Genomic DNA, 55698 nt, shown 5'->3' with positions numbered 1-55698 from the left:
AGCTCCTGCTGCTGGCGGCCGATGATCTCCTCGCGGCTGCGCTGGTAGGTGGTGACGGTGTATTGCGCCATGTGGTCCAGCAGGGAGGAGACCGCCCAGGTGGCGTCGCCCAGGGCTACGGCGTCGCCGGCGAACTTGCGCTGCACGCCGGCGAAAAGCGGCTTCTTCAAGGCCAGCACGAAACGGCTGGTGTCGGCGGCGGTCGAGCCCTGCGCGGCACGCGAGGCCGACAGCTGGCCCAGCACTGAGCGCACGTTGGACCAAGGCGCGTCGTCGAAATTCTCGGTGCTGCCATTGGCGCGCACACCGCCCAGGATGGCGTTCAACAGGTCGCCGGTCTCGCGGCTCTCGCTGGCCAGCGCCCGACCTCCGCTGGCGGCGGCCAGCTCGGCTTGCCATTCGGCCAGGACCTGGTCTCGGTGGACGGACAGGAGTTCTTCGACGGCGGCGCTGTTCTGTTTCATCGTGTCCTCTCGCGGCGCGGAGCCGCGCCTGGGATGCTGGAAGGGTGGGGAATTCGGGGGCGTGCGGACGGACGGCACGGCGGCGCGATCCTACTCTTGGCGCTGTTCGCCCAGAGGCATGCGCGGGCGAGGATTGGGGGAGGGTATCTCCCAGGGCGGCGTGGGCACGCCGGTTGCCCAATGCGGCTGTCAGACATTCAAGACCAAGATGATCATGATTGGGAGAACGACGTGGCGGATCAGATGAGCGTGCTGGTGGTGGACGACAAGCCGCAGAACCTGCTCGCGATGAAAGCGCTGCTGGCCGACTCCGGCCTGGAAGTATTGACGGCGGATTCCGGCCCCGCCGCGCTGGAACTGCTGCTCACACACGATGTGATGCTGGCCCTGCTGGACATCCAGATGCCGGGCATGGACGGCTTCACCCTCGCTGAACTGATGCGGGGCACGGAGCGTACCCGGCACGTCCCGATCATCTTCCTGACCGCCGGCTCGCAGGAGGCCCAGCGCAGCTTCAAGGGCTACGAGGCCGGCGCGGTGGACTTCATCTACAAGCCGGTGGACGCCCACGTGCTGCGCAGCAAGGTCGCCGTCTTCGCCGACCTGCACCGCCAGCGCCAGCTGCTGGCCGAGCGCATCGTCGAGCAGGAGCGGCTGGCGCGCGTCAACGCGCTGATGCTGAGCGCGCTGAGCCACGACATCCGCAGCCCGCTGTCGGTCATGATGCTCAACGCCGAGCTGCTGATCCGCCAGACCGAATCGCCGTCGCTGCAGAAGGCCGGCCAGCGCGTCAAGGCCGCGGCGACGCTGCTGGGCCGGCAGGTGGACCACCTGGGCAGCCTGGCGCGCCGGCCCTGCGAGCTGCTGCAGGTGCAGCCGGTGCGCGGCGATCTGGCGACCCTGGCCGCGCAGCGGCTGGACATCGAGAGCAACCAGGCCGTGATGTGGGCGCCGCCGGCCTTCGACCGCATCGGCGACACCACCGGCGACTTCGACGTCGAGCTGATGGCGCAGACCCTCGACCAGCTGCTGATGCAGGCGGCCACCCATGCCGGCGACAGCGAGATCCGCATCCAGGTCGACGGCAGCGCGCAGCGCTCGCTGATGCTGCGCATCAGCTTCGACACGGTGCTCGAACCGGAAGCCTCCATCCACCTGTTCGGCGGCAACGAGCCGGTGTCGGGCATGTCCTCGGCGCAGGTCGGGCCCGGCCTGCAGGAACCCGAACGCGTCGCGCGGGCCCATGGCGGCTCGCTGATCGGCGTCTCGCGGGCGCGTCAGGGCACGATGTTCGAGCTGCTGCTGCCGCGGCTGCAGTCCGAACGTTGAGGGCCGGTGAAGGCGCGTCCAGCATGTCCACGATGCGGCAGTGCAGCAGGCACGCAGGCCGGAACGCGCGTGGCGCCACGTCCTACACGCGGCGCCAGCCCGGCCCGACAGACCCGGCGGGCGCGCCGGCCCACAGTGGGGGCATCACAGCAACCACGATGGGGACTGCCATGAACCGATCCTCCGCTCCGACGATGCAGCGCGCGCTCAAGGTCGCGGTCGCCGCGGCCGCCTGCGCCCTGGCGGGCCACGCGATGGCCGACATCACCTTCTATGAGAACGAGAACTTCCGCGGCCGCAACGCGGGCACGGAGTCGCAGATCAATTTCCTCAAGGAGATCGGCTTCGACGACCGCGCCTCCTCCATCGAGGTCCGTGGCGAACGCTGGGAAGTCTGCGAGGACCCAGGCTACAGCGGCCGCTGCCGCGTGCTGCAGCCGGGCAGCTACCCGTCGCTGAAGTCCATGGGGCTGGACAACCGGATCAGTTCCGCGCGCCGCGTGGGCGAGGATGTTAGCCGGGACCGCTACGGCCCCGATCCGCAGCCGACCTACTATCGCCGCGGCGACGAAGGCCTGTACCAGGCGCAGGTCGTCTCGGTCCGCGCCGTGATGGGCGAGGAACAGCAGCGTTGCTGGATCGAGCAGAAGGAAGTGCGCGACCGGCCCAACGTCGGCGGCGCGGTCGTCGGCGGCGTGCTCGGCGGCATCCTCGGCCACCAGTTCGGCGGCGGCTCCGGCCAGACCGCGACCACGGTCGCCGGCGCGGTCGGCGGCGCGGTGGTGGGCAGCAATGTCAACCGCGACAAGGACGTGCGCAACGTGCAGCGCTGCGGCGCCGCGCCCAGCAACGGCAACCCCCAGTACTGGGACGTGACCTACCGCTTCAAGGGACAGGACCATTACATGCAGACCCGGCGACAGCCGGGAGCGACCGTGACCGTCAACGCACGCGGCGAGCCGCGCGAATAGACGGGCGCGGTCATCGATCGATCGACCCAGTGAGGATTCCTGGGGCCGGCCGGGGCGGGGCGCGCTAGCATGCGACCCCCGCTCCGGCCGCCCCGTTTTCGCTTCCATGAACACCACGACGTCCACCGCCGCCTCGAAGGCCTACTCGGGCAACGACCTCCACCTCGCCCACGGCGTGCGCCGCCACGACTGGCTGCCGCTGCCCACGCTGCTCGGCTTCGCGCTGGCGGTGATCACGATCATGACCACCGCGTGGTTCTCGTACCGCTCGCAGCAGGCCCAGTCCGAGTCCGCCGACGCGATGGCGCGCACGCTGATCGTGCAGGAGCAGATCCAGACCCTGGGCTCGGCGATGAAAGATGCGGAGACCGGCCAGCGCGGCTATCTGCTGACCGGCATCGACAGCTACCTCGTGCCCTTCAACACCGCGCAGGTCACGATTCCCGCCGCGGCCGAACGGTTGCGCGCGAGCTTCCAGAACTACCGCCCGCAGCTGGCGCGTCTGGAGACCGCGGAGCAGCTCTTCAAGGCGAAACTCGCGGAGATGGAGGAAACCATCGCGGCGCGGCGCGCGGGCGAGAGCGCCGCGGCGGTGACGCTGGTGAAGGGCGACCGCGGCCGCATCCTGATGGAGCGCATCCGTACGCTGCTCGGCGAGATGGAGCGTGAAGAGCGCGACCGTGCCGCCGAACGCCGTGCCTTGTGGGACGGTGCCGTGCAGCAGACGGTCGGCGTGATGTGGGGCGGCTCGGCCTTGCTGTTGCTACTGACCGCGGTCGCCGCGGTGCTGAGCTCGCGCGCCTACCGCGCCGCCAAGACCGAGGAATGGCTCAAGGCCGGCCTGGCCGGGCTGGGTGTGGAACTGCAGGGCGATCCGCATGTGGAGCGCCTCGCCGACATCGCCACCAGCTTCCTCGCGCGCTGGACCGATGCACGCGTCGGTGCGTTCTACGTGGCGCAGGACGACGGCAGCTTCCTGCGCGTCGGCGGCTACGCGCTGCCCGTGGCCACGGGCACGGACGCGGCGCCACCGGTCGTGCGCGGCGGCGACACGCTGCTGGGGCAGGCCGCGCGCGACCGCCGTCCGGTGCATGTGAAGCAGCTGCCGGCGGACTATCTGCCGATCACCTCGTCGCTGGGCCGTGCGGATTCGACCGAGCTGATGATCGCGCCGGCCGGCCTGGACCGACGGGTGCAGTGCGTGATCGAGCTGGGCTTCCTGCATCACGTCGGCGCCGCGGAAAGCGAGTTGCTGGCCCGCGTCGCCGAGCCGATCGCGATGGCGCTGCGCGCGGCCAAGGACCGCAGCCGGCTGGAGGCGCTGCTCGAGGAGAGCCGCCGCCAGGCCGAGGAACTGCAGATGCAGCAGGAGGAACTGCGCGCCAGCAACGAGGAGCTCGAGGAGCAGGGCAACGCGCTGCGCGACTCGCAGCTGCGGCTGGAGCGGCAGCAGACCGACCTCGAGGAAAGCAACGTCCAGCTCGAGGAACAGGCGCGTCAGCTGGAGCTGCAGCGTTCGGAACTGACGGCCGCGCAGGACATGCTGACCGACCGCGCCGAACAGCTGGAGCGCTCCAACCAGTACAAGAGCGAGTTCCTGGCCAACATGAGCCACGAGCTGCGCACGCCGCTGAACTCGACGCTGATCCTGGCCAAGCTGCTGGCCGACAACAAGGACGGCAACCTGAGCGACGAGCAGGTCCGTTTCGCGCAGACCATCAGCTCGGCCGGCAACGACCTGCTGATGCTGATCAACGACATCCTGGACCTGTCCAAGATCGAGGCCGGCAAGGTCGACCTGCAGGTCGAGCGCGTCTCGGTGCCGCGCCTGCTGCAGCAGCTGACGCAGGTGTTCGCGCCGGTCGCCGCGCAGCGCAACCTGGCCTTCGGCCTGCAACTCGCGCCCGGCGCGCCGGAATGGATAGAGACCGACGAGGGACGGGTCGGCCAGGTACTGAAGAACCTGCTGTCCAACGCGCTCAAGTTCACCGAGCGCGGCTCGGTGCGCATGGAGGTCGGCTCGACCACCGACGGCCGCCTGGCCTTCACGGTCAAGGACACCGGCATCGGCATCCCGCCGCACCAGCAGGCGCTGATCTTCGACGCCTTCCGCCAGGCCGACGGCAGCACCCACCGCAAGTACGGCGGCACGGGGCTGGGCTTGTCGATCTCGCGCGACCTGGCGCGGCTGCTGGGCGGCGACATCCATCTGCAGAGCACGCCGGGCCAGGGCTCGGTCTTCAGCCTGGTGCTGCCGCTGGTGCATGAGGCCCCGCTGGGCGACGAGCGTCCGCGTCCGCTGTCGCCGGCCCAGGCGCCGTATCACGGCACCGGCCATCCGCCCGTCAAGGCGCCGCCGGCGGTGCCCGCCTTCGACGCCGCGTTGCCCGCGCTGGGCGCGCCGGAGGAGGCGATGGTCACCGCCGAGTCGCTGCTGCGCGAGCCCGCGCCGGCCGCGCCCGAGCCGCGGCTGCCGCAGCTCGACGACGACCGCCTGTCGTGGGTGCCGGGCGACCGCGCCATCCTCATCATCGAGGACGACCAGCGTTTCGCGCTGATCCTGCGCGACCTGATCCGCGAGATGGGCTTCGTCTGCCTGATGGCCCACACGGCCGAGAACGGCCTGTCCATCGCGCAGCGCTACGCGCCCAGCGCGATCCTGCTCGACATGAACCTGCCCGACCACTCGGGCCTGGGCGTGCTGGACCAGCTCAAGCGCGAGCCGCTGACGCGCCACATCCCCGTGCATGTGATCTCGGTCGCCGACTACACGCACGAGGCGATGGAACGCGGCGCGATCGGCTACGCCTTCAAGCCGGTCAAGCGCGAGGAGCTCGAGGTCGCGCTGCACAAGCTCGAGGCCAAGTTCTCGCAGCGCCTGCGCACCGTGCTGGTGGTCGAGGACGACGCGCGACAGCTCGACAGCATCCGCCACCTGCTGGCCGCGGACGAGGTCCGCATCGAAGGCGTCGCGACCGCCGCGGAAGCGCTGCAGGCGCTGCGCCGCTCGACCTTCGACTGCATGGTGATGGACCTGAACCTGCCTGACATGAGCGGCTACGACCTGCTCGACCAGATGGCGGCGCAGGACGATGTCGCCTTCCCGCCGGTGATCGTCTACACCGGCCACACGCTGACCTCGCAGCAGGAGCAGCAGCTGCGGCGCTATTCGCGCTCCATCATCATCAAGGGCGCGCGCTCGCCGGAGCGGCTGCTCGACGAGGTCACGCTGTTCCTGCACCAGGTGGAGTCGCAGCTGCCTCCGGAGCGTCAGAAGATGCTCAAGGAGGTCCGCGCGCGCGACAACATGCTCGAGGGGCGGCGCGTGCTGATCGTCGAGGACGACGTGCGCAACATCTTCGCGCTGTCGGCGGTGCTCGAGCCCAAGGGGTGAAGGTGGACATCGCCCGCAACGGCCGCGAGGCGCTGGAGCGGCTCTCCGCGCCGCTGCAGGGCGCCGGCGCGATGCCCGCGGTCGATCTGGTGCTGATGGACATCATGATGCCGGAGATGGACGGCTACACCGCGATGCGCGAGATCCGCGCCCGGCCTGACATGCGGCGGCTGCCGATCATCGCGCTCACCGCCAAGGCGATGAAGGACGACCAGGAGAAGTGCATGGCCGCCGGCGCCAACGACTACATCGCCAAGCCGCTGGACATCGAGAAGCTGCTCTCGCTGGTTCGCGTCTGGATGCCGCGCTGAGGACCGACGGACGATGATGCAGGGCTCGAACGGCACGCACGATGCGCAGGACACGCCAGGCAGGCATGCGGACGACCTCGAGGTCCGGCTGATCCTGGAGGCGATCTACGAGCGCTACCACTACGACTTCCGCGACTACGCAGGCAGTTCGCTGCGCCGGCGGCTGAAGGCCGGGCAGCAGCGCTTCGGCTGCGCCAACCTCTCGCAGCTGCAGGGCCGCGTGCTGCACGAGCCGGAAGTGTTCCGCTCGGTGCTGGCCGACCTGACCGTGCAGGTCAGCGAGTTCTTCCGCGATCCCGAATATTTCCGCGCGCTGCGCGAGCAGGTGGTGCCGGTGCTGCGCACCTTCCCTCGCTGCGGATCTGGGTGGCGGGCTGCAGCGGCGGCGAGGAGGCGTACTCGATGGCCATCCTCATGAAGGAGGAAGGGCTGCTGGACCGCACGCTGATCTACGCGACCGACATCAGCCACGAAGCGCTCACGCAGGCGCAGGCGGGGGTGTACCGGGTGGACCAGGTGCCGCTGTACACGGAGAACCATCGCGCGTCGGGCGGGCATGGCTCGCTGTCGGAGCACTACACCGCCGCGTACGACCATGTGCTGATGGACAAGGCGCTGAAGGAGCGCATCGTCTTCAGCGACCACAGCCTGTCCACGGACAGCGTGTTCGCCGAGGTGCAGCTGGTGTCCTGCCGCAACGTGCTGATCTACTTCAACCGCGCGCTGCAGGATCGCGCGCTGGGCCTGTTCACCGAGGCCCTGTGCCGCAACGGCTTCCTCGGCCTGGGGGCGCGCGAGACGCTGCGCTTCTCAGCGCATGCCGGTGAATTCGTCGAGATCGCCGCGAAGGAGCGCGTGTACCAGAAGCGCTCGGCCTGACGCTGCGACTGGATCCGGCCGGGCTCGGGGCTTGCCTCGTTCCTGCATCGACCCATCCGGGTCTCACAGGAGAAGCACCATGGCCACCAGCAGCATCCTCGGCGGTACGCAGGCACCCGCGCAGGCGAAGGGCCGGGGCACGGACTCGCTCGGACCGAGCGACAGCTCCGACAGCGGCAGCGACATCTCGGGCGAACGACAGATGAGCACGGGTCCGGACGATCCGGATGAGCTCGGCGCGACGCCGTCGACGCCGGGCAGCGACACCGATCGATTCGGCACCGGAGAACGCGCCTCGGCCACGCCGGGCCGGGATCACGAGGCCGCCGACATCTCGCCGGATCGCGTCAGCCGCGAGCCGTCGCCGGACGACATCGATGCGAGCATCGACGTGGAGGACCTGGCCAGCGGCGACGATCCGTCGGCGGGGCCCGATCCGGAGCATGCGGATGAGGACGAAGACGTCGATGAATGACGTCGGGAGATGAGCTGGAGAATTCAGGTCGACGGATCCCGTCGACGGTTGGGCCTGACGGCGCCGGGAGGCGCCGTCCCAGCGCCTCAGAACGAGCCGATGGCCGCCATCGACGCAAAGGCGCCCAGCGCGAGCGCCCCCACCCAGAGACGCCACGGCGCGGCTTCGTCGCGCGGACGGCGTTGCTGATGGCGGTGGGTGAGGAAACAGGCGACTGACGCGCCGCCGGCCAGCAGGAACACGAGCGCATAGCCCAGGCCCTCGACCGAGCGGCCATGGTGCAGCGCCAGCGCCAGCACGATCTGTCCGAGCATCAGGCCCGCCACGCCGGAGACGGCGGTCGAGGACAGGGCGGCGGAAGTGGCGGTGCGGCTGGGTTGGGACATGATGTGCGGGCTCGTGGCGTCGTCGGGAGGCGATGCCGGATTGTCCGGTCGCCCCCGCGCCGCGAGCCCGTCGAAAAGCGTCCGCCGAGCGCAGTAATTCGCGTCAGGTCGCGTCGGGTTCCCGCTTGTCCGCCGCCAGATTCCCCGGCAGGATGCGATCTCGGGCCGGCCGAGGCGGGTCCGCCGATCCGTATCCAGCTGTTTCCCTCGACGCCATCGAGGATTCCGTGTTTTTGTTGCACTGCAGCACCCCCTGTTCGCGGGGTGTTTTCAGGCACGGGAACCCCCTTTCGTAGCACCTTCCTGGTACATGCGGAAGAGGGCCGGTTTTTATGTGGGTGGACGAACAGACTCCCTCTGAGGCGGGTGGTGAACTCCGGTGTCCGCAATTCGCGGATTTCCCTTTCGGAGCAACCACCATGACCCTGCCTTTGCTCGCCCGGAAGCCCATCGCGTTCCAGCGTACCCTGCTGGCTCTCGCCTTGGCCGCCGTCAGCGCCAGCGCTTCCGCGCTGCCCCAATTCACTTGGGACCCGTCCACCGCCGGCTTGAACGGCTCGGCGTTCACCGCCGACAACCTGCTGGTGTCGAACTACTCGACGGTCACCTTCTCGGGCACCTCGTTCACCGAGTCCGGCTACCTGGCCATCAGCGCCGCCCAGCTGGGTGGCGTGACGCTGCCGTCCGGCGGCCTGAATTCGGACTACGGCTTCTACATCCAGTTCAGCGGCAACGGCACGCTGACGTCGCCCGGCAACCCCGGCACGACGCCGACGCTGGGCACGCTGACCTCGCTGTCCTACACCCTGTACGGCTACAACGGCACCTCGTCGTTCGGCTTCACCGGCAACACGCCGACGGAAACCGCGACCGGCGAAGTGGCCCTGGCCACCGGCTCGCTGGTGCTGGGCACGGTGGCGACCACGCCGCTGGGCGACGGCACCTTCAACCCGTCGGCCAACGCCAAGCTGACGCTGAACTGGCTGGTGCCGGGCTTCCAGAGCTCGTCGCCCGCCTACAGCATCGCGCTGACCTCGTTCTCCAACACGACGTCGCAGGTCGAGCCCTTCGCGGGCGGCTTCCGCATCCGTCAAGGCGGCGGCTCGGTCAACTTCGCGGCCGTGCCGGAACCGTCGACCTACGCGATGCTGCTGGCCGGTCTCGGCGCGGTCGGCTTCGTGGCCCGTCGCCGCACCCGTTCGGAGAAGTGATCGCCGGCCGGCCCCTCGGGGCCGGTCACAGTTCCGGAGCGGGAGGGCATGCGGGTGCCTGAGCGTTCCGGCGCTGGGTTGTCGAGGCGACAACCGGCAATGACGTGCGGAAAAGGGCCCCGGCGCGAGCCGGTTCCCTGGACCGCCAAGGCGTGTGCCCATGACACGCCCGACGAGCCCCCGTCATCGACGGAGCGGCTCGCCGCGGTGCTTCAACAGCGGAGCAGAGCCCTCAGGCCTGCACGGCGACGGGCGCGAAGGTGGCAGAGGTGGCCGCGCTCGCGTCGTCCTGGCCCTGAGGCAGCAGACGCTGGAAGTCCTGCTTGAGCAGGGCGTAGCACTCGCAAGCCCGGGCCTCCAGCCCCGGTCGGTCCAGCACCGCGATATGTCCGCGGGAGTAACGGATCAGGCCGGCGGCCTGGAGGCGCTGGGCGCTCTCGGTGACGCCTTCCCGGCGCACGCCCAGCAGGTTGGAGATGGACTCCTGGGTGACCGACAGCTCGCAATGCCCATGCTGACGATCCAGCGACTGGAGCAGCCAGCGGCACAGCTGCCGTTCGAGCGAGTGGTGACGGTTGCAGACCGCCGTGTGCGCGATCTGGCTGAGCAGCGATTGCACGTAACGCAGCAGCAGCGACGTCGCAGGTCCGGCGCGCAGCATCTCCTCGCGCACCATCGGCACGCGCATGCGGAACGCCAGGCCGGCGCGCTGCACGACGCCACGGCAGGCCGGGGACTCGCCGCCCATCGCCGCCGCGAGGCCCGCGGCGCCTTCCGATCCGATCATCGCCACCTGCGTCGACGCGCCCGAATGGGTCGTGTGGATCAGCGAGACGATCGCGGTGATCGGGAAATACACGTGGGTGGCCGGGGTGCCCGCCTCGAAGAGCACGCGGCCCTTCAGCAGTTCCACGGTCTCGAGCTGCGCGGACCAGCGCGCGCGATCCTCGGCGGGCAGCTGCGCGAGCAGCAGGTTCGCGCGAGGGGGCGTGGCGGCAGGGTTTGCGGCAAGGGACAGGGACATCGATAGCTCCAGGAACTGCACATCCGTTCCAGCGGACCACTATGGCAAGCACCGTACCCGCCGGGGTATCGGAGCGTGTCTTTGGTGCCATTGCGTGTGCGTCCCCCCGTGGACACGGGGAGTCCGCGCGGGCGCCGGGTGTCCCGGACTGCGTGCGCCAGCGCACCGGGTTGTCGATGCTGTCCGCACAGCGTTCTAGGGGGCCTGCGCCGCGCCCTTACCGGACGGCGTCCCGCTCCCTATAACGGAAGAGCGCCGGGCCGGCGACAGATCGCGCCCGCGCGCATCCACGACTCCAACCGAGGAAGACAAATGATCCGATCCACCACCCGGTTCGCAGGGACCTTCCGCGCCACACGCTCGCTGGCGGGGCTCGCGCTGGCGCTGTCCTTCGGCGCGGCGCAGGCCGAAAGCATCCTGTTTGTCGGCAACAGTTTCACCTACGCGCAAGGCTCGTCGGTGATGCAGTTCAACCCCGGCTCCGTGACCGACCTCAACGGCACCGGCATCGGCGGTATCCCGGCGCTCTTCAAGGCCTTCACGGCGCAGGCCGGGCTCAACTACGACGTCAGCCTGGAGACCGTCGGCGGCAGCGGCCTGGACCTGCACTACAACACCAAGATGGACCTGATCAACAAGCCCTGGGACCGGGTCGTCCTGCAGAGCTACAGCACGCTGGACGCGTCGCAGCCGGGCAATCCGGCCAAGCTGATCCAGTACTCGGGCCTGCTGGCCGACGCGCTGCATGCGCAGAACGCGAACGTCAAGATCGACCTGATGGCGACCTGGTCGCGCGCGGACCAGACCTATCCGCCCAGCGGCGCCTGGTATGGCCAGTCCATCTACAAGATGGCCGAGGACGTCTACGCCGGCTACCTGCAGGCGGACCAGGCGTCCGACAAGATCGGCGGCGTGATCCCGGTCGGCCTGGCCTGGAACCGGGCGATGTCCCAGGGCTTCGCGGACACCAACCCTTACGACGGTATCGACGCCGGCAAGGTCAAGCTGTGGGCCAGCGACAACTACCACGCCAGCATGTACGGCAGCTACCTGGAGGCGCTGACGATCTTCGGCAAGATCACCGGGCTGGATCCGCGCAGCCTGGGCGTGGGCGAGACCTCGGCGGCGCAGCTGGGCATTTCCGAAGCGCAGGTGCGGGTGATGCAGCAACTGGCCTTCGAGCAGCTCGCCGCGCCGGTGCCGGAGCCCTCGACCTGGGCGATGCTGGTTGCGGGCGTGGGCCTGCTCGCGGTCTGGCGCCGCAAGGGCGCGGGCGCCCGCTACGTGTCGCGGTCCTCCAGCACGTAACCGACGCCGCGCACGGTGTGCAGCAGCTCGACGCCGAACGGCTTGTCGAGCTTGCCCCGCAGCCGTCGCACGGCGACTTCGACGACGTTGGTCTCGCTGTCGAAGTTCATGTCCCAGACCTGCTCGGCGAGTTCGGTCCGGGACAACACCTGACCCTGGCGCCGCAGCAGCAGCGTCAGCAGGCTGAATTCCTTGGGGGTGAGCGCCAGCCGCTGCCCGCCGCGATGGACCTTGCGCCGCAACAGGTCGACCTCGAGATCGGCGAGTTTCAGCATGGCGGGCTCGGCCGGCGGCGTCCCGGACGCGCGGCGCAGCAGCGCCTGGACGCGGGCCACCAGCTCGGAGAACGCGAAGGGCTTGCACAGGTAGTCGTCGGCGCCGGCCTGCAGGCCGCGCACGCGGTCCTCGACCTCGGCGCGCGCCGTCATCATCAGCACCGGCAGCGCGCGCGTGTGGTCCTGCTGGCGCAGCGCCGCCAGCACGGCCAGGCCGTCGATGCCCGGCAGCACGCCATCCAGCAGGACCAGGTCGTAGGCGCCCTCGCTGGCCTGGTGCAGGCCGTCCACGCCGTCGCGCACCAGGTCGACGACGAAACCCTCCTGCGTCAGGCCGTCGCGCAGGTAGTCGCCGAGCTTGTCCTCGTCCTCGATGACGAGCAGTTTCATCGGGCGCGCTCCGTCACTGTCCTCGTGGCCGCCGCCACCGCCACCGCCAACTTCCTGGTCATCGTCGCTTGTCCTCGTCATCCTGGGCGGTATTCCGCCCCGTCGTCGGGGCAGGGCGCCCGGCGGCGCGTCCGCGTCAGTCTCCGGCAAGACCCGCGCCTAGAATCCGCCCACCATGCTCCCACGGACCCTGTCTTCCACCGCGCCACGCGCCGGGTCCGTTCGCGGCAAGCTGCGCGCCATGGTCTGGCTGATCGTCCTGCCGACCCTGCTGCTGTCGGTGATCGCGGGCGTGGCCGTCTTCCAGACCGAGCGGCGCGCGGCGGTCGCCGCCGCCACCGAGACCGCCGAGGCCCTGAGCCTGGTCGCCGACCGCGAGATGGCGGTGCGCACGGCGCTGCTGCAGGCGCTCAGCGTGTCGCCCAGCCTGGCCCAGGGCCGGCTCGAGCAGTTCCATGGTGAGGCGTCCCGCCTGGTCTCGGGCTCGCCCAACACCATCGTGCTGACGACCGTCGACGGTCGCCAGCTCATCAACACGCGCATCGCCTGGGGTCAGCCCTTGCCGGCGGCTGGCGGATTCACCGACGGCATCGACACCACGCGCCGGCTGCTGGTCTCCAACCTCTACACCGGACCGGTGAACGGCCAGCCCAGCTTCGCGGTCCGCGTGCCGGTGACGGTGCTGGGCCGGCCGATGTACCTCGGCTACGGCAGTCCGGTCAGCGAGATGCAGCAGATCTTCCGCCAGCAGCCGCTGCCCGAGGGCTGGCTGGGCGTCGTACTGGACCGCAACGCGGTCGTCATCGCGCGCACCCGCGACCCGGAGAAACGCGTCGGCCAGCAGGCGAGCGCGAACATGCGCGACGCGCTGAGCCGCGGAAACCAGGGTGTCGTCGACGCGCGCACCCTCGATGGCGAACCGGTCTTCACCGTCTTCAGCCGCGCGCCCGACTCGGGCTGGGTGGTGCTGATCGGCCTGAGCCAGTCGGAACTCGCCAAGGGCGCCTGGACGGCGTTCGCGATGATGCTGACACTGTCGCTGGCCTTCATCGTGCTCGCGCTGGTGCTGGCGCGGCGCATGAGCCGCGCGATCGCCGATCCGCTGCGGCGCCTGCGCAAGGATGCGATCCGCATGGGCGGCGGAGCGACGATCGACGAAGTCCCCGGCGGCGTCGACGAGATCGACGTCGTCCAGCATGCGCTCGCCACGGCCAGCCGCGAGCGCGCCGGCAACGAGTCGCGCCTGCGCGAGGAGATCGACGCCGCGGTCGCGCAGACACGCCATGCGCAGCAGGCGGTGCTGCGCAGCCAGAAGCTCGAGGCGCTGGGCCGCCTGACCGGCGGGATCGCGCACGACTTCAACAACCTGCTGCAGACGATGACGACGGGGCTGCAGCTGGCGCGCCGGCTCAGCACCGATCCGCGCGCGGACACGGCGCTCGACGCCTGCCAGCGCGCCACCGCGAAGGCGGCGCAGCTGACGCGGCAGTTGCTGGCCTTCGGAAGGCCGCAGGTCGGGCATGAAGCCGTCATCGACCTGCGGCGCCAGTTGCCGGAGCTGATGGCGCTGGCCGGTGGCGCGGTCGGCAGCGCCGTCGATGTCGAACTGAGCATCGACGAGGACCTGTGGCCCGTACGCACCGATCCCGTCCAGCTCGAGCTCGCGGTGCTGAACCTCGCGCTGAACGCGCGCGACGCGATGCACGGGCGGGGCAGGCTCACCGTCTCCGCGCGCAAGCGCGTGCTGGCGCAGGCCGACCCGGTGGGACTCGCGCCCGAGCTGCTGCCCGGGGAGTACGTCGCGATCGCGGTGCGCGACACCGGCGACGGCATGACGCAGGACCAGATGGAGCGCGCGTTCGAACCCTTCTTCACGACCAAGGCGGTGGGGCAGGGCTCGGGCCTCGGCCTGGCGCAGGTCTACGCGCTGGCGCGCTCGGCGGGCGGCACGGCGGGCATCGTCAGCAAGATCGGCCTGGGCACCGAGGTCACGCTGTGGCTGCCGCGCTCGCACGGCAGGACGGAGGCCGAGGGGCCGATCGTGCGGGCCGACGGGCCCGATGCGGACCAACGCTTCGCCGGCACGGTGCTGCTGGTGGAGGACGAGCCCTCGGTGCGCGAGCTGACCGCGCAGGCCCTGGAGGAGCGCGGGTTCACGGTCAAGACCGCGCCGACCGCCGATCATGCGCTGGACCTGCTGCGCGGCGGCCTGACCGCAGACGTGGTGCTGACGGACATCGTGATGCCGGGTGAGCGCAGCGGCGTGGACCTGGTGCGCACCTTGAAGGTCCTGAAGCCGACCTTGCCGATGGTGCTGGCCAGCGGCCATCCGGTGCGCATCGAGGAGGCGCCGAACGTGCCGCTGGTGCCCAAGCCGTACGACATCGACGTGCTCGCCGCGGTCCTCGGCGAGGCGATGCGCCCGACGCACGAGGCGACGGACGTCAAGGGCCGCTGAAGGTCGCCGAAGGCCGCGGAGCGCCTTCGACGTCGCCGGGGAAGGGCGGTCCCGACCCGTCTGCCGCCGTCTCAGGCGACCTTCGGCAAGTCCTTCAGCAGCTTGTCGAGCGTGACCGGGTAGTCCCGGACGCGCACGCCCGTGGCGTTGTGGATCGCATTCGCGACGGCGGCCGCGACGCCGCAGATGCCCAGCTCGCCGACCCCCTTGGCCTTCATCGGCGACGACAGCGGATCGGTCTCGTCGAGGAACACGACCTCCTGGTGCGGGATGTCGGCGTGCGCCGGCACCTCGTAACCCGCGAGGTCGTGGTTGACGAAGAAGCCGCGCCGTTCGTCGACATGCAGCGCTTCCATCAGCGCCGCACCCACGCCCATCGTCATCGCGCCGATGACCTGGCTGCGGGCCGCCTTGGGGTTGAGGATGCGGCCGGCCGCGCACACGGCCAGCATGCGCCGCACACGGACCTCGCCGGTGAACGCATCGACCGCGACCTCGACGAAATGGCCGCCGAAGGTCGACTGCTGGTACTTCTTGTCGAGGTCGCCGAACTCGATCTTGTCCTCCGCGGCGAGGCCTTCGCTGCCGGCGACGTCGCCCAGCGGGATGCTGCGTCCGCCGCCGCGCACCTGGCCGTCGGCGAAGACGGCGTCCTTGGCGTCGAGCCCGGCTTTCTTCGCGATCATCTCGCGCAGCGCGACGCAGGCCGCGTACACGCCGGAGGCCGAGCTGTTGGCGCCCCATTGGCCGCCCGAGCCCGCCGACACCGGCAACGCCGAATCGCCCAGCCGCACGACGACCTGCTCCAGCCCGACGCCCATCATCTCCGCCGCGGTCTGCGCGAGGATGGTGTAGGTGCCGGTGCCGATGTCGGTCATGTCGGTCTCGACGGTGACGATGCCGCGGCGGTCCAGCCGCACGCGGGCGGCGGACTTCATCACGATGTTGTTGCGGAAGGCGGCGGCCACGCCCAGGCCGATCAGCCAGCGTCCGCCGGGACCTTCGCGCCGCTGGCCGGGCGCGGCGCGCCGGCTCCAGCCGAAGCGCTCGGCGCCGGTGCGCAGGCACTCGGTCAGCCGCCGCTGCGAGTAGGCCCGTTCCGGCTTCTCCGGATCGACCTGCGTGTCGTTGACGATGCGGAACTGGACCGGATCCATGCCGAGCTTCTCCGCGAGTTCGTCCATGGCGATCTCGAGCGCCATCAGCCCCGGCGCTTCGCCCGGCGCGCGCATCGCATTGCCTTCCGGCAGGTCCAGCACCGCGAGCTTCATCGCGGTCATGCGATTCGCACCCGCATAGAGCAGCCGCGTCTGCGCGACCGCCGTCTCCGGGCCGCCGCCGGGCAGGTCGCCCGACCAGCTCTCGTGGCCGATCGCCGTGATCTTCCCGTCGCGCCCGGCGGCGATGCGCAGGCGCTGGATGGTCGCGGGCCGGTGCGTCGTGTTGTTCATCATCAGCGGCCGCTGCAGCGCGACCTTCACCGGCCGGCCGCTGGCCTTCGCGCCCAGCGCGGCCATCAGCACGTCCGCGCGCAGGAACAACTTGCCGCCGAAACCGCCGCCGATGAAGGGCGAGATCAGCCGCACCTTGTCCCGGCCCAGTCCCAACGTCCTCGCCAGATCGCCGCGGCCCCAGTCGATCATCTGGTTGGCGGTCCAGACGGTGAGCTTGTCGCCTTCCCAGACCGCCAGCGTCGCGTGCGGCTCCATCATCGCGTGCGACTGGTCGGGCGTCGTGTAGGTCTGGTCGATCTTCACCGCCGCCTGCGCGAAGGCACCGTCGAAATCGCCGATCGTCGTCTCGGGCGGCGTGCCGCCGGGGCCGTCCGCTTCCTTGGGCGGCTTGGCCTGGTCCTTGGCCTTGGACAGGCTGAAGGCGCCGTCCCCTCGCGCGTACTCGACGCGGATCAGCGCGGCACCGGCGCGCGCCTGCTCGAAGCTCTCCGCGACCACCACGGCGATCGCCTGGTGGTAGTGGTCGATCTCCGGCCCGCCGAGCAGCTTGGCCGTGTTCATCTTGCCCTTGCCGAGCTTGCCGGCGTTGTAGGCCGTGACGATGGCCAGCACGCCCGGTGCGGCTTCCGCCGCCTGGACATCCAGCGTCGAGATCCGGCCCTTGGCGATGCCGGCGCCGACGACGACGCCGTAGGCGACATTCTTCGCCACGTCATGGCGCTCGTACGCGTAGGGTGCGGTGCCGGTGGTCTTGCGCGGGCCGTCGATGCGGTCGGTCGGCTTGCCGACGATGCGCAGCTGATCGATCGGGTTCGTGGTAGCGGGGGTGTCGAACTTCATGCGGTCCTCCCGGTGACCTTGGCCTGCGACAGCACCGCGGCGAGCGTGCGCTCCACCAGCGGCAGCTTGAAGGCGTTCTCTGCGGTCGGCGTCGCGCCGGTCAGCAACGCGTGCGCGGCGGCTGGCGCGCCGCGGCGCAGCTCGCGCTCGGCCGCCTCGGATCGCCACGGCTTCGGCGCGATGCCTCCGACGGCGAAACGTCCGCCGCCGTCGCGCTGGACGATCGCGCCCACCGAGACCAGCGCGAAGGCGTAGGACGCCCGGTCGCGGACCTTGTGATAGAGATGCGTGCCGACAATCGGCTTGGGCAGCGTCACCGCGGTGATCAGCTCACCGGCCTCCAGCGTGGTTTCCAGGTGCGGCGTGTTGCCGGGCAGCCGGTGGAAGTCCGCGATCGGGATCCGCCGCGCCTGGCCGTCGGCGCGCATCGTCTCCACGGTCGCGTCCAGCACCCGCATCGCCACCGCCATGTCGCTCGGATGGGAGGCGATGCAGGCCTCGCTGACGCCGATCACCGCGAGCGGCCGGCTCATGCCGCCGATCGCCGAGCAGCCGCTGCCGGGCTGGCGCTTGTTGCAGGGCTGGTCGGTGTCGTAGAAGTAGGGGCAGCGCGTCCGCTGCAGCAGGTTGCCGGCGGTCGTCGCGCGGTTGCGCAGCTGGCCTGACGCCCCCGCGAGCAACGCGCGCGACAGCACGCCATAGTCGCGTCGCACGCGGGCGTCGGCGGCCAGGTCGGTGTTGCGCACCAGCGCGCCGATGCGCAGGCCGCCCTCGGCGGTCGCTTCGATGCGGTCCAGGCCGAGGCCGTTCACATCGATCAGGTGCGTGGGGGTCTCGACCTGCAGCTTCATCAGATCGAGCAGGTTGGTCCCGCCGGCGATGAAACGCGCGCCGGGCTGTCTGGCGGCGGCGGCCACGGCGGCGGCCGGCGAGGCCGCGCGCTCGAAGGTGAACGGCTTCATGCGGACCTCCGGTCGCCGGCAGCCGGCAGCGGGACACCGGCCACGTCGGCCATCGCGTCGATGATGTTGGAGTAGGCCCCGCAGCGACAGAGGTTGCCGCTCATGCGCTCGCGCAGTTCGTCGATGGACAGCAGCGGACGGACGTCGAGGTCGGGCGTGACGTGGCTGGGCACGCCGGCCTTGATCTCGTCGAGCACCGCGACCGCCGAGCAGATCTGCCCCGGCGTGCAGTAGCCGCACTGGTAGCCGTCGTGGCGGACGAACGCGCTCTGCATCGCGTGCATCTTCTCGGGGGTGCCGAGGCCTTCGATGGTCACGACCTGCGCGCCCTCGTGCATCACCGCCAGCGTCAGGCAGGCGTTGACGCGCCGGCCGTCGAGGTGGATGGTGCAGGCGCCGCACTGGCCGTGGTCGCAGCCCTTCTTGGTGCCGGTGAGCTGCAGGTGCTCGCGCAGCAGGTCCAGCAGCGAGGTGCGGTTGTCGACGACCAGCGTGTGCGGCTGGCCGTTGACGCTGAGTGTCACGCGGGTGGTGGCCACGAGGTTCTCCTGGGGCTTTGGGCTGGCGGGCGAGGGCGCTTGCGCGGAGGCCTCCAGCGGAGCACCGGCCGCCACCGCGGCGGACGCGCCCGCGCCGGCGATCAGCAGGCCGCGGCGCGAGATCGCGCAGGACTCGGCGCTGGATGCGGGACTGTGGGGCGGACAACTGCCGCGGGGGAAGACGCGAGGTCCGCGTCCGGGCGATCCGTATCGAGATCCATGCTGGGGACTCCTGGCTGGCCGGGATCGGCAAGCTGTTGAGTCGGCAATCGCTGTGCCCAGCGACTCCTTCAGCGATGGGCCTGCAGCCACTCCTCGACGGTCTTCGCACTCGTCCCCACCGCGTCCACGGCATGCCGCAGCAGCTCCGGCGACACGCCGAAACGCTCGCCCCAATACCGCAGCTCATAGTCGTCCTGCACGTTCACGCGATGGCGTTCGCTGTTGTGCGGACTGGAGGTTTCCTCGGACATGGCGATCGCTCCCGCTGGACGTGGAAGGCGTGGAGAAGGCGTGGACAGGGACGGCTCGCTGCCGTCTCAACCCGGCTTGCGCGACGGTGGCACGCGGCTGCTGTCTTCGCCGTCGAGCGTGGCCCCGGGATCTTCCTCCCCGGCGACCGATTCGTCGAATGAATGATCCGGCACCGCCGGCGGACCGGGATCGTGCGGACGCGGCGATCCCGGCGTGGCGGCGGCCTCCTTGGCCCCGTCCGTCCCCGGCTCGGGGGCGGGCCCCGACGGCGTGTCGATCGCGTCCACGGGCGTGGGGGCGTCGGGGCCGACCGAGGTCGACGGCGAATTCGTAGCGTTCATGGCATTCCCCGGCAGGCTGCTGGCCGACACGAAGCGGCGCTTGCCCGCGCGCTTGGCCGTCGTCATCGCCGTCTCGGCGAGCCGCATCAGCGACTCCGCCTGGCGGCCATGGTGAGGGGCAAACGCGATGCCGATGCTCGCGGTGACCGACGCGTGGTCGCCGTCGGGCAGCCGGATCGGCTCGGCGATGGCCGTCAGCATGCGGCGCAGCGCCGGTTCGGCCTCGTGTTCGGCGCGCAGCGCGGTGAGCAGGATGGCGAACTCGTCGCCGCCCATGCGCGCCACCAGGTCGTGGCCGCGCACGCCGCCCAGCAGCCGCTGCGCCACCACGCGCAGCACCACGTCGCCGGCCTCGTGGCCGAACTCGTCGTTCAGGTCCTTGAAGCCGTCCAGGTCCACCCAGCACACCGCCACCAGGCCCACGCGCTCGCCCAGCAGCGTCATCGCCCCGGCCAGCCGCTCGGTGAAACGGACGCGGTTGGGCAGGCCGGTCAGCGCGTCGTGCACCGCCAGATGCTGCGCGGTCGCCTCGCTCTCCTTGAGCGCGGAGATGTCGATCATCATCCACAGCGACTCCCGCTCGGCCACGCGCGCGCCGCTGAGGTCGATCCACACCGGCGTGCCGTCCTTGCGCCGCATCCGCAGCTGCCGGCGGTAGCGCCGGCCCGCGGCGATCGCCGGATAGGCGGCGTCGCCGACCTCGCGGAAGCTCTCGTCGTCGAGGTACAGCGGCCGGGTCGTCTGCCCGTGCAGCTCCCCGGGCGCGTAGCCGAACAGCGAGGCCAGCGCGCGGTTCTTCCAGATCACCGTCCGATCGCGCAGGCGCATCATGCCGACCATGTCGTTGTCCAGCATCAGCGCCTGTTCCAGCGCGAGCTGCTGCAGCCCGATCGCCGCGCGGCGGTCGCGGCGCTGCTGCAGGAAGACCAGCAGCGAGCAGCCCAGCACCGTCAGGATGACCACGCCGGCCAGCGCGCCCTGCTGCACGACCTCGCCGCGCCAGGCGGCCAGGAACTCCGCGGTGCTCGCGCCGGTGAAGATCGTCAGCGGATACCCGCGCACCTCGCGGTAGCAGGTGATGCGCTCGATGTTGTCGAGCTTGGTCCGCGTCATGTACCAGCCCTGGTGCGGGTTGGCGGCGATCTTGCGCATCAGGTCCTCGGACACGATCACGTCGCCGATGCCGCGGATCGAGTGCGGCTCCGTGGCCGAGTAGCGCGCGATCAGGCGCTGGCTGCGCGTGCGCAGCGAGATCGCGCCTTCCGCGCCGATCGTGAGGCCCTTGAAGCTCTCGATGAAGTGCTCGGTCGACAGCGTCGTGTAGACCACGCCGGCGAAGCTGCCGTCCTCGCGTTCCAGCCGTCGCGAGACGGCGATGCCCCACTTGTGCAGCACGCGGCCGAACAGCGGCTCGGAGATGACGATGTCCTCGCCGTTGCCGTCCCGGGCGCGCTGGAAATAGTCCCGGTCGCCGACGTTGAGCGCGCCTTCCTCGCCGGCCAGCCCGTAGACGACCTGGCCGCGCGCGTCGGTGATGCGGATCGCGTCGACCTGCGGCAGCAGGCTGCGCTGGTCGGACAAGGCACGATCCATCGCGCGCCGGACCTGGTCCGCGTCGCCGGCGGTGCGACGGAACTGCAGCGCGAGCGTCGACAGCGCGTTGTCGACCTGCTTGAGTTCCGCGCCGATCTCGATGCTGAGGCTGGCGGCCAGGTTCTCGGTGGTCTCGCGGGCGCGGGTGAGGTCGGATTCGCGCCCGGCCTGCAGCGCCAGCCAGGTGGCCGTCGCGATCGCCGCGGCGATGACGAGATTGCCCGCCGCGAGCCACAGGGCCAGTCGCGTCAGGGAGCGGGGGCGTAGAGGGGCGGTCGGTCCATCGGGGGCACGCAGGGGAAGCGGCCATCCTAACCGCGACCGGCGCGCCGCGACTCATTCCCGCAGCTGGCGTTCCAGCCTGTCCAGCACCTGGTAGCAGGGCAGCACCTGCGCGACGCTGGCCTGGGGCTCCCGGCCTTCGCGGATGGCGGCGACGAACTCGCGGTCCTGCAGCTCGATGCCGTTCATCGACACGGCCACGCGGCTGACGTCGACGGTCTCGTCGCGGCCGGTGACCAGGTCGTCGTAGCCGGCCAGGTAGGTGCCGGTGTCGCCGATGTAGCGGAAGAAGGTGCCCAGCGGCCCCTCGTTGTTGAAGGACAGCGACAGCGTGCAGATCGCCCCGTTGGCGGCCTGCAGCTGGAGGCTCATGTCCATCGCGATGCCCAGCGTCGGATGGATCGGGCCCTGCAGCGCGTTCGCGCGCACCACGGGGCTGCCGCACTGCCAGGCGAAGAGGTCCACGGTGTGCGCGGCGTGGTGCCACAGCAGGTGGTCGGTCCAGCTGCGCGCCTGGCCCAGCGCATTGGTGTTGGTGCGGCGGAAGAAGTAGGTCTGGACATCCATCTGCTGGAGCTGGAACCCGCCGGCCTCGATGCGGCGGCGGATCCACTGGTGGCTCGGATTGAAGCGGCGCGTGTGACCGCACATCGCCACCAGCCCGGTCTCGCGCTGGCGGCGCACGACGGCCTCGCCGTCGGCCAGCACGTCGCACAGCGGGATCTCCACCTGCACATGCTTGCCCGCGTCCAGGCAGGCCAGCGCCTGGCGCGCGTGCAGCGGCGTCGGCGTGCAGAGGATGACGGCGTCGACGTCGTCGCGCGCCAGCGCCTCGTCGAGCTCCGTCGTCGCGTGGCCGATGCCGTACTTCGCGGCGGTCTCGCGCGTCTTGTCGAGGTCGCGGCTGATCAACGACACGACCTCGGCGCCGTCGATCTGCCGCAGCGCGTCGAGGTGCTTCTGGCCGAAGGCGCCGGCGCCGGCCAGGGCAATGCGGATCGGTGCGGTCATGGGAGCTCCGGAAGGGTCAGGGGTTCTCGAGGATCAGGTGACCCACGGCGGTGTTGGAGGCGGGCACGTGATAGAAGCGATGGGCGACGCGAGGCGGCCCGCCGCCGTCCAGGTCGGCCATCGCGCCACGGGCGATCAGCCACATCACGAGCTCGATGCCCTCGGAGCCGGCCTCGCGGACGTAGTCCAGGTGCGGCATCTCCGACAGGCCGCGCGGATCCGCGATCAGGCGGTCCATCCAGGCGTTGTCCCATTCGCGGTTGATCAGGCCGGCGCGCGGCCCCTGCAGCTGGTGGCTCATCCCGCCGGTGCCCCAGACCTGGACGTTCAGCGGCGTGTCGAAGCTCTCCACCGCGCGGCGGATCGCCTGACCCAGCTGCAGGCAGCGCCGGCCCGACGGCACGGGGTACTGCACGACGTTGACCGCCAGCGGGATCACCGGCACCGGCCATCCGGACGCGCCGGGCGCCTGCTCGCCGAACAGCAGCGACAGCGGCACCGTCAACCCGTGGTCGACCGTCATGCGGTTGATCAGCGTCAGGTCGAAGTCCTGCTGGATCACGCTCTGCGCGATGTGCGCGGCGAGCTCGCCGTGGCCGTGGACCGGCGGCACCGCGCGCGGTCCCCAGCCCTCGTCGGCGGGCGCGTAGCGGTCCGCGGTGCCGAGCGCGAAGGTCGGGATCATGTCCAGGCTGAAGGCGTTGGCGTGGTCGTTGTAGACCAGCACGATCGCGTCGGGCCGGTTCGCGTCCATCCAGCGCCGCGAGGGCGCATAACCGGCGAACAGCGGCAACCAGTACGGCTCCTGCGTGCGGCCCTGGTCCATCGCGACGCCGATCGCCGGCACATGGGAGGTGTAGACGGACGCGGTGATCCGCGCATGCGTGCTCATCGAGGGGTTCCCTTCGTGTCATGCCTGGTGTCCTGCCTGGTGTCGCCTGTCGTGGCGCCGCTCGCGTCCGCGGCGAGGTCCGGGGCGACCGGCGCGCGTCGCGGCGTGCCGTCGGGCCGGCGGCCGCCGGCCAGCATCATGTCGCGGTAGTCGGTCTCGCTCATGCCGGTCATGCCGGCGGCCATCTGCTGGTAGCTGCGCCCGTCGGTCGCGCCGATCTTGGCGAGGAAGTAGATGTTGCCGCCCAGGCGGATGCATTGGTTCAGGTCACGCGCCAGCACCGCCTCCTTCTGCGCCGTCGTCATGGCCCATTCGTCCAGGTAGGCGCGTTCGTCGGCCTTGAAGCGCGCGCGGTTCTCGGCCTTCATCAGCGACATGCAGAACTGGTTCAACCAGTAGCCCTTGCGCGCCTGGTCGGCGTCGAAGATGGTGGTGCCGGGGATGTCCTGGTAGGGCTTGTGGATCGCCATGTCGGTCTCCATCAGCGGCTGTTCAACGGATGGCCTCGGGCCAGTACAGCCGCATCGGGTTGTCCACCAGCAGCCGCTGGCGCAGCTCGGCCGTGGGCGCGATGCGCGGGATGACGTCGACCAGCAGGCCGTCGTCGGGCATGTGGTCCTTCAGGTTCGGGTGGGGCCAGTCCGTGCCCCAGAGCACGCGGTCGGGGAACTCCTCGACGACGCGCCGCGCGAACGGGATGACGTCGCGGTAGGGCTCGGGCTCGCCGTTCAGGGCCGGCGGACCGGCGACGGACAGGCGCTCCGGGCAGGTGACCTTGCTCCAGACGAAGGGGTGCTCGCGCAGGAAGCGCAGGAAGAGCGCGAAGTCCGGTCCGTCGACCGGCTTCGTCACGTCGGGACGGCCCATGTGGTCCACGACGACCGTCGTCGGCAATGCGCTGAAGAAGTCCCACAACTCGGGCAGGTCCGGCGCCTCGAAATAGATGACGACATGCCAGCCGAGCGCCTTCACGCGCTCGGCGATCTCCATCAGTTCGTCGCGCGGCGTGAAGTCGACGAGCCGCTTGACGAAGTTGAAGCGCACGCCGCGCACGCCCGCGTCGTGGAGGTCCTTCAACTGATCGTCGGTGATGCCGCGGCGCACCGTCGCGACACCACGCGCGCGGCCGCCGGAGGCGCGGCAGGCATCGACCATGGCGCGGTTGTCGTCGCCGTGGCAGGTGGCCTGCACGATCACGTTGCGGCTGAAACCGAGCCGGTCGCGCAGCGCGAAGAGCTGCGCCTTGCCGGCGTCGCAGGGCGTGTACTTGCGCTCGGGCGCATACGGGAACTCGGCGCCGGGGCCGAAGACGTGGCAATGCGCGTCGACGGCGCCGTCGGGCAGCCGGAAGCGCGGCGTCGACGGGTCCTGGTACCAGTCGAGCCAGCCCGGGGTCTTGTCGAAGCCGCCGGAGGTGGGGAGCGTCATCGGGGATCCTTCTGCAATGTCGGTGGGCAGGAGTCAGAACCGGGGTCTGGCGATCTGCGCGAGCAGCCGGTCGGCCTCGGTGCGCCAGTCGGGGCTGCGGCCGAAGTCCGCATCGCCGCGTTGCCCGAAGACGCCGTCCTCGGCCAGGTCGGCCATCCAGGCCTGGCGTTCGGCGGTGCCTTCCGCGCTCCATGGCGTGAGCCCGGCGTCGCGCACGGTCTCGGCGACCTCGCGGACCTCCTCGCTGCGGCGCCGGCCATGCTGGATCACGCGCTGGAAGAAGTAGGCCGCCTGCTTCTCCCAGTCGATGCCCGGGAAGGTTTCCTTCAGCGAGGCGAGCACGGCATCTTCCACGCCGTAGTGCCGCGCGGAGGTGAGGCTCTCGATCACCATCGCCTCCAGCCCCTTGATCATGACGCTGCGGCACATCTTGGTCGCGCTGACGGTGCCGAAGTCGGCGCTGCCGACGTTCGGCGCGAAACCCAGCCGGCGCAGCAGCGGCTCGATCGCCGGCGCGTGGGGGCCGCCCAGCAGCAGCGGCACGCGGATCCGGTATGGCGGGACGCTCGTCATGACGGCGCCCTCGACGTAGCGGCCGCCTTGCGCGTGGACCGCATCCGCCGCCTCGCGCTTGGCCTTGGGCGACGCCGAATTGAGGTCGAGCACGAAGGTGTCCGGCCGCAGCCCGGCGGCGGTCGAGCGCGCGGCGTCCAGCGTCTGACTCGCGGTCACCGCGATGACGACGAGGTCCGCCGGCGTCGCGACCATCGTGGCCGAGCTCGTCAGCTCGACGCCGAACTCGACCGCATGCTCGCGCATCGTGTCGGCGTCGCTCGACGGCGACGCCAGCTTCAGGTCGTAGGCACTGACCGTGGCGCCGGCGGCGCGCAGGTCCTCGGCCAGGATCCGGCCGACCTCGCCGTAGCCGACGAGGCCGATGCGGAGCGCCGGGGGCGACGTCTGTGCTTGCGGAACTTCGGCGCTCATGTCAGTCCAGCGAGATGTTGAGCCGCTTGATCAGGTCGGCGTACTTGGCGGACTCGCTCGCGATGAAGCTGTTGTACTGCTCCTTCGTGGTCGGGAAGACGTCGTAGCCGAAGGTGGCATAGCGTTCGCGGATGTCGGGCTCGGCCAGCGCGGCCTCGATGTCGCGCTGGATCTTCTCCTGCACTGCCTTGGGCAGGCCGCGCGGCGCGGCGATCGTGGTCCAGCCGGTGACCTCGTAGCCGGCGGGGCCGCCGGACTCGCTGACGGTCGGCAGGTCCGGGAAGGCCGGATGGCGCTTCGGCCCGGTGACCGCGATGAACCGGATCTTGCCGGCGCGCTGCAGCGGACCGGCCGTCGCCATCGAACCGAGCGCGAAGTTCAGTTCGCCGTTGGCCACGGCGGTGTAGAGCATCGACGTCTCCTTGTAGACCACGTGCGTCATCTGCGTGCGGGTCATCGCCTCGAGCTGCGCCGCGCCCAGGTGGACCGGGTTGCCCACGGACCAGGAGCCGTAGTTCAGCGCGTTCGGATGGGCCTTCGCGTCGGCCACGATGTCGCCGACGGTCCTGTACTTGCTGTTGGTGGCGACGCCGACGAAGAAGTAGGTCTTGAACAGCGGCGCGATCGGGTCGAAGTCCTTGACCGGGTCGTAGGGCAGCTTCTTGAACAGGTGCGGGTAGACGACGAGGTGGACGTTGTCCAGCTGGATCAGGTCGTGGCCGTCGGTCGCGCCGCGCTTGAAGGCGTCGATGGCGATGAAGCCGTTGGCGCCGGGCTTGTTCTCGACGATGACCGGCTTGCCCCACTTCTTCGAGAGCTTCTCTGCGACCACGCGGGCGACCGTCTCGGGGCCGGCTCCGGGCGGGAAGGGCGTGATGATGCGCACCGGCTTGGTCGGCCAGTCCGCGGCTGGCGCGCCCGAAGCACCGGCCTGGGCCGCGGCGATTCGCGGCAGCACGGCGGTCATGAGCAGGGCCGCGAGGGTCAGGCCTTGCCCGGCGCGGGCGAGGGCGGCAGCGAGGGCGGCAGCGAGGGCGGCGGCGGCGGCGGCGGCGAGGGCGGCGAGGGCGGCGGCGCGACGGGCCTGACTCCCTCTCCCGCTTGCGGGAGAGGGCAGGGGTGAGGGCCAGCGGCGGAGGCCGTACTGAACTCCGGTGCTGAAGAAGGGGTTGGCAGTCATCGTCGTTGTCTCCGTCGATCTCTTGTCGTCGGCGCCCTCTGCAAGGCGGGGCGCTCGGGTGGATGGGAACTGCTGCTCGGAACTGCGGGTAAAGCGATAGGGCGGGTAAAGCGGAAGACTTGAATCAGTCGATGTAGCGCAGGCCGGCCTTGGCCAGCGGCTCGCGCATCTTGTACAGGTCCAGGCCGAGCACGCCGGCGGCGAACTGCTCGCGCTTGGCGCCCTCGTTGGCCTCGCGCGCGGCGGCGGCGTCCAGCGTCTTCTGCGCCAGCGCGGCCGGGACGCAGACGACGCCGTCGTCGTCGGCCACGATGACATCCCCGGGATGCACCAGCGCGCCGGCGCACACGAGGGGGATGTTCACCGAGCCCGGCGTCGCCTTGATCGTGCCCTTGGCGGAGATGCACTTGCTCCAGACCGGGAACCCCATCTCGTTGAGCGTGCGGACGTCGCGCACGCCGGCGTCGATGATCAGCGCGCGGGCGCCGCGTGCCTGGAAGGAAGTGGCCAGCAGGTCGCCGAAGTAGCCGTCGGTGCATTCGGCGGTGACACCGGCGACGACGATGTCGCCCTCGCGGATCTGCTCGGCGGCGACGTGCATCATCCAGTTGTCGCCGGGCTGCAGCAGCACCGTGACGGCGGTGCCGGAGACCGCGACACCCGACTGGATCGGACGCAGGTAGGGCTTGAGCAGGCCGACACGGCCCTGCGCCTCATGGACGGTCGCGGCGCCGAAGTGGCGGAGCGCATCGGCGGCGATGCGGTCGGCGCGGGCGATGTTGCGGTAGACGACGCCGATTTCATACATGGCGGGTTCCTTCTTGTGGGGGGCGGTCGATCGGGAGGGGGTGACGGACGTCAGGGCGCGCAGCGGGCGCTCAGACGACCGGGGAAGCGAGACCCAGCCGGTGCCGCAGCGCCTCGTGACGGGCGGACGCGAAATCATCGGCGACGCGTTGCGCGGTGGCGGGCTCGGCGCTGGTCGTGGCGACGGCTGCGGCGAAGCGGGTGACGATCTCCAGTCCGGGGGGCATCGGACCGAGGATCGTCAGGCCGCCATGGCCCAGCAGTTCGCTCAGTTGCTGGAACCCGAGATCGACATCGCCCTGCGCGACCATCTTCGCCACGGGCACGCCGGCGGGCGATTGATGCAGGCGGTCGGCGAGGGCGTTGCGCAGCCCCCAGTCCTCGAGCAGCTTCAGCAGCGCCTGGCCGCTCGGGCCGGTGGAATAGCCGATGGCCCGCGCGCCGAGCAGGGCCTGGCGCAGCGCCTCGGCAGTGTCGACGGCAGGTCGGGCGTGGCCTTCCGGCGACGCGATGAACATCGGCGAATCGGCGATCGGCCGCAGTGAACCCGCGCGCAGGTGGCCGGCGTTCAGCAGCCGTTCCATCGCGTCGGCGGCGAGGACCACCAGATCCAGCATCTCTCCCGCCTCGACCCGTCTGGCGGCGTCCACGCCGCCGATCGATTCGAACCGGATCTCCAGGCCGTGCGCGGCGGTGTAGCCGGCGGACAGGTCCGCCAGCAGGGCGCGGGTGGCCATCGAGGAGAGGCCGGCGAGGGGTGCGATCACGGGGTGGTCCGGAAGCGGTCGAGTGGGGCGGATTCTGGTCCCGCCAGCCCGGTGGAACCAGTTCTGGGTTCCACTAGCTGCTATTCCGATCCGGCATGACACGGATGCGGGGCCATGCCGGTTCATGAGAGCATGCCGCCATGAACCTGACTCAACTGGAGACTTTCGTCCATGTGGCCGAGCACGGCAGTTTCAGCAAGGCCGCGATGGTGCTGGGCGTGGCGCAGCCGGCGCTGAGCCGGCAGGTGCGGGCGCTGGAAACGGAGCTGCACGAGACGCTGCTGCTGCGCAACGGCCGCGGCGTGGCATTGACCGAGGCGGGCCGGCGTCTGCTGCAGCATGGACAGGACATCCTGAACCTGGTCAGCCATGCCAAGGATGACCTGCGGGCGCGGCGCAGCGAACCGGTCGGGCAGATCACCATCGCGATGCCGCCGACGCTGGCGCGGCTGCACACGCTGGCGCTGATCCGGGCGTTCCAGGCGGAGATGCCGCAGGCGCGGCTGACGATCATGGAAGGCTTCTCGGTCCATCTGACCGAATGGCTGCTGACCGGCCGCACGGACCTGGCGCTGGTCTACAACCCCGAGCCGGTGCCGGCGCTGGAGATCCTGCCGCTGCGGCGCGAGCGGCTGTGCCTGGTCAGCCCCAAGGATCAGGCGCCGGCACGGCCGCCGACCTTGTCGCAGCTGTCGCGCTATCCGCTGGTGATGCCGCAGCGGGGGCACATCTTCCGCGCGCTGATGGAACAGGCCGCGGCGATGGCGGGCGTGCAGCTCGACGTGCGATGGGAAGTGGCGAGCGTCCCGGCCATCCTGGACTGCGTGGCGGCCGGCATCGGCCATGCGGCACTGGGCGAGGACGCGCTGCAAATCTACGAAAGGCCGGAACGCCTGGTCACGACGCCGTTCGCGAAGGCGGACATCCAGAGCACGCTGTGCCTGGTCACGCCGACCAGCAAACGGGCGACGCCGTTGATGCAGAAGACGGCGGAGGTGATCATGAGGATGGTGGGGGAGCCTCGCTGACACGCTGTCAGGCGGCGAGGTCTGTCCTCGTTGACCGAGTTCGTCGTGCCGACGCTCCCCAACGGAAGCATGAGCAGGAGAGGCTCGTGGGGTGAGGGTGCGAAGCCTTGGCCGGCATAGAAGGCCCTGGCATTCACATCGATGGCGTGGCACATCAGGCCCTTTCCACCGGCAATGCGCGCAGCAGCCTGAACCCTCCGTTGTGCATCACGAATCATGGATGAAGCGATGCCATTTCCTTGCCAGAGGCTATCCACCGCCAGACGTCCCAAGAGGTACATGGGGACAAGGGATGGCGCATTGCGACGGATGGCGCCGATCGCCAGATTGCTCTTCAGCGCCGTAGGAGCGAGCGAGTAGAACCCCACGACAACGTTACATGCCGTGGTCACGACGTAAGTCCTGGACGCTCCGTTCTTCTGGTTGGATACGGCGTGTTGTTCGAGCCACGTATCGAGGTTCCCATGACCGCAGCGGAATCCGCTGCGGTCATGGGATGGCATGAGCAAGCTCGGCGGCTGAAGGCCGCCGCGAGTCAAAGCTCCCATGGCGGTTTCCTCGCCATCATTCGTTGATAGGCCGCGTTTTCGCTGAGCGGTCGTTCCAGGATGTCCTCGCAGGCCTGCAGTTGCTCCGACGTGAGCTCTTGCGTCGCCTTGTAGAGCAATGCGTCATCGGCAGCGTCCCGCATCGCGTCGTGCACGAAAGCGGCACGCGTCTTGTTGAGGGACTCGGCTGCGGAAATGATCAGATCGCGAAGATCGGTGGGGATTTGCAGCCAAACGCTCTTATCGCTTTCGATGGGCGCTGCGCGTTGAGGGGGAGCAATCTGCGTTGCGATGGCGGGGGGCACGTAGGTGCCGTGGTCAGGGTTCAATGCCGTCACGATACGAAAATTTCTAGGAGTTTGGAAAGGCTGAAATGCTGCTGCCGATGCGGCCACGAAGCAAGCCAGCCGACGGGTGTCGCGACAGAAATCCGGCGTTCCGTTGACGTGCCTCAAAGGATCTCTGCGCGACAACGTCATGCTCCACGAAGCCGCGTCAATGCGCATCGCCCCGAGAGGGGCCATGAGGAGGGGCTACCAAAGGGGGAGTTGAGGGCGCCCCTCAGGCCGCCTTCGCCGCTGGCGGCTTCTCGCGCTTCACGTAGTGCGGCAGGAAGCTGCGCTTCTCCTGACCGAAGGCGACAGTCACGCTGTCCGCGCTGGCCTCGACGACCACGCCGCCGCCATAGCGCTTGACGCGCACCGCATCGCCGGGGTGGAACACCACCGCGATCACGGGCGAGTTGTCGGCTGTCGCGTCGACGACGTGCGCAGCGGACTCGCGCTCGTGCGCATCGATGCGCGCGCAGTTGTCGCAGCCGTGGCAGCGTTCGAAGCCCGCCGCTTCGTCGAAGGCCTCCAGCATCACCCGCCACCGGCACAGGCCGCTCTGCGCGTAGAACACCATCTGCTCGAGCCGGCGGCGGTCCTGTCCGGCCTTGGCCTCGTAGCGGGCGAGGGCCTCCCTCAGCGAGGCCGCATCACCCGGCACCGGATCCGTCAGCTGGAACGCATCGCCGTCCTCCGTGAGCCATCCCTCGCGGACCAGCAGCCCGGTCAGGACCTCGAGCTTGTTGCGCGGCCGGCCGAGCTGCTCCCGCAACGCGTCGAGGGTCCACCCGGCGTCGTCCGGCGGTGCCGCGCGCAGGGCCTCCATCACGGCCTGTGCATCGGCCGGCACGGGATACCGTCCGTTCAGGAAGAACTGCTGCACCGCCCGGTCGCCGGCGACGAACAGCAGCGTGCAGTCCGCGCGTTCGCCGTCTCGGCCGGCGCGCCCTGACTCCTGGTAGTAGACGTCCAGCCCCGCCGGCAACTGGTAATGCACGATGCGCCGGATGTCCGGCTTGTCGATGCCCAGACCGAACGCGTTGGTCGCGACCATCACGCGCACGTCGCCGCGCATGAAACGGTCCTGCGCCTCATGGCGCTGCGCGGCGCGCAGGCGGCCGTGGTACAGCGCCGCCGGGACTCCCGCGCCGACCAGCGCGTCATGCACCGATTCCGCCGCCCGCACCGTGGCCGTGTAGACGATTGTCGAAGGCAGGTCAGGGCGCTTCTCGGCCCCGACGCGGGCGTCGGCCGGTGAATCGCGTTCGCCGCTTTCCTTGCTGCTTCCGTCGCCGCCGTGCTCCCCGGCGACCAGTGCGAGCAGGCGCCGGAGCTTGTCCTCGTCGTCCGCCAGCGGCTCGACGCGGTAGTGCAGGTTGGGGCGGTAGGTGCCGGCGATCAGGCGGCCTGCGGCGGGGATGTCGAGCTGGTTCGCGATGTCGTCCACGACCTCCGCGGACGCCGTCGCCGTGAGCGCGAGCACGACGGGCCGTCCCAGGCGCTCGCGGGCCTCGCCGATGCGAAGGAAGGCCGGACGGAAGTCGTGCCCCCATTGGGAGATGCAATGCGCCTCGTCGACGACCAGCAGGTCCGTCGGACGCTGCGCGAGCTGCTCGATCCAGTCGGCGTCATCCAGCCGCTCAGGCGTCAGCAGCACGACGCGCGCGGTGCCGTCGAGCGCCATCGTTTCCTGGGTCGCGAGCGACGCCGCGTCGAGCCCGCTGTGCACCTGCGCGCAGCGGATACCCAGCGCGCCCAGCCGTTCGCACTGGTCCTTCATCAGCGCGATCAGCGGCGAGACGACGATGGTGCGGCCCGGCAGCAGCGCCGCCGGCAGCTGATAGCAGAGCGACTTGCCGGCGCCGGTCGGCATCACCGCCAGCGTGTTCAGGCCCCGCAGCACGCGATGGACGACGTCCTTCTGACCGGGTCGCCAGACGCGCAGCCCGAAGCGGCGCAGTTGCTGGAGCAGGAGGCGTTCTGACGGAGCTTGGCGGCGCGAGGGCATGAGGTGTCGAGACAGGCAGGGCGAGGGTCCCGCGGGCCTTCAGCAAGCCGCGAACCCGAGGCGTCTCCCTCGGTGTGTCCCCAGCGTTTCCCTCCGTACGTCCCTCGGTTCGTACGCCGGGCACAGGGGTTGCCAAGTGGAGCCCATGCCGCCCGCGCCAGGCGCAATCCGCCGCGCGACGGGCCCCCTCCACGTCACAAGATCCCGGAGACCTCCATGATCAGCACCATCCTGCTCGTCATCCTCATCCTGCTGCTCGTCGGCGCCTTGCCCTCCTGGCCTCACAGCCGCAGCTGGGGCTACGGCCCGAGCGGCGGCCTCGGCCTCGTCGTCCTGATCCTCATCGTCCTGCTGCTGCTGGGCTACATCTGACGATGCGCCACACGGGTCCGGTAACGGGCACCCCTTTCGGGTGTTCCTGGCGGACGCCGCATGGCCGGCGGGCTCGAACCTGCCGGCCATGCCGGTCAAGTCAGCCAAGTCGATCAGGCCCGGCGCTCACGCGCCCAGCAACGACTGCCCGCAGACCCGCAACACCTGGCCCGTGAGCGGGTGTGCACCCGGCGACGCCAGGAAGGCGATCGCCTCCGCCACATCCGCCGGCGTGCCGCCCTGCTTGAGCGAGTTCAGGCGACGTCCGGCCTCGCGCACCATCCACGGCATGCGCCGCGTCATCGCCGTTTCGATGAAGCCCGGCGCGACGGCGTTGATCGTTCCGCCGCTGCCATCGAGCGTCGCCGCGCGAGCGCCCACGTAGCCGATGAGCGCGGCCTTCGAGGCGCTGTAGTTGGTCTGGCCGGCATTGCCCGCGATGCCGCTGATGGACGACAGGCAGACCTCGCGCGCGCCGGCGTTCAGCAGTCCCGCCTCATCCAGCCGCGCATCGATCGCCAGGATGGCCGCGAGGTTCACCGCCATCACCGACTCCCATTCCGCCGCCGACATCCGCGCCAGCGTCCGGTCGCGCGTGATGCCCGCGTTGTGCACCAGCACGTCCACGCCCTGCAGGCGCCGCACCGCATCGGCGAGTTCGTCGACGGCGCCGGGCGCCGTCAGGTCCGCCGCGAGCAGCGATCCGCCGATCTCGCGCGCCAGCACCTCCAGCGGCTGGCGCGCCGCCGGCATGTCGACGCACAGCACGCGCATGCCATCCAGCGCCAGGCGCCGGGCGGTCGCCGCGCCGATGCCGCCCGCCGCCCCGGTGACGAGCGCCACCGGCGCGCGCTCGACGTCGAGCCGCGGCACCACGTCCTTGCGCCAGGAAAGCACCTGACCCGAGACATAGGCGGAGCGGTCCGACCCGAAGAAGCGCAAGGCGCCGGCCAGCGATTCCATCGAGGCCGCGCCCTCCTGCAGCACCAGCGCGTTGGCCGTCGCGCCGCGCCGGCCGACCTCCTTGGCCAGCGCGCGGACGAAGCCCTGCACCGCGTGCAGGCAGGCGGCCTCCGCCGCGCTCATGACGCCGGCCGAGGTCAGGGCGAGGATCCGTCCCCCGGCGCGACGCGGACCATCGCCAGCTGCGCCTGTTCGAACAGGGCGCGCAGGGCGGGGACGTCACGGCAACCGGTCGCGTCGATCACCAGCGTGCGCACCGGACCGTCGCCGCTGGGCACGCCGCCTTGCGCGACGATGGCCGCCAGCAGCGACGGCAGCGGCGCCGCGCTGCCCGGCGCGATCGCGAGCACCGGACGGCCGAGGAGCTCCTCATCGGTCCAGGCGTCCTGACGACGGAGCAGCGGAACGGGTTGCGGCAGATTGAACAGGCGTGCGAGGCGACGGCCGAGCGGGTGCTGGACGAGACTGAGCAGGCGATCGGTCATGGCGGCAAGGTGGGCGGCGTCGGCAACGCCGCCGGGGAGGGCTGGGAACGGCGCGCAGTGTAGGCGCGCCCGGACATGCCGCCGCTCAACGTCAACCCGATGCGCGTCTCCCGGTCGTCCGAGCGCGCGAACGGCGCGCCGCCGTGCATCCGCGCGATCGCGTCGACGATCGACAGACCAAGACCCAGGTGATCGCCGTCCGCGGCACCGTCCACCTCGGAGGCATTGCCGGCGGCTTCGGCGCGATAGAAGCGGTCGAACAGCCGCGGCAGCCGCTTCGCCGGAATGACCGGCCCGGTGTTCGCGACCCACAGGCGGATCTGCCCGGACCGCGATCCCTCGATGCCGATGCGCAGCACGCTGCCGACCGTCGCGTAGCGGGTCGCGTTGGCGATCAGGTTCGACAGCGCCCGCTTGAGCAACGCCGCGTCGAAGTCGCCGGCGGCTTCGCCGTCGATGCGCGACGACAGACCGGCCTCGTCGATGGCGGCATCGTGGTATTCGACGACCTCGGCCACCAGTGCGGCCAGGCTGTCGACGCGCTGCCGGCGCGCACGCTGCCCGCCGTAGGCCCGCGACAGGAACAGCATGTCGCCCACGATGCCCTGCATACGCCGCAGTTCCTCGAGATTGGCGCCGAGCCGGTCCCTGGTCTCGGGCGCGAGCGTGGCATCGCGGATCGTCACTTCGGTGCCGGTGATCAGGTTGGCGAGCGGCGTCCGCAGTTCGTGCGCGACATTGGCGCTGAAGGCCTCGACCTGCGCCTGCGAGCGGCGTTGGCGCTCCAGCATCGCGGTCAGCTGGTCGACGCGCTGCCTCAGCGCGCGCAGCAGTCCGCCCGCGCTGCGCAACGATGACAAAACGGTCATCCGCATGTCCGCCTCATGTCAGCGTCGCACGCCTAGAGTGGATACCAAGGCGTTTGAAACGCGCGCCGACGCAGCGGAGAACCGATGACATCGGACTTCCGCGTGCAGGATCACTTTTCAATCCAAGGAGTTCAATCATGACCAACTTCAAGAAGCTTTCCATTCCGATGGGTGCCGCCGCACTGGCCGTGGCCTTGAGCGTGCCGGCGTTCGCGCAGGTCGAAGAGGAAATCGTGTCCGGCCCGAAGTCCCGTGACCAGGTCACGGCAGAACTGGAAGCCGCCCGCATGGACGGCAGCCTCAACCAGCTTCAAGGCGACCACAGCTACGCGCCCGACTTCGACGAAGCCCGAGGCATGGATGTGCAGTACTCGAATCACCAGGCCGATGCCGACGTGACGGTGGGAATGTCCGCCGACACGAGCACGCAGGTGCAGTTCGCCGCGCCTGCTGCAGGCGGCAAGACACGTGCCCAGGTGATGGATGAGTTGGAACAGGCTCGCGCCGATGGGTCGCTGGACCGCATGTGGAGCGAGCAGGGATATGCGCCGGAGCTCGAGGCGGCGCATTCGTACGGTCGTTGATCGCTCCCGATGCCCGGCACGGGCCGCAACGATCCGCACGTCGGATCCGAGCGAGACAGTGCCGACCTGACGGACCGGACGACAGACGCAGGATGACCTGACCATGCATTGACGGTCATCCGACTTCGAGCAACGGGGTTCCCACGAGGGAACCCCGCTTTCGTTGCGGTTCTGTTCACCGTCACAAGCGCGTGACGTCGAGGATCGCCTGTGCGAACGCCTTCGGCGCTTCCTGCGGCAGGTTGTGGCCGATGCCGCCGGTCAGGTCGCGGTGGTCGTACCTGCCCGTGAACTTGCGGCGATAACCCGATGACGGCGGATGCGGCGCGCCGTTGGCATCGCCCTCCAGCGTGATCGCCGGGATCGTGATCTCCGGCGCCGCGCCGATGCGGGCTTCCACCGCGTCGAAGCGCGATTCGCCGTCGGCCAGGCCGAGGCGCCAGCGGTAGTTGTGGACCACGATCGCGACATGGTCCGGGTTGTCGAAGGCGGCGGCGCTGCGCGCGAAGGTCGCGTCGTCGAAACGCCATTGCGGCGAGGCCAGCTGCCAGATCAGCTTCGAGAACTCGGCGCGGTACTTCTCGTAACCCAGGCGGCCACGTTCCGTCGCGAAGTAGTACTGGTACCACCACTGCAGCTCGGCCGCGGGCGGCAGCGGTTGCTCGTTGACCTTGCGGCTGACCAGCAGGTAGCCGCTGACGGCGACCAGCGCCTGGCAGCGCTCCGGCCACAGCGCCGCGAGGATGCCCGCCGTGCGTGCGCCCCAGTCGCAGCCGCCGACGATCGCCTTCGGGATGCGCAGCGCGTCCAGCAGCGCGATCGCGTCGAGCGCCAGCGCCCCCTGCTGGCCGTTGCGCGCCGTGCCGGCGGTCAGGAAACGCGTCGTGCCGTAGCCGCGCGCGTAGGGGACGATGACGCGATAGCCGGCCGCCGCGAGCAGCGGCGTGACCGACTCGTAGGTGTGGACGTCGTACGGCCAGCCGTGCAGCAGCAGCACGGGCGGCCCGTCGGCCGGACCGGCTTCGACGTAGCCGACGCGCAGATCGCCGGCGTCGATCTGCTTGAGCGTGCCGAAGGACGGCGCGATCGCGAGGGCGGCGCCGTCGGCGGATGCCGCCATCGCGGTGGAGGGCAGCAGCCCGGTCAGCGGCAACGCCGCGGCGGCCCCGACCGAGGCGCCCAGCTGCAGGAATCGGCGGCGGGGCAACGCGGCCGGCATGCCGGCCACGTCCGGCAGGGAAGACGAGGCGCTCAGGCCTTGGCGCTCATGGCGTTCGTTGCGGTCGTTACTGTCGGTCATGCGGAATCTCCGTGTGAAGTGGCGATCCCCGCAGTGGACGTTCGCGATGTATCCCTGCCTTGTCGGCCCGGGCCCGGGTTTGCATGCCGCTGTCGCGCCCGGACCTGCAGATACAGCGATATACAAAGCCGTTTTCTGACATCGATCAAGGCGACCTGTAGCTTTCCTGCGCGGTCCTTCCTAGCCTGCCGGGACCGGCCGCACAGGGCGTCCGGATTCAGGGCGTGGGCCCTCGGGAGTTGTCGATGAATGGGGTGGTGCAGGATGAGGTCGTCTACTTTCCGTCGCTGCAGACGTTGCCGGCCGAGCTGCGCGCGTTGCGCGAACTCGATCGCGTGCGCAAGCGCAGGATCCTGCCGCTGATCACGCTGACGCCGCCGCAGCGCATGCCCGACGTGGTCGACTTCCGTCGCGCCGCGCAGCAGGCGGGCGAGGTGATGCAGGAGTTGCCGCACTTCATCGACCTGGGCCGGGTGCCGCTGGACCATGCGGTGGCCTGGCGCCGGCTGGCCGATCCGACACAGGGCTTCCGGACATGGCGCGAATTCGCCCAGGCGCACCGCCACGCGGTGCCCGTCGTCCTGATGCCCGACGGCGCCAGCGAGCGCGGCATCGCGGTGCAGGCGGCCGCGATCGAGCGCGAGTTCGGCCAGGTGCTGTTCCGGCTGCGCGGCACGCCGCGCTGGTCGGCGCCCTCGACCGTGATCGTGGAGCGGGCGTTGGACGGGCTCGAGGATCTGCGCCGCGCGCTGGTCGTCCTGGACTTCGGCACGGAGCGCGAGTGGCTGCTCGGCGGCGCGAGCGCCGGCCTGGATCTGCTCGCGCGCTGGCGGACGCGATGGCCGAGCCTGCGCGTCGTGGTGATGGGCAACAGCTTCCCCGCCACGGCGCAGTGGATGGGATCGGCAGAGGCGGACGACAACGCGCGCTCGGGCCGGCTGGCCATCCTCGAACGCGAGCTGCATCGTCGGCTCGGCGGGCTGGCCGTCGTCGGTTACGGCGATCACGGGGCCATCCATACGCCGAGCGAACCCGGTCCGGAGCTGCCGGCCGGCCATGTGCGCATCGACTATCCGTGGCAGGGCCAATGGCGCTTCGAGCGCCGTCGACGCGCCAGCGCCGACGATGCCAATCGGGAGGCGGCCGAAGCCATCATCGCGGCGGCGCCGTCGTTCGGTGCCCGCGACCTGTGGGGCGAACACGAGATCCAGGAAGCGGCCAACGGCCGGGTGTTCGCGCGGGGCCGCGAGGCGTGGACGGCGATCCGTGTCAACTTGCATCTGGCGACGCAGGTCGACGAGCTGCAGATCGAACACTGGAGCACCCGATCCGTGCTGCCGGGTCCGACTTCGTGAAAACCACCGCCTGGCGACAGGGCGCCGCGAAGCCCGTGGGCGGGGAAGGGGTGGCCGGGCTGCCTATACTCGCGCCCCATGCGCCGCTGGTTGACCGTCTTCCTGCTGATCCTGCTGCCGCTCCAGCTGAGCTGGGCGGTGGCGGCGACCTATTGCACGCATGAAGCCGATCCGGCGGTGAACCACATCGGCCATCACCAGCATCGGCATGAGGCGGCGGAGGCCGCTCCTGGAAGCCCGGACCTGTCTGGTGTCTCGGATTCGCTCGACGCGTCGACGCAGGTCGAGACGGCCACCGACAAGACCGCTGACAAGGCAGCTGAAAAAGCCGTCGAGAAGGCGCCCCAGAAAACGACCGAAACGACGACCGACAAGGCATTGACCTGCGTCGACGACGACTGCGGCTTCTGCCATCTGGGTCACAGCCAGCCGGTCGCGAGCACGGCCATCGTGCTGCCGGCGGTCGCCAGTCCCGTGACCACGGGCTCCGTGCCGGAGGTCTGGTCGTCGCGCGGCCCAGACCGCCGAGAGAAACCCAACTGGCCGGCCGCCTGATCGGCGGCCGCCCCTTCGACTGATCCTTGAACGCCCCGGCGCCCGCCGGGACGTGTGGCGCTCGCCGATTCCCCGTTGATCCCTTTCCTGCCCGACCGCTTCAGCGGCGGCGGGCACAACGCCGGAGTCTCCGATGCCCAAGTTCCTGGTGCCGCTGTGCAGCGCGGCACTGCTTTCCCTCATGCCGGTGGCCGGACGGGCCGCGCCCGACGCGCCGCCTGCAACCGCCACCCCCTCGACGTCGCCTGCGCCGTCCGCCCCGCCAGCGCCGGCATCAGCCTCATCGACGCTGTCGACTTCGGCGGCGCCCTCTTCGGCATCACCGCGCCTGACGTTGAGCGCCGCCATCGACCGGGCCCTGACCGCGCATCCCCGGTTGCGCGCCGCGGCCTTCGAACTGGAGGCCGCCGAGGGCGCCGTGCAGCAGGCCGCGCTGCCGCCCAACCCCACGCTCGGACTCGAGCAGGAGGACACGCGCCGCGAGACGCGCACCGTCACCGTGCTGCTGAGCCAGCCGCTGGAGATCGGCGGCCAGCGCGCGGCGCGCACCGCGCTGGCCCGGCGCGGTCGTGACCTCTCGCAAGCCGAGCTCGACGCCCTGCGCGCCGAACTGCGGGCTGACGTGGTGCAGGCCTTCTTCGCCGCGCTGGTCGCGCAGGAGCGGGTCGTCGCCGCCGACGAGTCGGTGCGCATCGCGGGCGGCGGTGCCGACGCGACCGCCCGGCGCGTGTCCGCCGGCAAGCTGGCGCCGAACGACGAGACCCGGGCGCGTGTCGCGGAAGCCACCGCGCGCATCGAGCGGCGTCAGGCGCAGGCGGACCAGTTGGCGGCGCGACATGCGCTGGCGGCTGCCGTCGGCATGGACCAAGCGGCGATCGGTGCGCTCGATGGCGCGGCGGCGTCGCTCCCGACCTTGCCCGGCGAGGCCGAGGTCGCACGCCGTCTGGCCGATGCGCCGGCGCTGCGACGCGCCCGGCTCGAGGTCGAGCGGGCCCAGGCCGCGTACGAGCTCGAACGCGCGCGCCGCATCCCCGATGTCACCGTGACCCTCGGCGCGAAGCGGGCGCAGGAGATCGGCCGCAACCAGGCGGTGATCGGCCTGTCGATGCCGCTGCCGCTGTTCGACCGCAACCAGGGCGCCCAGCGCGAGGCCCTCAAGCGCCGTCAGGCCGCCGAGCAGCTCGCGGAGGCCGAATCGCTGCGGCTGCGCGCCGAGGTGCTGAGCGCCGCCGATGAACTCGCCGCCCGCACCGACGAGGTGGACGCGTTGCAACGCACCGTGCTCCCCGGCGCCCGCGAGGCCTACACCGCCGCGACCCGCGGCTTCGAACTCGGGAAGTTCGGCTTCCTGGACGTGCTCGACGCGCAACGCACCTGGCTGCAGGCGCGCATGCAATGGCTCGACGCGCTCGCACGGGCGCATCGCGCCAATGCCGACCTCGAGCGCCGCCTCGGCGCGCCCGTCCAGCAACCGTGAGAACGACGATGACATTCAACAAGCAAGACGACAAGACGTCCCCGGGACGGGGCTGCCGAAGCGGCAACTGATCGCGATCGCGGTGCTGGTGGCGCTGGGCCTGATCGGCGGCGCGGCCATCCTGGCCTCGGGACCGGCGGGGTCCGCCAAGGGCGGCCACGGCGAGCACGCCGAAGCGGGCCATGACGATCACGGCCATGATGGAGAGAAGGACTCGGGCAGGCACAAGGATCAGGAGAAGGGTCAGAAGAAGGGCGAGGAAAAGGGCGAACACAAGGACGACCACGCCGGCGAGGCCAAGGCCACGCAGCCGGGCGACGCGCACCCGACCGCGGTGGCCGGTGGGAAGGCGGCGGACAAGGACGACGGTCATGGCCACGCTGCTGGCGAGCCCGAAGCCATCGCGATGACCGAGGCGCAGATCAAGTCGGCCGCGATCGCGCTGGAGGTGGCGGGTCCGGCGACGATCCGGACCACGACGCGTCTGCCCGGCGAGATCGGCTTCAACGAGGACCGGACGGCCCACGTGGTGCCGCGCGTGAGCGGCGTCGTCGAGGCAGTGCCCGCCACGCTCGGCCAGGCCGTGCGCAAGGGCGACCTGCTGGCCGTGATCGCGAGCGCCCAGGTGTCGGACCAGCGCAGCGAGCTGCTCGCCGCGCAGAAGCGAGAACAGCTGGCGCGCACGACCTTCGACCGCGAACGCAAGCTGTGGGAGGAGAAGATCTCGCCCCGGCAGGACGTCGACGTGGCCGAGCAGGCCTTGCGCGAAGCCGAGATCGCCGTCGCGAACGCCCGCCAGAAGCTGCTGGCCATCGGCGCCACGCCGGGCGGTGGCGCGCTGACGCGCTTCGAGTTGCGCGCGCCGTTCGACGGCGTCGTCGTCGAGAAGCACCTGACGCTGGGCGAGCAGGTGAAGGAGGACGCGAGCGTCTTCGTGCTGTCGGACCTGCGCACCGTGTGGGCGCGCATCGACGTCCCGGCCGGCGACCTGGCCAAGGTGCGCGTCGGTGAACGCGCCGTCGTGCGTTCCGCCGCCTTCGAGCAGTCGGCCGACGGCACGGTCGCCTACGTCGGCGCCCTGATCGGCGGGCAGAGCCGCACCGCGCAGGCGCGGATCTCGCTGGCCAATCCGGACCGCGCCTGGCGGCCCGGGCTCTTCGTCAACGTCGACGTCGTGACCGGCGAAGCCCCGGCGCCGGTGACCGTGGCCGCCGACGCGGTGCAGGTCTTCGAGGACCGGCAGGTCGTCTTCGTGCGCACCACCGACGGCTTCGCCGCGCAGCCGGTCAAGACCGGCCGCGGCGACGGCCGGCGCGTCGAGATCGTCGACGGCCTGAAGGCCGGCGCGAAGGTCGCGGCGATCAACGCCTTCGTCATCAAGTCCGAGGCCGGCAAAGGCTCGGCGACGCATTCGCATTGACGGAGGACGCATGTTCGAACGCATCATCCGATTCGCCATCGAGCACCGGTGGCTGGTGCTCCTGGCCGTGCTGGGCATGGCGGCGCTGGGGGTCTTCAGCTACCAGAAGCTGCCCATCGACGCCGTGCCCGACATCACCAACGTGCAGGTACAGATCAACACCGGCGCGCCGGGCTACTCGCCGCTGGAGGCGGAGCAGCGCGTGACCTTCCCGGTCGAGACCGCGATGGCAGGCCTGCCGGGGCTGAAGCAGACGCGCTCGCTGTCGCGCTATGGGCTGTCGCAGGTGACGGTGATCTTCGCCGACGGCACCGACATCCACTTCGCGCGGCAACTGGTCAACGAGCGGTTGCAGGCCGCGCGCGAACACCTGCCCGACGGGCTGACGCCGGCGATGGGGCCGGTGTCCACGGGCCTGGGCGAGATCTACCAGTGGACGATCGAGGCCGAGGAGGGCGCGCGCAAGCCCGACGGTTCGCCCTACACGCCGATCGACCTGCGCGAGATCCAGGACTGGGTCGTCAAGCCGCAGCTGCGCAACGTGCCGGGCGTGACCGAGGTCAACACCATCGGCGGTTTTGCCAAGGAGTTCGAGGTGGCGCCCGATCCGGGTCGGCTGTCGTCGCACGGGCTCACGCTGGCGGAGGTGGTCCAGGCGCTGGAACGCAACAACGCCAACGTCGGCGCCGGCTACATCGAGCGTCGTGGCGAGCAGTACCTGATCCGCGCGCCCGGCCAGTTGCGCGATCTGGCCGACATCGGCAACGTCGTGCTGCGCACCGACGGCGGCGTCCCGGTGCGGGTGCGCGACGTGGCGCAGGTCGGCATCGGCAAGGAACTGCGCAGCGGCGCGGCCACCGACAACGGCCGCGAGGTCGTGCTGGGCACCGTCTTCATGCTGATCGGCGAGAACAGCCGCAGCGTCGCGCAGGCGGTGGACCGCAAGATGAAGGAGGTCGCGACCACCTTGCCCCAGGGCGTGCACGTCGTCACCGTCTACGACCGCACGGTGCTGGTGGACAAGGCGATCGCGACGGTCAAGCGCAACCTCGTCGAGGGCGCGGTGCTGGTGATCGCGGTGCTCTTCCTGTTCCTGGGCAACCTGCGGGCGGCGGTGCTGACGGCGCTGGTGATCCCGCTGTCCATGCTGTTCACCTTCACCGGGATGGTGGGCCAGAAGGTCAGCGCCAACCTGATGAGCCTGGGGGCGCTGGACTTCGGGATCATCGTGGACGGGGCGGTCGTGATCGTCGAGAACTGCGTGCGGCGCCTGGCGCATGCGCAGTCGCGGCTGGGGCGTCCGCTGACGCGCGCGGAGCGTTTCCACGAGGTCTTCGCGGCGGCGCAGGAAGCGCGCCGGCCGCTGCTGTTCGGGCAGCTGATCATCATGGTGGTCTACCTCCCGATCTTCGCGCTGACCGGCGTGGAAGGGCGGATGTTCCATCCGATGGCGGTGACCGTGGTGATGGCGCTGCTGGGCGCGATGATCCTGTCCATCACCTTCGTGCCGGCGGCGGTGGCGCTGTTCATCGGCGACAAGGTCCAGGAGAAGGAGAGCCGCGTGATGGCCTGGGCGCACCGCGCCTACGAGCCGCTGCTGGTGAAGGCGATGGCCGCTCGGCCGGTGGTCATCACCGGCGCGGCCGTCGCGGTGGTGCTGTCGACGCTGCTCGCCACACGGCTGGGCAGCGAGTTCGTGCCCAGCCTCAACGAAGGCGACTTCGCGGTGCAGGCGCTGCGGCTGCCGGGCACCAGCCTGTCGCAGTCGGTGGCGATGCAGCAGCAGTTGGAGGCCCGCCTGAAGGAGAAGTTCCCCGAGATCGAGCGCGTGTTCTCGCGCACCGGCACGGCCGAGATCGCGGCGGACCCGATGCCGCCGAACATCTCCGACGCCTACGTGATGCTCAAGCCGATGGACCAGTGGCCCGAGCCGCGCCGCACGCGCGACGCACTGATCGCGGCGGTGCAGGCGGAACTCGCGACACTTCCCGGGCAGAACTACGAGTTCTCGCAGCCGATCCAGCTGCGCTTCAACGAGCTGATCTCCGGCGTCCGGTCGGACGTCGCGGTGAAGGTCTTCGGCGACGACATGGACCAGTTGAACGCGGCGGCGGCGAAGATCGCCGCGGTGCTGGGGGACTCGACGGCGCGGCGGAGGTCAACGTCGAACAGACGACCGGGTTGCCGATGCTCACCGTCGACATCGATCGCGAGAAGGCCGGGCGTCACGGCCTGAACCTGCAGGACGTGCAGCAGCTGGTCGCGACGGCGACGGGTGGGGCGCACGCGGGCACCTTGTTCGAGGGCGACCGGCGATTCTCGATCGTCGTGCGCCTGCCCGACGCGTTGCGCACGGACCTGGCGGCGATCGAGCGCTTGCCGGTGCCGCTGCCACGAGGCGCGGAGGGCGCGACGCGGTTCATCCCGTTGTCCGAGGTCGCGACGCTGGCGCTGGCGCCCGGACCGAACCAGGTCAGCCGCGAGGACGGCAAGCGGCGGGTCGTCGTCAGTGCGAACGTGCGTGGACGGGACCTCGGCTCCTTCGTTGCCGAAGCCCAGCAGGCGGTGACATCGCAGGTCGCCCTGCCGTCCGGCTACTGGCTGGGCTGGGGCGGTCAGTTCGAGAACCTCCAGTCGGCCACCGAGCGTCTGCAGGTCGTGGTGCCGGTGGCGCTGGGGCTGGTCTTCGTGCTGCTGTTCGCCATGTTCGGCAACGCGCGTGATGGGCTGCTGGTGTTCTCGGGCATCCCGTTCGCGCTGACCGGCGGCGTGCTGGCGTTGTGGATGCGAGGCATCCCCTTGTCGATCTCCGCGGCGGTGGGGTTCATCGCGCTGAGCGGCGTGGCGGTGTTGAACGGGCTGGTGATGATCTCCTTCATCCGCCAGTTGAGAGAGCAGGGGAGACCGTTGGAGGAGGCCATCCATGAAGGTGCGTTGACGCGCCTGCGGCCGGTCCTGATGACGGCGTTGGTCGCTTCGCTCGGCTTCGTGCCGATGGCGCTGGCGACCGGTACCGGCGCCGAGGTGCAGCGTCCGCTGGCGACGGTGGTCATCGGCGGGATCCTGTCCTCGACCGCGTTGACCTTGCTGGTGCTGCCGGTGCTGTACCGCTGGGTGTATCGACGGGAGACCCACTCATCCGCGTGAGGGCGTTGCCTCGTGAAGTGAATCCGACGCCGTGTCCACAAGTGCGGGTCATGGCGCTCGGATAGACGTTTCCCTAGAGTGGCTGCATCACTTCGCAAGGAGAGTGTGATGCCCATGTCGAAGATGGAGATGAACGGCAGGATCGTCGTCCCCAAGGACATCCGGAGGGCGGTCGGTGCCAAGCTCGGCACGCGCTTCATCTGGGAGTTGGCGAAGGACGGCAGCATCCACGTCGTTGCGAAGTCGAAGAGGCCGGTCGCGGAGGAGTGTCCGCAGCCGGATTCCGATGACGCACTGACAGGAGAAGGCAATGCATGAAACGTTTCTGAGCGAGCAAGGTACCCTGCAGGTGCCGGCGGAGATCTTGACGGAGTTGGGGGCAAAGCCCGGCACCCCGTTCCGCTGGTTTATCCGCGGCGACGGCACCCTCTTTGTTCGTGCTAAGACGACGTCGTTGGCAGAGCTGGCGGGAATGCTGAAGCCGCGCAACGGCAAGACGGTACCCGTCGAAGAGATGAGCCCGTTCCGGTGATGAGTCGAAAACAGCTTCGTGACGTCGTGTGATTTCAAGGAAGGACATACCAACCATGACGCGCAAGCCCTCAAGACCGATCGTCCCGACGCGTGAAGGTGAATGCGACGTGGTCCTGCTCTCCGGCGGCAACCCGCAGATCCCGAAGGGGCATGGCGACGTACCGGTGCAGGCCTACATCGCCGCGCTCCAGGACTGGAAGCAGGCGGTCGTGCGGCGCATGGATGCGCTGATCGTCGAGTCCGTACCCGACGTGCGCAAGGCCGTGAAGTGGAACTCGCCGCTGTACGGCGTCGATGGCACGACCTGGTTCCTCGGCATCCACGTGATGACGCGCTACGTGAAGGTCGCTTTCTTCAACGGCAAGTCGCTGGCTCCGATGCCGCCGGTCGATTCGAAGACAGCGCACGCGCGCTACCTGCATGTGAGCGAGAAGGAGCCGCTCGACGAGGCGGCCTTCGTCGCCTGGGTGACAGCGGCGAGCGCGATCCCCGGCGAGAAGATGTGAGTGCGTCGTCCTGCCCGTTTCGGGCTGGACAGCGGACCGTCGCCGCTCAGTTCGCGGCGCGCCAGTCGACCAGATCCTCGTAGGTGGCGCAGGCACCGCCGCAGAGGATCACCAGCACGTTCCTGGCCTTCTGGAGCACGGGCTCCGCGCGCTTGAGCGTCGCCGCGACGGCGGCGCCGCACGCGGGCTCGACGATCAGCCGGTGTTCCTTCGCCACGTCCAGGCAGGCCTGCACCGCTTCCGCGTCGCTCACCGTCGTGGCGACGACCGGATGCTGTGTCGTCCAGTCGAAGGCCCGCTCACTGACGCGTCGTGCGCCCAGCGAGGTGGCGATGCTGGTGATCGCCTCGAGCGTCACCAATCCGCCTGCGGCGATCGCCGCCCTCAGCGAATCGGCGCCGAAGGTTTCCGCCGCGACCAGCGGCACGTCCTGCCATCCGATGGCGTGCATGCCCTGCAGCACACCGCTCATCAGGCCGCCGCCGCCGACCGACAGCACGACCGCATCCGGCTTCGGCGCCTGCGCGGCGGCCTCCGCGATCATCGACGCGTGCCCGTCCCACAGCAGCGGGTCGTCGAACGGGTGGATGAAGGCATCCGTCGGCTGGCGCAAGGACATCAGGAAATCGTTGGCTTCCATCCAGCTCTTGCCATGGACGATGACCTCCGCGCCTTGTCGGCGGATCAGCGTCTTGGGCCACTCGCGCGTGGTTTCCGGCACCACGACGACGACGGGAAGTCCCAGCCGTCGTCCCGCGTAGGCCACCGCGATCCCCGCGTTCCCGCCCGAGGACGACAACAGCCGTGTCGCACCGCGCGCCGCATGGACCTCGCAGGCGTGGCCGATGCCGCGCAGCTTGAACGAGCCGCAGGGTTGGAGGGCTTCGAGCTTCAGCCAGACGCGCTGGTCCGGCGTACTGAACGCGTCCGATTCGATAGTGGGCGTGATGATGTGGAGGGCCATGGGCCTGATCGTAGCCGGACGACTCGCAGCCGCTACCATTCAGCGCACATGAATGCGCTCTTCGAACGATCCTGGACCCGCGCGTGGTCCGCACTCGCCGGCGCAGGCGCGGATGCCGGCGAGGCGGACGGCACCGCGCTGCGCGACGACCTGCTCGCGCGCTACGCGGAGCCGCAACGGAAGTACCACACGCGTCAGCACCTCGAGGAATGCCTCGCGCTGTTCGACGAGGTCGGCGAGCTCGCCGTCCATCCGGCCGAAGTCGAGATGGCGCTCTGGTTCCACGACGCGATCTACGACGTGAAGGGCTCGGGCAACGAGGAGCGCAGCGCCGAGTGGGCGCACGAGGCGCTGCTCGGCGCCGGCGTGAGCCGCGAGGTCGCGGATCGCGTCCGGCAACTGGTGCTGGTGACGAAACACGACGGCGTGCCGGCCAGCGTCGACGAGCAGGTGCTCGTCGACATCGACCTGGCGATCCTCGGCGCCGAGCGTCCGCGCTTCGACGAGTACGAGCGCCAGATCCGCGATGAGTACGGGTATGTGCCGGGTTTCCTGTTCCGTCGCAAACGCCGGCAGATCCTCAGGATCTTCCTGGACCGGCCGGTGCTGTACAGCACGCCCGCGCTGCGCGACCGGCTCGATGCCCGCGCCCGGGAGAACCTGCGGCGCGCGATCGGCTGATCAACGCGCCGCCATCGCCGCCGCCTGCGGCACGTTGCGGAAGCTGATGGCCAGGCGGTTGTAGGTGTTCATGAGGCCGATCGCGATCGTGAGATCGACGACTTCCTTCTCGCTGAACACCGCGCTGACGGCGGCGAAATCGGCGTCCGGCACGCCCGTCGTGGCGACGCGCGTGACCGACTCGGCCCAGGCCAGCGCGGCGCGCTCGCGGGTGTCGAACAGCGCGCCGCCCTCCGGCCAGGCTTGCACCAGCGCCAGTTTCTCGACCGGCACCCCCTTCTTCAACAGGTCCCGCGTGTGCATGTCCAGGCAATACGCGCAGTTGTTGATCTGGGAGATGCGCAGGAAGACGAGTTCGACGAGTGCCGGTGGCAGGCCGCTCTGCGCGACATAACCGTAGACGCCGCCAAGCGCCTTGACGCCGGCGGGAGAAACCTGGGTGTAGTCGAGACGTTGGGACATGGTGGGCTCCTTGGAACGGGGAATCGGGTGGTCGATGCGTGATCGATGACTGGATTCTTCTCCTGTCGTGGTGCAAAGTGGAGTCCCAGGAATCGAAGGAATCGCTGTACCACGATGAGCCCGCTGCCATGCGTCAGCCGCTGAGTCTTCCGCTCGACAAGTCGTCGGCCGTGCCGCTGGCGGATCAGATCCACCGGGGCATCGCGACGGCCATCGAGCAGCAGGTGCTGCAAGCCGGGATGCGCCTGCCGTCCTGGATCGATCTGGCGGTGCAGTTGGGCGTGGCGCGCGGCACGGTGCGCGTGGCCTACGAGAAGCTGGCCGCCGCGCAGATGATCGAGGCGTCGCGCGCTACCGGGACACGCGTCGCGGAGCGGCCCGCGGCCGCGCGATCCAGCGGCGCGGCGCTGGACCCCGGCCCGTTCATCTCGATGTACCGCGAGCTCACCGCCGGGCCGGGGATCTTCCAGCCGGGCATCCCGTCGCGCGACAGCCTGCCGTCCAAGCTGATGCATCGGCTGCGCGCGCGGGCGCTGCTCGCGGAGACGACCGGTGCCGCGCTCTATCCCGACCCGCGCGGCGAACTGGAACTGCGGCGCGAGATCGCCGGCTACCTCGCGGTCGCACGCGGCATGGTCTGCTCGCCGGACCAGGTGCTCGTCACCGGCGGGTATGCGGCGGGGCTGGGGATCGCGCTGCGCGTGCTCGGGCTCGACGGCGGCTCGGCGTGGATGGAAGAGCCCGGCTTCTTCTTCACGCGACAGGCGCTCACGCTCGGCCGCCTGACACCGGTTCCCGTGCCGGTGGACGAGGAGGGCATCGACGTCGATGCCGGCTGGCGCCGGGCACCGCACGCCGCACTCGCGGTGGTCACGCCGGGGCAGCAGGCGCCGCTGGGCGTGACGATGTCGCTGCAGCGTCGGCTGCGTCTGCTCGACTGGGCCGCGAGCACCGGCGGCTGGATCGTCGAGGACGACTACCTGAGCGAGCTCCAGCTGCAGGGGCGTGCCGCCCCGGCGCTCGCGTCGCTCGACCCGCACGGGCGGGTGATCCACATCGGTTCCTTCAGCAAGACGATCGACCCGCGCTTGCGGCTCGGGTTCGTGGTCGCGCCAGCGTCGATGGCGGCGCGATTCGCGGAGGACGCGGCCTGCCTGGCGCCGCCGCCGGGACCGGCCGCGCAACTCGCGATCGCGGCCTTCATGCGCGACGGGCATTACCTGCGCCATCTGCGGCGCGCCAAGCGGCTGTATCTGGCGCAGCGTGACGGTCTGCTGGCGCAACTGCACGAGCGCGGCCTTGAGACCTTGCCTGCGGCCCTGGCGGTGCTGGTGCGGACACCGGCGGGCGCGTCGGACCTCGCGATCGCGCGGGAGCTCTTCGCTTTCGGCATCTCGCCCGCACCGCTGTCGGTCTGGTTTGCCGAACCCGGCCGCGAGCAGTCGGGGCTGATGCTCAGCGTCGCGACGGCGCCGCAGGCGCAGGTCGCGCGCGCCTGCGACCGCCTGCAGGAGGCGATCGCCCGGCATACGCCGCGCTGAGGCTTCTGCCGGCCGCGACGTCGTCCTCCCTGGCGCCGATGAGGGCCATGCCGATCCCCCGTCATCCTGGGAGGCACGACCCTTGCCACATGAGCGGCTCCACTCCGATCTGAACGGGAACGCCCATGGACCTCGACCACCGCCCGCCGCGCGACCTCTGCGTGGGCACCGCCTCCGGCCTGCTCGGCGGCCTGATCGGCGCCGCCGCGATGACCGCCTTCCAGGCCGGCTTGGCGCGGGTCGGCATCACGTCGGGCGTGCGCGGCATGCCGTCGACCGAGCGCGCCGCTGATCGCCTCGCCAAGCTGGCCGGGCGGCGTCTGCCGCGCCGGCGTCGTCCGGTCGCGGGTGAGGCGGTCCATTACGGCATGGGTGCCGTGGTCGGCGGCCTCTATGGCGCCGCCGCCGAGCTCGATCCCCGGGTGACCTGCGGTCGAGGGACCGTCTTCGGCGTGGCCGCGGCCACCCTCGTCGACGAGACGCTCGTGCCCGCCTTCCGTTTCGGCGATCCGATCACGCGAGCGCCGCTGCAGTCGCATCCCTACTCGTATGTCTCGCATCTGGTCTACGGCGCCTTCACCGAGTCGGCCCGGCATCTCGTCCGGCGCTTCTTCGGCCGCGTGCGTGCCGGGGCGCAGGTCGTCCGGGAGGCGCGGGCTCAAGGACTGCCGGTGGTCGCGGTCCAGCCGGCCGATTCCCGGCGGACGCTGCTGATGGCGTTCCTGCTCGGCAGCACCGCGGGCCCTCGGACCAGCGCGCCGCTGGCCGTCACGAGCTGGGCCGCGAAGCTGGGCTGGATCGACGTCAAGGACTCGCCGCTGGCCTTCCTCGCGTCGACGCACGCCGTCGCGGTGACCACGCCGATGGCGATCGGGGAACTCATCGTCGACAAGCTGCCGTCCACGCCCGATCGCACCGATCCGCCGGGGCTCGCGGCGCGTGCGGTCAGCGGCGCGATCTCCGGGGCGGCGCTGGCGGGCGGACGTTCATGGCCGGCGGCCTTGGCCGGGGCGATGGGGGCGGTCGTGGCGACCTACGCGGGCTACACGCTGCGCGAGAAGCTGTCCGACGCGCTGGGTCATGACTTCCCGGTCGCGGCGGTCGAAGACCTGATCGCCTTCGGCGGCGCGACGATGGTGTGCCTGGCCCAACTGGGCGGCAGCGACGATGCGCCGGGCACGGTCACCGTCGCCCCTGGCGACTCGTACGACGATGCGCTGGCGGTACTCGGCTGGCCCCACAGCTGACGCGACCCGCCATTGCCCGCATCTTGGTCATCGCGGCGGTGCAGGCGCGGGCGTGGCCGGCGCCGGGATGTCAGGCCAGGATGGCGATCATGCCGGCGCACAGCGCCATCGCGCCGAGGTAGAGCCCCCAGCCGCGCAGGCGGCGGGTGCGTCGGCCGCGATCGCCGCCTCCGTCCGTGCCTCGCGCCAGCAGGGCCCCCGCCGCGTAGAGCCCGGCGGCGATCACCGCCGCCGCGACCAGATTGCGCGCCTCGCTCATGTCGTCGCTGGCGTCGAGCCAGACCGCCGACGCCACCCCCGTCATCGCGACCAGACTGACCGCGCGCCAGCGGTCCAGCCGGCTGACGGCCGGATCGAAGCGCGACTGCCGCAGCCGGTCGCCATCCGGCTCGGCCGTCGTCGACGTGCCCGGTGGCGCCCAGCCCGGCGACTTGAACAGCACGCGGATCCGGTCCGCCCAGCGCGGCGTGGCGCGGGCGCGATCGAACAGTTCGCCATAGAACTGGCCCACCGCCTTGATCGGGTTCCAGCTGTGCAGCGGCTTGACGGTGCCGTAGACGCAGGGCTCGGTCTCTTCGGCGAAGGTGCCGAACATCCGGTCCCAGATCACGAGCACCGCACCGTAGTTCTTGTCCAGGTAGCGCGGATTCACCGCATGGTGCACGCGGTGGTTGGAGGGCGTCGAGAACACCCGGTCCAGCCAGCCCAGCCGTCCGATGTGCTCGGTGTGGATCCAGAACTGGTACAGCAGGACGAACAGCCCCGCCGCGACGTACTGTTCCAGCGGCATGCCCAGCAGCGCCATCGGCAGGAAGAACGGCCAGCCCATCACCGCGTAGAAGCTTTCCTGGCGCAGCGCGGTCGTCAGGTTGAAGTGCTCGCTCTGGTGGTGCACCGTGTGCGCCGCCCAGAAGAGGGCGCTCTCATGGCTGACGCGGTGCAGCCAGTAGTCGCAGAGGTCGTAGACCACGATCGCGACGGCCCAGCCCCACCAGCCGTCCCAGACCGAGGGGCGGACCAGCGCCAGGTGCGGCTGCAGCCAGGCGTACATGCCGTTCTGGAACAACGGCGTCACCGCGGCGACGGCCAGGCTCATCAAGCCCTGGCTGAGGCTGCTGATCGAGTCGGACAGCCGGTAGGTGTCCCGCCCCTTCAGGCGGCCCCACAGCCACTCGAAGGCGATGCAGAGCCCGAACAGCGGGACGGCGATCAGGAGGATGCGATGCATGGCGGACGGCGAAGGACGGCGGGAGGGGGCGAAGGCGGAGCGAGGGGGCAGGACTTGCCTGGCGACCGCCTCAGAAGCGGTACCAGAGGCTGGCGCTGAAGGTCTGCTGCGTCTTGGAGGTCGTCAACGGCGACCGCGACGCGTCGCCGACCAGCCGGGCGTCCAGCCACTGGCCGCTGATGGACCAGCGCTTGGAGAACCGGTGCTCGCCGCTGAGCGCGATGCTCCAGTCCATCATGCCGGCGCGGGGGCGCCATTCGGGCAGGCCGCTCGCACGGGATTCGCCGGGACCGATGCCGTAGCTGCTGCGCAGGTGCGCGCCGTTGGCCGCCGTGGTCGCGAGCGTGACGGCGATCAGGTCGTCGCCGATCGGGATCCCGGACGTCAGGCCCACTTCGAACAACTGGCCGTCGTGCCGGCGGCCGCTGCCCCAGGAGAAGCCCGACTGCAGCATCAGCCAGGAGGTCGCCTGGACATTGGCGAACGCCTCCGTCGTGAGGCGCGACCCCAGGCGGTCGATGCCCCTGGGCGTGACCCGCGACGGTCGCCCGAACTGCGGCCAGAGCCGCGCGCCGACCTGCCAGGTCGACGCCGTCTGCGCGTCGGCCAGCAGGGGGACGAGGTTCCAGCCGACGCCCAGGTCGGTCGACACGAAGGCGCCGTTGGGCGTCAGGACTTCCACGGCCGGCAGCAGGTCATTGCTGCGGGCGCGGCTGCCGGGCGCGGAGGGCCAGCTGCGGGTCGACAGGCCGCCGGACCAACTGGTCTGCGTCGGCGGAGCGTCCATCAGCACCAGGCTGCCTGCGGCCCAGGCCGGCGCGGGGTCGACCATCCAGCCCGCCGCCATGAGGCCGGCGCAGATCGCCGGGAGCGATGACCGGACGGCTCCGCGGAACGTGTCGGGACGACGCGATCGGGGCAGGGAGGAGGGCGGACGGAGGGCTCGGCGCATGGGGGAGGACAGCTGCCGGGATTCTAGGGAGCGGGGTCCTCCCCGACCTTGCAGGAATCTGTCGTTCCACCGCCCGAGCGCCCCGCGGGGCACCCGCTGGGATTTCCCACCTCTAGGGGGTAGCGCCGGCCAGTTGGGACCTATAAATAGGGATGGCGCGTGACAACGTTGACACTCCAAATCAGCAACATGTCGTCACAAGTGTTTCAGGCATCCCCCTGAGGGTTCCCCCCAACGAGGGGGCAATGCAAGTGACCATCGGCCTATCATGCGGACCTTCTCCGGCGTGCAGTAAGGGGTGACGACGACCGAGCCGGAGACCCATCGGTCAGTCGAAAAAGGGAGGCCCTATGGAAGCAGTGTCCGTTGCCCGCACGTTCGAGGCGGCTGGAAGTGGTGGCCATGCGATGCCGGCGGTCAAGCGCCGCGTGCTGCTGGTCGACGACCATGAACTGGTGAGGGCGGGGATCCGCACGCTGTACCAGTCGCTGGACGAGATCGACATCGAGTGGGTGGAGGCGGCCTCGCTGCAGGAAGGTCTGCAGGCGTATGCCGACGGTGGCGCGGTGGATGCCGTGCTGCTGGACCTGAACCTGGGGGACTGCAAGGGCCTGCAGGGGCTGCGGCAGTTCATGGAGGCCTATCCCGAGGCCCGCGTGGTCGTCTTCAGCGGCACGCAGGATGAATTCGTCGTCCGCCAGGCGCGGGCGCTGGGCGCCGTCGGCTACCTGCCCAAGGGCGCGATGATGGCCGAGATGCGCAGCACGCTGCGCGCGCTGCTGGCCGAGGGCCAGCGCCACCGCCAGTCGCAGTCGGGCACGCTGTTCCCGCGTTTCCCGTCGTCCGCGATGTACGACCGCGTCGCCGAACTGGGCCCGCGCCATCTGGAGATCCTCGAACTGGTGCTGTCGGGCTGCAGCAACCAGGAAATCAGCAACTCGACGCAGCTGTCGCTGGGCACGGTGAAGAACTATGTCTCCTCGCTGCTGCTGGCGCTGGACGTCAAGTCGCGCTCGCACATGATCAGCCTCTTCCGCTGACGCGGTGGCCACGGTCCACCGAGGCGGACACGGCGTCGAGGAACCAGCCCCCGACACGAGCTTTCCGCCGACCGAGCTCTTCATCGACTCGCGCATCGACTCGCCGGACGTCCCTGACGTGCCGGCGAGCGTCGTTTCTGGCGTCTCCGCCGGCCCGTCCTCCGGTCCGACCCGGGGCGGCGCGCCGGTCGACGCGCGAATCGGCGCAGGTGCGGGCGCGGACGCGCCGGTTCCTGCGCCTTCCGCAGCGCCTGCGCCGGCGGTCGCCGGCGGTCCACCGCCTGCCGACGGCGCAGGTGTCCGTCCCAAGCGTTCCCGGCGCCCACCGCGACCCAGCCTCTTCGTGGCGGTCGCCGGCGCGGTGCCGGAGAACGACGAATCCGTCCAGGAAGGCCGTCGCCGGGAGCGTCGCGCGATCGCGCGACGGTTGCAGGACGCGGGCTTCGAGGAAGCCTGGAGCCACTGGCCCTGGCTGCTGACGGCGGTCACCGTCCCGCTGGTCTCGGCCCTGCTGCGCGGCACGCCGACGATCGGCCTGATGGTCTGGGTCTTCGGCGTCATCGCGCTGGCGTTGGGCTGCGTCTTCACCGCGCGGTCCCTGTCGCACCGCGGCGCCAGGAGCGACCACAGCCGCATCGCCTTCTCCGACCGCGAGGGGCGACGGCTCCTGTACCTGCAGGCCGCGGGCTGCATCGGGCTGCTGAGCCTGCATCCGTGGCTGGCCGAATCGCCGGGCATGCGCGGCCTGCTGACCGGGCCGCTGCTGGCGGCCACGGCGGCCGTGGTGGGCGTGCTGCTCGCGCCGATGGGGCGCGGGTCGGCGGTGATCGCGGTGCTGCCGGCGTCCGAAGGCCTGGCGCGGCTGTTCGATCCCGCCTCGCGGCCGGGTGCCGGGCCGGTGTGGTTCCTCGCCGCCGCGGTGGTCGGCGGGCTGGCGCTGCTCGAACACCATCGCTGGCAGCGAGCCAAGCGGCTGCTGATGGAGCAGGACCTGCACGTCAGCACCCTCGAACAGGACCGCGACGGCGCCATCCGCGCCGACCAGGAGAAGAGCCGGTTCCTCGCCATCGCGAGCCACGACCTGCGCCAGCCGGTGCATGCGCTCGGACTCTTCGCCGCCAGCCTGGAGCGCCGCCTGCAGGGCACCGAGGAGGAGCCGCTGATCCGCAACGTGATGCGCTCGATCGAGGGGCTGGAGCGTTCCTTCAACGCGATGCTCGACATCTCCCGGCTGGACGCCGGCACGGTCGAGCCCAATCTGCAGCACTTCCCGTTGCGCGACCTGTTCCGCCGCCTGCACATGCACTACGCGGGACAGGCGGAGGGCTCGGGCCTGGGCCTGCGTTTCTCGCCGGGCGGCAAGTCCGTCACCAGCGATCCGCAGCTGCTCGAGCGCATCCTGGGCAACCTGATCCAGAACGCGATCAAGTACACCGAGGACGGCGGCGTGGTGGTGGTCGCGCGCTCGACCTCGACCCACCTGAACCTCGAGGTCTGGGACACCGGCATCGGCATCAAGTCCAGCGACCTGCCGCGCATCTTCGCGGAGTTCTACCAGGTCGGCCAGAGCGAGCGCAGCCGCACCCAAGGGCTGGGCATGGGCCTGGCGATCGTCAAGCGGCTGGCGCACCTGCTGGGCTACCGGCTGATGGTCGCGTCGCGGCCGGGGCG

48 protein-coding genes and 3 pseudogenes (2 of these 51 cut by a window edge) are annotated in these 55698 nt (G+C 70.3%); 24 read left to right on the top strand and 27 right to left on the bottom strand.

Annotated features, from left to right (window positions below; all coding sequences use genetic code 11):
- On the bottom strand, positions 1-464 hold the 5' portion of the coding sequence (locus ACQ859_RS18970; protein ID WP_431262233.1) for an STAS domain-containing protein. 412 nt of this gene lie to the left of the window's left edge; only the first 464 of its 876 coding nucleotides appear in the window; it begins with the start codon at positions 462-464; its stop codon lies off the left edge, out of view.
- Positions 465-695: 231 nt separating this feature from the next.
- On the opposite strand from ACQ859_RS18970, the gene ACQ859_RS18965 reads away from it, so the two are divergent.
- The 5 genes and pseudogenes from ACQ859_RS18965 (at position 696) to ACQ859_RS18945 (ending at position 7823) form a co-directional block, all read left to right on the top strand.
- Positions 696-1793, top strand: coding sequence for a hybrid sensor histidine kinase/response regulator (locus ACQ859_RS18965; protein ID WP_431262232.1), 1098 nt, complete (start codon positions 696-698; stop codon positions 1791-1793).
- Between the two features lie 170 nt (positions 1794-1963).
- On the top strand, positions 1964-2764 hold the full coding sequence (locus ACQ859_RS18960) for a beta/gamma crystallin family protein (protein WP_431262231.1): 801 nt from the start codon (positions 1964-1966) through the stop codon (positions 2762-2764).
- 241 nt (positions 2765-3005) lie between these two features.
- Positions 3006-6469, top strand: a pseudogene (locus ACQ859_RS18955) (response regulator).
- Positions 6470-6482: 13 nt separating this feature from the next.
- Positions 6483-7348 (top strand): annotated as a pseudogene (locus ACQ859_RS18950) (CheR family methyltransferase).
- Between the two features lie 79 nt (positions 7349-7427).
- On the top strand, positions 7428-7823 hold the full coding sequence (locus ACQ859_RS18945; RefSeq protein ID WP_431262230.1) for a hypothetical protein: 396 nt from the start codon (positions 7428-7430) through the stop codon (positions 7821-7823).
- Positions 7824-7909: 86 nt separating this feature from the next.
- On the opposite strand, the gene ACQ859_RS18940 is transcribed toward ACQ859_RS18945, so the two are convergent.
- Entirely contained in the window at positions 7910-8209 is a 300-nt protein-coding gene (locus ACQ859_RS18940; RefSeq protein WP_431262229.1) for a hypothetical protein, read from the bottom strand.
- 419 nt (positions 8210-8628) lie between these two features.
- On the opposite strand from ACQ859_RS18940, the gene pepA reads away from it, so the two are divergent.
- On the top strand, positions 8629-9420 hold the full coding sequence (pepA, locus tag ACQ859_RS18935) for a flocculation-associated PEP-CTERM protein PepA (protein WP_431262228.1): 792 nt from the start codon (positions 8629-8631) through the stop codon (positions 9418-9420).
- Positions 9421-9652: 232 nt separating this feature from the next.
- Here the strand turns inward: pepA and ACQ859_RS18930 are convergent, their stop codons facing one another.
- Positions 9653-10444, bottom strand: coding sequence for a Crp/Fnr family transcriptional regulator (locus ACQ859_RS18930; protein WP_431262227.1), 792 nt, complete (start codon positions 10442-10444; stop codon positions 9653-9655).
- A gap of 312 nt (positions 10445-10756) precedes the next feature.
- Between ACQ859_RS18930 and ACQ859_RS18925 the strand changes: the two genes are divergently transcribed.
- The gene (locus ACQ859_RS18925; protein ID WP_431262226.1) at positions 10757-11752 is read left to right on the top strand and encodes a DUF4886 domain-containing protein; all 996 of its coding nucleotides are present in this window, start codon (positions 10757-10759) and stop codon (positions 11750-11752) included.
- On the opposite strand, the gene ACQ859_RS18920 is transcribed toward ACQ859_RS18925, so the two are convergent.
- Positions 11725-12417 carry a heavy metal response regulator transcription factor gene (locus tag ACQ859_RS18920; RefSeq protein ID WP_431262225.1) on the bottom strand — a complete coding sequence of 231 codons (693 nt, stop codon included), beginning with the start codon at positions 12415-12417 and terminating at the stop codon, positions 11725-11727. The genes ACQ859_RS18925 and ACQ859_RS18920 overlap by 28 nt on opposite strands.
- 175 nt (positions 12418-12592) lie before the next feature.
- On the opposite strand from ACQ859_RS18920, the gene ACQ859_RS18915 reads away from it, so the two are divergent.
- Positions 12593-14875, top strand: a complete 2283-nt coding sequence (locus ACQ859_RS18915; RefSeq protein WP_431262224.1) for an ATP-binding protein — start codon at positions 12593-12595, stop codon at positions 14873-14875.
- Positions 14876-14946: 71 nt separating this feature from the next.
- Here the strand turns inward: ACQ859_RS18915 and paoC are convergent, their stop codons facing one another.
- The 13 genes from paoC to ACQ859_RS18850 form a co-directional block, all read right to left on the bottom strand.
- A complete protein-coding gene (paoC, locus tag ACQ859_RS18910) occupies positions 14947-17169 on the bottom strand; it encodes an aldehyde oxidoreductase molybdenum-binding subunit PaoC (RefSeq protein WP_431262223.1) in 2223 nt (740 codons plus the stop codon).
- The gene (locus ACQ859_RS18905; RefSeq protein WP_431262222.1) at positions 17166-18131 is read right to left on the bottom strand and encodes an FAD binding domain-containing protein; all 966 of its coding nucleotides are present in this window, start codon (positions 18129-18131) and stop codon (positions 17166-17168) included. Before ACQ859_RS18905 ends, paoC begins: the two co-directional genes overlap by 4 nt.
- Positions 18128-18793: an aldehyde dehydrogenase iron-sulfur subunit PaoA gene (gene paoA / locus ACQ859_RS18900; protein ID WP_431266599.1), complete on the bottom strand. Its 666-nt coding sequence runs from the start codon at positions 18791-18793 to the stop codon at positions 18128-18130. Before paoA ends, ACQ859_RS18905 begins: the two co-directional genes overlap by 4 nt.
- A gap of 167 nt (positions 18794-18960) precedes the next feature.
- Complete coding sequence (locus ACQ859_RS18895; RefSeq protein ID WP_088404346.1) at positions 18961-19143, bottom strand: DUF3606 domain-containing protein; 183 nt, start codon at positions 19141-19143, stop codon at positions 18961-18963.
- Between the two features lie 66 nt (positions 19144-19209).
- The gene (locus ACQ859_RS18890; protein ID WP_431262221.1) at positions 19210-21066 is read right to left on the bottom strand and encodes a diguanylate cyclase domain-containing protein; all 1857 of its coding nucleotides are present in this window, start codon (positions 21064-21066) and stop codon (positions 19210-19212) included.
- Positions 21067-21414: 348 nt separating this feature from the next.
- Positions 21415-22371 (bottom strand): Gfo/Idh/MocA family oxidoreductase, encoded by a 957-nt coding sequence (locus ACQ859_RS18885; protein WP_431262220.1) that lies wholly within the window; start codon positions 22369-22371, stop codon positions 21415-21417.
- 16 nt (positions 22372-22387) lie between these two features.
- Positions 22388-23263 carry a class III extradiol dioxygenase subunit beta gene (locus ACQ859_RS18880; protein ID WP_431262219.1) on the bottom strand — a complete coding sequence of 292 codons (876 nt, stop codon included), beginning with the start codon at positions 23261-23263 and terminating at the stop codon, positions 22388-22390.
- Complete coding sequence (gene ligA / locus ACQ859_RS18875) at positions 23260-23733, bottom strand: protocatechuate 4,5-dioxygenase subunit alpha (RefSeq protein WP_431262218.1); 474 nt, start codon at positions 23731-23733, stop codon at positions 23260-23262. The genes ACQ859_RS18880 and ligA overlap by 4 nt, the downstream gene beginning before the upstream one ends.
- A gap of 22 nt (positions 23734-23755) precedes the next feature.
- On the bottom strand, positions 23756-24691 hold the full coding sequence (locus ACQ859_RS18870) for an amidohydrolase family protein (protein WP_431262217.1): 936 nt from the start codon (positions 24689-24691) through the stop codon (positions 23756-23758).
- A gap of 33 nt (positions 24692-24724) precedes the next feature.
- Complete coding sequence (locus tag ACQ859_RS18865) at positions 24725-25678, bottom strand: DUF1932 domain-containing protein (RefSeq protein ID WP_431262216.1); 954 nt, start codon at positions 25676-25678, stop codon at positions 24725-24727.
- A gap of 1 nt (position 25679) precedes the next feature.
- Positions 25680-26645, bottom strand: coding sequence for a Bug family tripartite tricarboxylate transporter substrate binding protein (locus ACQ859_RS18860; RefSeq protein WP_431266598.1), 966 nt, complete (start codon positions 26643-26645; stop codon positions 25680-25682).
- 337 nt (positions 26646-26982) lie between these two features.
- Positions 26983-27666 carry a 4-carboxy-4-hydroxy-2-oxoadipate aldolase/oxaloacetate decarboxylase gene (gene ligK, locus ACQ859_RS18855; RefSeq protein ID WP_431262215.1) on the bottom strand — a complete coding sequence of 228 codons (684 nt, stop codon included), beginning with the start codon at positions 27664-27666 and terminating at the stop codon, positions 26983-26985.
- 70 nt (positions 27667-27736) lie between these two features.
- Positions 27737-28432, bottom strand: coding sequence for a substrate-binding domain-containing protein (locus ACQ859_RS18850; protein ID WP_431262214.1), 696 nt, complete (start codon positions 28430-28432; stop codon positions 27737-27739).
- Positions 28433-28572: 140 nt separating this feature from the next.
- Here ACQ859_RS18850 and ACQ859_RS18845 point away from each other — a divergent pair, with 140 nt between their 5' ends.
- Positions 28573-29460 (top strand): LysR family transcriptional regulator, encoded by an 888-nt coding sequence (locus ACQ859_RS18845; protein WP_431262213.1) that lies wholly within the window; start codon positions 28573-28575, stop codon positions 29458-29460.
- Positions 29461-29995: 535 nt separating this feature from the next.
- On the opposite strand, the gene ACQ859_RS18840 is transcribed toward ACQ859_RS18845, so the two are convergent.
- Together ACQ859_RS18840 and ACQ859_RS18835 are read right to left on the bottom strand one after the other, a co-directional pair.
- Complete coding sequence (locus ACQ859_RS18840) at positions 29996-30514, bottom strand: DUF1778 domain-containing protein (protein WP_431262212.1); 519 nt, start codon at positions 30512-30514, stop codon at positions 29996-29998.
- Positions 30515-30569: 55 nt separating this feature from the next.
- Positions 30570-32345, bottom strand: a complete 1776-nt coding sequence (locus ACQ859_RS18835) for a RecQ family ATP-dependent DNA helicase (RefSeq protein ID WP_431262211.1) — start codon at positions 32343-32345, stop codon at positions 30570-30572.
- Between the two features lie 216 nt (positions 32346-32561).
- Here ACQ859_RS18835 and ACQ859_RS18830 point away from each other — a divergent pair, with 216 nt between their 5' ends.
- On the top strand, positions 32562-32717 hold the full coding sequence (locus ACQ859_RS18830) for a DUF3309 family protein (protein ID WP_067272324.1): 156 nt from the start codon (positions 32562-32564) through the stop codon (positions 32715-32717).
- Positions 32718-32843: 126 nt separating this feature from the next.
- On the opposite strand, the gene ACQ859_RS18825 is transcribed toward ACQ859_RS18830, so the two are convergent.
- From ACQ859_RS18825 to ACQ859_RS18815, 3 genes are read right to left on the bottom strand one after another with little or no spacing between them, the layout of a single operon-like run.
- The gene (locus ACQ859_RS18825; protein ID WP_431262210.1) at positions 32844-33803 is read right to left on the bottom strand and encodes a 3-oxoacyl-ACP reductase; all 960 of its coding nucleotides are present in this window, start codon (positions 33801-33803) and stop codon (positions 32844-32846) included.
- A gap of 14 nt (positions 33804-33817) precedes the next feature.
- Positions 33818-34165: a hypothetical protein gene (locus tag ACQ859_RS18820; protein WP_431262209.1), complete on the bottom strand. Its 348-nt coding sequence runs from the start codon at positions 34163-34165 to the stop codon at positions 33818-33820.
- A complete protein-coding gene (locus ACQ859_RS18815; RefSeq protein WP_431262208.1) occupies positions 34162-35040 on the bottom strand; it encodes an ATP-binding protein in 879 nt (292 codons plus the stop codon). Before ACQ859_RS18815 ends, ACQ859_RS18820 begins: the two co-directional genes overlap by 4 nt.
- Positions 35041-35171: 131 nt before the next feature.
- On the opposite strand from ACQ859_RS18815, the gene ACQ859_RS18810 reads away from it, so the two are divergent.
- A complete protein-coding gene (locus ACQ859_RS18810) occupies positions 35172-35618 on the top strand; it encodes a DUF4148 domain-containing protein (RefSeq protein ID WP_431262207.1) in 447 nt (148 codons plus the stop codon).
- 181 nt (positions 35619-35799) lie between these two features.
- Here the strand turns inward: ACQ859_RS18810 and ACQ859_RS18805 are convergent, their stop codons facing one another.
- A complete protein-coding gene (locus tag ACQ859_RS18805) occupies positions 35800-36837 on the bottom strand; it encodes an alpha/beta fold hydrolase (RefSeq protein ID WP_431266597.1) in 1038 nt (345 codons plus the stop codon).
- Between the two features lie 326 nt (positions 36838-37163).
- On the opposite strand from ACQ859_RS18805, the gene ACQ859_RS18800 reads away from it, so the two are divergent.
- From ACQ859_RS18800 to ACQ859_RS18765, 8 genes and pseudogenes are all read left to right on the top strand, one after another.
- Positions 37164-38273, top strand: coding sequence for a beta family protein (locus ACQ859_RS18800; RefSeq protein ID WP_431262206.1), 1110 nt, complete (start codon positions 37164-37166; stop codon positions 38271-38273).
- A gap of 78 nt (positions 38274-38351) precedes the next feature.
- Positions 38352-38828: a hypothetical protein gene (locus ACQ859_RS18795; protein ID WP_431262205.1), complete on the top strand. Its 477-nt coding sequence runs from the start codon at positions 38352-38354 to the stop codon at positions 38826-38828.
- A gap of 133 nt (positions 38829-38961) precedes the next feature.
- Positions 38962-40305 (top strand): TolC family protein, encoded by a 1344-nt coding sequence (locus ACQ859_RS18790; protein WP_431262204.1) that lies wholly within the window; start codon positions 38962-38964, stop codon positions 40303-40305.
- A complete protein-coding gene (locus ACQ859_RS18785; RefSeq protein WP_431262203.1) occupies positions 40259-41725 on the top strand; it encodes an efflux RND transporter periplasmic adaptor subunit in 1467 nt (488 codons plus the stop codon). Before ACQ859_RS18790 ends, ACQ859_RS18785 begins: the two co-directional genes overlap by 47 nt.
- Before the next feature lie 10 nt (positions 41726-41735).
- Positions 41736-44872 (top strand): annotated as a pseudogene (locus ACQ859_RS18780) (efflux RND transporter permease subunit).
- 108 nt (positions 44873-44980) lie between these two features.
- A complete protein-coding gene (locus ACQ859_RS18775; protein WP_431262202.1) occupies positions 44981-45190 on the top strand; it encodes an AbrB/MazE/SpoVT family DNA-binding domain-containing protein in 210 nt (69 codons plus the stop codon).
- Positions 45183-45404 carry an AbrB/MazE/SpoVT family DNA-binding domain-containing protein gene (locus tag ACQ859_RS18770; RefSeq protein ID WP_431262201.1) on the top strand — a complete coding sequence of 74 codons (222 nt, stop codon included), beginning with the start codon at positions 45183-45185 and terminating at the stop codon, positions 45402-45404. Before ACQ859_RS18775 ends, ACQ859_RS18770 begins: the two co-directional genes overlap by 8 nt.
- Before the next feature lie 55 nt (positions 45405-45459).
- Positions 45460-45912 carry a DUF1801 domain-containing protein gene (locus ACQ859_RS18765; RefSeq protein WP_431262200.1) on the top strand — a complete coding sequence of 151 codons (453 nt, stop codon included), beginning with the start codon at positions 45460-45462 and terminating at the stop codon, positions 45910-45912.
- Positions 45913-45958: 46 nt separating this feature from the next.
- On the opposite strand, the gene ACQ859_RS18760 is transcribed toward ACQ859_RS18765, so the two are convergent.
- Positions 45959-46876, bottom strand: a complete 918-nt coding sequence (locus ACQ859_RS18760) for a pyridoxal-phosphate dependent enzyme (RefSeq protein WP_431262199.1) — start codon at positions 46874-46876, stop codon at positions 45959-45961.
- Between the two features lie 48 nt (positions 46877-46924).
- On the opposite strand from ACQ859_RS18760, the gene ACQ859_RS18755 reads away from it, so the two are divergent.
- Entirely contained in the window at positions 46925-47557 is a 633-nt protein-coding gene (locus ACQ859_RS18755; protein WP_431262198.1) for an HD domain-containing protein, read from the top strand.
- Here ACQ859_RS18755 and ACQ859_RS18750 read toward each other — a convergent pair whose 3' ends face one another.
- Positions 47558-48019 (bottom strand): carboxymuconolactone decarboxylase family protein, encoded by a 462-nt coding sequence (locus tag ACQ859_RS18750; protein WP_431262197.1) that lies wholly within the window; start codon positions 48017-48019, stop codon positions 47558-47560.
- 128 nt (positions 48020-48147) lie between these two features.
- Here ACQ859_RS18750 and ACQ859_RS18745 point away from each other — a divergent pair, with 128 nt between their 5' ends.
- The gene (locus ACQ859_RS18745) at positions 48148-49560 is read left to right on the top strand and encodes a PLP-dependent aminotransferase family protein (RefSeq protein WP_431262196.1); all 1413 of its coding nucleotides are present in this window, start codon (positions 48148-48150) and stop codon (positions 49558-49560) included.
- Positions 49561-49685: 125 nt separating this feature from the next.
- Positions 49686-50807, top strand: coding sequence for a DUF4126 family protein (locus tag ACQ859_RS18740; RefSeq protein ID WP_431262195.1), 1122 nt, complete (start codon positions 49686-49688; stop codon positions 50805-50807).
- Positions 50808-50877: 70 nt separating this feature from the next.
- Here ACQ859_RS18740 and ACQ859_RS18735 read toward each other — a convergent pair whose 3' ends face one another.
- Together ACQ859_RS18735 and ACQ859_RS18730 are read right to left on the bottom strand one after the other, a co-directional pair.
- Complete coding sequence (locus ACQ859_RS18735) at positions 50878-52035, bottom strand: sterol desaturase family protein (protein WP_431262194.1); 1158 nt, start codon at positions 52033-52035, stop codon at positions 50878-50880.
- A gap of 70 nt (positions 52036-52105) precedes the next feature.
- Positions 52106-52882, bottom strand: a complete 777-nt coding sequence (locus ACQ859_RS18730; protein ID WP_431262193.1) for a MipA/OmpV family protein — start codon at positions 52880-52882, stop codon at positions 52106-52108.
- 455 nt (positions 52883-53337) lie between these two features.
- On the opposite strand from ACQ859_RS18730, the gene ACQ859_RS18725 reads away from it, so the two are divergent.
- Both ACQ859_RS18725 and ACQ859_RS18720 read left to right on the top strand, forming a co-directional pair.
- Entirely contained in the window at positions 53338-54027 is a 690-nt protein-coding gene (locus ACQ859_RS18725; protein ID WP_431257124.1) for a response regulator, read from the top strand.
- 343 nt (positions 54028-54370) lie between these two features.
- Positions 54371-55698, top strand: partial view of an ATP-binding response regulator gene (locus ACQ859_RS18720; RefSeq protein WP_431262192.1) — the 5' portion only. It continues 463 nt past the right edge of the window; only the first 1328 of its 1791 coding nucleotides appear in the window; it begins with the start codon at positions 54371-54373; the stop codon falls past the right edge of the window.

Source organism: Roseateles chitinivorans (assembly GCF_050632235.1).
In the GTDB taxonomy this organism is placed as follows: domain Bacteria; phylum Pseudomonadota; class Gammaproteobacteria; order Burkholderiales; family Burkholderiaceae_C; genus Roseateles; species Roseateles chitinivorans_A.
This window is presented reverse-complemented; position numbering and strand designations above follow the sequence as displayed.

Excerpts from the sequence above, each read along its gene's own strand:
- ACQ859_RS18960 (WP_431262231.1), top strand. The coding sequence starts at position 1,964 with ATGAACCGATCCTCCGCTCCGACGATGCAGCGCGCGCTCAAGGTCGCG.
- ACQ859_RS18945 (WP_431262230.1), top strand. The coding sequence starts at position 7,428 with ATGGCCACCAGCAGCATCCTCGGCGGTACGCAGGCACCCGCGCAGGCG.
- ACQ859_RS18940 (WP_431262229.1), bottom strand. The coding sequence starts at position 8,209 with ATGTCCCAACCCAGCCGCACCGCCACTTCCGCCGCCCTGTCCTCGACC.
- pepA (WP_431262228.1), top strand. The coding sequence starts at position 8,629 with ATGACCCTGCCTTTGCTCGCCCGGAAGCCCATCGCGTTCCAGCGTACC.
- ACQ859_RS18930 (WP_431262227.1), bottom strand. The coding sequence starts at position 10,444 with ATGTCCCTGTCCCTTGCCGCAAACCCTGCCGCCACGCCCCCTCGCGCG.
- ACQ859_RS18925 (WP_431262226.1), top strand. The coding sequence starts at position 10,757 with ATGATCCGATCCACCACCCGGTTCGCAGGGACCTTCCGCGCCACACGC.
- ACQ859_RS18920 (WP_431262225.1), bottom strand. The coding sequence starts at position 12,417 with ATGAAACTGCTCGTCATCGAGGACGAGGACAAGCTCGGCGACTACCTG.
- ACQ859_RS18915 (WP_431262224.1), top strand. The coding sequence starts at position 12,593 with ATGCTCCCACGGACCCTGTCTTCCACCGCGCCACGCGCCGGGTCCGTT.
- paoC (WP_431262223.1), bottom strand. The coding sequence starts at position 17,169 with ATGAAGTTCGACACCCCCGCTACCACGAACCCGATCGATCAGCTGCGC.
- ACQ859_RS18905 (WP_431262222.1), bottom strand. The coding sequence starts at position 18,131 with ATGAAGCCGTTCACCTTCGAGCGCGCGGCCTCGCCGGCCGCCGCCGTG.
- ACQ859_RS18895 (WP_088404346.1), bottom strand. The coding sequence starts at position 19,143 with ATGTCCGAGGAAACCTCCAGTCCGCACAACAGCGAACGCCATCGCGTG.
- ACQ859_RS18885 (WP_431262220.1), bottom strand. The coding sequence starts at position 22,371 with ATGACCGCACCGATCCGCATTGCCCTGGCCGGCGCCGGCGCCTTCGGC.
- ACQ859_RS18880 (WP_431262219.1), bottom strand. The coding sequence starts at position 23,263 with ATGAGCACGCATGCGCGGATCACCGCGTCCGTCTACACCTCCCATGTG.
- ligA (WP_431262218.1), bottom strand. The coding sequence starts at position 23,733 with ATGGCGATCCACAAGCCCTACCAGGACATCCCCGGCACCACCATCTTC.
- ACQ859_RS18870 (WP_431262217.1), bottom strand. The coding sequence starts at position 24,691 with ATGACGCTCCCCACCTCCGGCGGCTTCGACAAGACCCCGGGCTGGCTC.
- ACQ859_RS18865 (WP_431262216.1), bottom strand. The coding sequence starts at position 25,678 with ATGAGCGCCGAAGTTCCGCAAGCACAGACGTCGCCCCCGGCGCTCCGC.
- ACQ859_RS18860 (WP_431266598.1), bottom strand. The coding sequence starts at position 26,645 with ATGACCGCCGTGCTGCCGCGAATCGCCGCGGCCCAGGCCGGTGCTTCG.
- ligK (WP_431262215.1), bottom strand. The coding sequence starts at position 27,666 with ATGTATGAAATCGGCGTCGTCTACCGCAACATCGCCCGCGCCGACCGC.
- ACQ859_RS18845 (WP_431262213.1), top strand. The coding sequence starts at position 28,573 with ATGAACCTGACTCAACTGGAGACTTTCGTCCATGTGGCCGAGCACGGC.
- ACQ859_RS18840 (WP_431262212.1), bottom strand. The coding sequence starts at position 30,514 with ATGCGCATTGACGCGGCTTCGTGGAGCATGACGTTGTCGCGCAGAGAT.
- ACQ859_RS18835 (WP_431262211.1), bottom strand. The coding sequence starts at position 32,345 with ATGCCCTCGCGCCGCCAAGCTCCGTCAGAACGCCTCCTGCTCCAGCAA.
- ACQ859_RS18830 (WP_067272324.1), top strand. The coding sequence starts at position 32,562 with ATGATCAGCACCATCCTGCTCGTCATCCTCATCCTGCTGCTCGTCGGC.
- ACQ859_RS18825 (WP_431262210.1), bottom strand. The coding sequence starts at position 33,803 with ATGAGCGCGGCGGAGGCCGCCTGCCTGCACGCGGTGCAGGGCTTCGTC.
- ACQ859_RS18820 (WP_431262209.1), bottom strand. The coding sequence starts at position 34,165 with ATGACCGATCGCCTGCTCAGTCTCGTCCAGCACCCGCTCGGCCGTCGC.
- ACQ859_RS18815 (WP_431262208.1), bottom strand. The coding sequence starts at position 35,040 with ATGCGGATGACCGTTTTGTCATCGTTGCGCAGCGCGGGCGGACTGCTG.
- ACQ859_RS18810 (WP_431262207.1), top strand. The coding sequence starts at position 35,172 with ATGACCAACTTCAAGAAGCTTTCCATTCCGATGGGTGCCGCCGCACTG.
- ACQ859_RS18805 (WP_431266597.1), bottom strand. The coding sequence starts at position 36,837 with ATGCCGGCCGCGTTGCCCCGCCGCCGATTCCTGCAGCTGGGCGCCTCG.
- ACQ859_RS18800 (WP_431262206.1), top strand. The coding sequence starts at position 37,164 with ATGAATGGGGTGGTGCAGGATGAGGTCGTCTACTTTCCGTCGCTGCAG.
- ACQ859_RS18795 (WP_431262205.1), top strand. The coding sequence starts at position 38,352 with ATGCGCCGCTGGTTGACCGTCTTCCTGCTGATCCTGCTGCCGCTCCAG.
- ACQ859_RS18790 (WP_431262204.1), top strand. The coding sequence starts at position 38,962 with ATGCCCAAGTTCCTGGTGCCGCTGTGCAGCGCGGCACTGCTTTCCCTC.
- ACQ859_RS18785 (WP_431262203.1), top strand. The coding sequence starts at position 40,259 with ATGCCGACCTCGAGCGCCGCCTCGGCGCGCCCGTCCAGCAACCGTGAG.
- ACQ859_RS18775 (WP_431262202.1), top strand. The coding sequence starts at position 44,981 with ATGCCCATGTCGAAGATGGAGATGAACGGCAGGATCGTCGTCCCCAAG.
- ACQ859_RS18770 (WP_431262201.1), top strand. The coding sequence starts at position 45,183 with ATGCATGAAACGTTTCTGAGCGAGCAAGGTACCCTGCAGGTGCCGGCG.
- ACQ859_RS18765 (WP_431262200.1), top strand. The coding sequence starts at position 45,460 with ATGACGCGCAAGCCCTCAAGACCGATCGTCCCGACGCGTGAAGGTGAA.
- ACQ859_RS18760 (WP_431262199.1), bottom strand. The coding sequence starts at position 46,876 with ATGGCCCTCCACATCATCACGCCCACTATCGAATCGGACGCGTTCAGT.
- ACQ859_RS18755 (WP_431262198.1), top strand. The coding sequence starts at position 46,925 with ATGAATGCGCTCTTCGAACGATCCTGGACCCGCGCGTGGTCCGCACTC.
- ACQ859_RS18750 (WP_431262197.1), bottom strand. The coding sequence starts at position 48,019 with ATGTCCCAACGTCTCGACTACACCCAGGTTTCTCCCGCCGGCGTCAAG.
- ACQ859_RS18745 (WP_431262196.1), top strand. The coding sequence starts at position 48,148 with ATGCGTCAGCCGCTGAGTCTTCCGCTCGACAAGTCGTCGGCCGTGCCG.
- ACQ859_RS18740 (WP_431262195.1), top strand. The coding sequence starts at position 49,686 with ATGGACCTCGACCACCGCCCGCCGCGCGACCTCTGCGTGGGCACCGCC.
- ACQ859_RS18735 (WP_431262194.1), bottom strand. The coding sequence starts at position 52,035 with ATGCATCGCATCCTCCTGATCGCCGTCCCGCTGTTCGGGCTCTGCATC.
- ACQ859_RS18730 (WP_431262193.1), bottom strand. The coding sequence starts at position 52,882 with ATGGCGGCGGGCTGGATGGTCGACCCCGCGCCGGCCTGGGCCGCAGGC.
- ACQ859_RS18725 (WP_431257124.1), top strand. The coding sequence starts at position 53,338 with ATGGAAGCAGTGTCCGTTGCCCGCACGTTCGAGGCGGCTGGAAGTGGT.